This window comes from Selenomonas bovis DSM 23594 (genome assembly GCF_000381005.1).
GTDB lineage: Bacteria > Bacillota > Negativicutes > Selenomonadales > Selenomonadaceae > Selenomonas_C > Selenomonas_C bovis.
The window spans coordinates 1-57,671 of the sequence record NZ_KB908392.1 but is presented as its reverse complement, the minus strand read 5'-3'; the positions used below and the strand labels follow the sequence as shown (position 1 = coordinate 57,671).

Here is a 57,671-nt window from a genome sequence, read left to right as displayed (position 1 = left end):
CCTTTCCCTCGTGCAGGAGGGAAAGACGACGCATATCCCGACGCGCGCGCAGGAGGTCTTCGACGTCTCCGGCGCCGGCGATACGGTCATCGCTGTCTTTGCGGCGGGACTCGCGGGCGGGCTTTCGAGCGGCGCGAGCGCGTTCCTCGCGAACCTCGCCGCGAGCGTCGTCGTCGCGAAGCTCGGCACCTACGCCGTGAGCCGTCCGGAGTTGCTCACAGCGCTGCGCGGCCTGGAGGAAAGCGAGGGCTGAGCCGCAGGCCTGCTGGCCGCGCGCCGCTGCCGTTATTGAAAGCGGTGCGGCAGGCGGAGCCTCATGCGCGGCACACGCGATGAAACGGCGGCCTGCACCGGTAGGACTGCTGCGGGCGCCGCGACATGCGGACATTCTAGTGATACCCTTATCTGACATGGGAGGAACCATCATGATCATTGTCACAGGCGCTGCCGGCTTCATCGGCAGCAACATCGTCAAGGAACTCAACCGCCGCGGGCGCACGGACATCCTCGTCGTCGACGACCTCAAGGACGGCGAGAACTACAAGAATCTGCGCGGCCTGCAGTTCATCGACTACCAGCACAAGGACGACTTCCTGAAATCCATCGAGGACGACGATTTTGACGGCACGGACATCGACGCCGTCTTCCACGAGGGCGCCTGCTCCGACACGATGGAGTACGACGTGAATTTCATGATGCGCGTCAACTACGAGTACTCCAAGGCACTCCTGCATTTCTGCCTGCAGCACCGCATCCCGTTCCTCTACGCATCCTCCGCCTCGACCTACGGCGGCGGCCTGCACGGCTTCCGCGAGGGCGACGCCTCTGAGGATGCGCTGAACCCGTACGCCTTCAGCAAGCTCGCCTTCGACCGCTATGTGCGCCAGGTCATGCCCGAGGCGCGCAGCCAGATCGTCGGCCTGCGCTATTTCAACGTCTACGGCCCGCAGGAGCACCACAAGGGAAAGATGGCGTCCATCTTCTACCAGCTCTACAACCAGATCAACGAGACGGGCAAGGCGCACCTCTTCCGCGGCTACGGCACGATCGCGGGCAAGCCGGTCGCTGACGGCGAGCAGCGCCGCGACTTCGTCTACGTCAAAGACGTCGTGAACGTCAACCTCTGGTTCTGGGAAAACGGCGCGCCGTCCGGCATCTACAACTGCGGCACGGGCGAGAGCCATACCTACAACGAGGTCGCGCGCGCCGTCATCGCCGCGATGGGCAAGGGCGAGATCGCTTACCGCGACTTCCCCGAGGTGCTCAAGGGCAAATACCAGAACTACACGCAGGCCGACCGCACGCACCTCGAGGAAGCCGGCTACGACCAGGGCTTCCACAAGATGGAGGACGCCGTGAAGGAATACGTCGACTTCCTCGACAACGGCGGCTATTTCACCTATGGGGAATGAGCAGCCCGCGCGGGCGGAACCGTCAGCTGTCGCAGCGGATGCGCCGGAAGGCGCAGGTGTAGCGCCGCGGCACATGCAGGCGCAGCCTGGCAGCAGTGCAGCGTCTCCGGCGGGGGCAGGCAGGCGCCGCCGTGCGAAAGCCGTCTTTTTCGACCGTGACGGCACGCTCAACGTCGACATCCACTACTTGCACCGGCCGGAGGACTTCCAGTGGATCCCCGGCGCGCAGGAGGCCATCAAATACGTCAACGACCGCGGCTACCTCGCCATTCTCGTCACGAACCAGAGCGGCGTCGCGCGCGGCTACTATCCGGAGAGCGACGTCGTGCGCGTCTACGACTGGATGAACGCCGAGCTGCAGCGCAGCGGCGCCCATCTCGACGCCCTCTACTACTGCCCGCACCACCCGGACGGCAGCGTGCCGCGCTACACGAAGACCTGCGTTTGCCGCAAGCCGAGCCCCGGTCTCGTCGACCGCGCCTGCGAGGAATTCGCCATCGACAAGGCGAGCTCCTATTTCGTCGGCGACACGGAGAGTGACATGGCCTGCGCGCGCAACGCGGGCATCCGGGGCGTGCGCTATGAGGGCGGCAGCCTGCTGGCGCTCGTCAGGGCGGCAGTAGAATGACGACCGTCGAGGAAACGCTGATTGTGATTGCATCCTTGCTTTCGCAAGTATATCCCGGTATACTTCCCCAAAAACGCAAAAGATGACAAGCGGCAGCCGAGCATTTTGCTTCGCTGCCGCTTCTGTTATTCATCGGAAGTCCCCCGAATGAATCTCCTTGCCAACAGGATTCCTGTCAGCGTATAATTGAGCTAGAAAGGAGTGGCGCTCATGGAGGAAATGACGCGGCGCGAGGCCGATAAGATCTGGGAAAACCTGACCATCGCGGACAACTTCATCTTTCAGAAAGTCATGCGCAAGAAACGCCTTTGCAAGCGTTTCATCGAGAAAGTCCTGCACATCAAAATCCGGAAAATCATGTTCCCGGAGACCGAAAAAGACATCCGCGTTCGTCGCGACAGCAAAAGTGTGCGCCTTGACGTCTACGTCGAAGACGACAAGGGCGTCCTCTACGACATCGAGATGCAGACAACCAACTACGCCGACCCTGCCGAGCTTCCTAAGCGCACGCGTTACTATCAGGCCATGATGGACATGGACGTGCTCAACAGAGGCGAGTTCTATACAAAGCTGCGGAAGACCTATATCATCTTTATTTGCACGTTTGATCCCTTTGACCGGAATCTCAGCCAGTATACCTTCCGCGAGACCTGTACGGAGGACGCGACGCTCGAGATGGGCGACGAGACGACGAAAATCTTCCTGAACAGCAAAGGGCGCCGCGAGGGCATCGACCGCGACCTCGCCGCTCTCCTCGACTACATCGAGGGCAAAGCACCAAAAGGAAAATTCACTGAAACATTTGCTAGTGCCGTAGAAACTGCGAAAGAAAACAAGGAAATGAAGGTGGAGTACATGACCTACTACATGGAACTGCGCAGAAGTGAAGAACGCGGCCGCGAAGAAGGCCGGTTGGAAGCATTGAAGTCACTCGTCGCCGCGAACCTTCTGAGTCTGAAAGACGCCGCGGCTGCGGTCGGCATGTCAGAGGATCATCTGAAGGAGCGTTTTCAGAAGCTCGCGACCAATTAACCTCAGTTCGGACACCTTCCGCGAGACCTGCGCGGAGGACGCGACGCTCGAGATGGGCGACGAGATCAGGAAGATTTTCCTGCACAGCAAACGATATGCACAAACGTCCACTTTGTGGACATTGTGCGCCCGCCCTTAGGGAACCGCTGATTAAATGAGGTGCTCCGGATTTACGTGGATGCGCTGTATCTCTCTAGGAGACAAACCGCAGGCGTAGCCGAAGCTACGCTGAGGATTTGTTGACGACGAGAGGACAGTGCAGACGCGTGAAGACGGAGTGCCGAATTAATCAGCGGTTCCCTAGAGGATTTCCTGCCAATCGCGCTGCGCCTGCGGCTCGCGTTCTTGGAATTTTGCATAAGAAAAGGCATCCCGATGCAGGATGCCTTTTTTTGATGATGCCATGTGGCGCAAGGACTCGTCAGTAGAGCTTTTTCTGGTGTATCCATCCGTGCCTGGAACAGGGAACCTGGACCATGCGAGGGTGCGAACTATTGCACTCCCATCAGCGCTGCTCTAACAGCTCCGGATGCCGCACGTACCAGCCTGTGAGCTCGCAGAGTGCATCGCGCTCCTCCTGGAAGCGGACGAGATGCTCCGTGGGGAGCGGCCCGTCGGTGATTTTCAGCGGCTGTGCCTCGCCGCTGCGGAAATCGCCGATGGTATCCTCCGTCTCCCAGCAGTAGGGCGTCACGACGTGGGAGAGCGGCTGCGTGAGCGGCGTGAACGGCGAGAGATAGGAGAAGCCCTGCGGCGCGATGAGCTCGAGGAGCGTCGGCAGGATATTCATGTGGCCGCCGATCTTCGACGGCAGCATATCAGGCGTGAGCTCGCGGTGATACATGGCAAACGACGTCAGGACAGCCTCCCGGATCGTCGGCTCCCGCCGCTTCGCCACATCGTACTCATAGGGCAGCGCGCCGAAGGAATGATCGCCGGTGATGATGATGAGACTGTCAGGGAAATCCTGTTTCATCCGCTCGGCAAAGCGGATCAGCGCCTGATCGGCATACCAGATACTCGCCATGCGGCGCCGGGTTTTCTTGTCGCCTGCGATGCGCCGCGCGACCTCCGGCGCGTCCTTCATCACGCGCGAGAGATCGAAGCCGTATTTCTCGTATGGCATGTGATAAGGTCCGTGGTTTGAGGTCGTATAGAGGAAATGGAACACAGGCCCGTCCTCTGTGCTCGCCTTGATCCGCGCGGCGGCCTCCTCGAGGAAGATATGGTCATAGACGCCGAGCCAGGTCTGCGGCGCGTCTGCACCGCAGATCTCAGGGCCAGCGTGCCAGGCATCGAAGCCGATCTTTGGCACGAAATGGTCGAGACTGCCCCAGTTCAAGCCGCCTCCATACCAGAACTCCGTGCGATACCCCAGCTTGTTTAATTGAATTGGCAGAGTAGATGGCAGGCATCCTTCCCAGAAGGAAACATTTTCATTTAATTCCATATCGGCATCGTAAATCCCCGATAAGAGACTCACGAGAGACGGCTGGGAAATCATGCCAGCGGATAAAAAATGAGGGAAGGATACGGTGTGCGGATTCGCACGAAAACGGAGACTTGCTTCCATGAGGCCGAGACGCTGATATACGGGGTCTAGCGGTGCCTGTGCGTGGCTTTCCCCAAGAAGAAAGAAGATATGCGAGGGACGCGCGATGCGCGGGCCAGCGGCGAGCTGTTGAAAAAACGGAAGTGGATTGTCCGTATGGGGGGGATAGTTTTCAGGCAGAATTGGTGCGAGATAGCGCCGAGCTTCGTCATCGGAATGACGTGTAGCGTCACTTACGCGCTTTTTCCAGGCGAGCTCGAGAGCGATGAGATCATCAATCGTGGCTTTTGCGAGTACGGCATCTTCCTTTACTAGAGGAGGAACCTCATCCCACTCCGGCTTTTTGCGGTGATTCAGTGTGCCGCCGTAGCGCAGCCAGTAAAACAGCACGATCGCGCTCACGAAGCAGAGAACATTGCAGGCAATCCTCGCCGCGCCGTCAGGCGGCGCGATCATATCATACGGCAAATGCGGCAGCATGAGCAGCGCTCGCGCGGCCAGCACGCAGATAGCGAGATAGACTGGAATGCCGAGCAGGACAAGCCCGCCATGATGCTGGTGGAAGAAAATATCGGCGAAATTCTTCTTATCTGCATGGATGCCGAGGTGGATGGTGACGTTGAACGTGTCATGGAAATGATCGTAGAAAATCATCTTGCCGATGAACGCGAGATAGAGAATGCCGAGATACGCTGTGACAAGCGCGCAGCGAAGTCCGTCCGCGAACGGGCGGACAGACGGGAAAATGGCCGACGGCAGGCTCACGCATAGAAGCAGGATCAGGAACACGTAAGCGTTGAAATCCATGCCCCACCAAAAACCATAGTGGAAGCAAGTCAGGAGTTGTCGTCGCGGAATCGCATGCGTATGGTAGCGCCAGAGGAAAATCGCTCGGAACACCGCGCAGGCAAGCGGTGCGAGCAGCATGAGACAAAAATCCGTCTGGATGCCGGAAAAGAAATAAGAAAAATCCAAGATGATCCCTTCCTTATAAGATAGATTGGGGTTGGTTCTGCCTAGGTTAGAAATTCTGCCTTGCGCCATTCATGACTCTGCACAGCAGCGCGCAATCAGAGTAAACAATGGAAGCAACGCTTCCTTTACGAAGATTGCGGGGTGTGCTAAAATGAAACAGAATCTTACTCGGATGAGTTTTTCTAATATAATATTTATATCGCAGGTTTCATCGTTCCTTGCGGCAGGAAACGCTCCTCAAAAACAAAGTCCGACATTGACTGCCGCTGCGCGGGTATCGTGCGCCTTGGCGGCATGACCAGTAATTTCTGCGATGGAATGGCTGCGGTATACGTCGCGAACGGAGGAGCATCGTTGCGGAACAGAAACATTTTAGCACGGATGAAGCTGTTCGTAAATCCGGAAGATACCTTACGCGCGTTGGACGAAGTGTGATTCTATCAAAGAAACGTACATGAGGAGTGTTCGCATGTCGAGGTTGGCAATTCTGATATTGACGCGGAATGAAGAGGTGCATATCGAGGCGTGTATGGAGAGTGCGTCGTTTGCGGATGAGATTGTTGTCGTCGACTCGGGCAGCACTGACCGGACACAGGCAATCGCGGAGTCTATGGGGGCGCGGTTCGTCACGCATCCGATGGGCGATGATGGCTTTGCAGGGCAGCGGAATTTTGCCCTGACGCAGACGACGGCGGACTGGGTGTTCTATCTCGACGCGGATGAGCGGATCGAGGCGGCGGCTGCGGAGGAAATCCGCAGGATCGTATCAGAGGATCTACCAGCTGCCTATCGGGTGGAGCGGAAGAATATCGTCTTCGGTCAGCTCATGCGTCATGGTGGCCATCGCCCGGACTTCGTCGACCGCCTCTATCCGCGCACGGCCATTCGCTGGCGAGGCAAGGTCCATGAAGGCATCGAGACCGACCTGCCGCGCAAGACCCTGCACGATGTCCTGCGCCACTACACCTATACGACATGGCAGCAGTATTTCGCGAAGTTCAACCAGTATACGAGCCTCGCGGCGCAGTCCATGTACGAGCGGAACAAGCGCGTAGGGGAAGCTGGGGCGCTGGGGCACGCGGTATTCACGTTCCTCCGCGACTATCTGCTCAGGGGCGGTTTCCTCGATGGCTTCCCGGGGTTCACGATGTCGGTGATGGCATCGGTGTATACGTTCGTCAAATATCTGAAGCTCATCAATCTCTATCGATGCCAGGACGGGGGCTGCAAGTGAGCGGAAACATCAACATCGTCTTTGCCTGTGACAGCAACTACGCGCAGCATGCGACTGTGGCCATGATGTCCATCCTGAAGAACACAGTAGATCCGACGCGTATCGTGTTCTACCTGCTGGACGATCAGATAGACCTATCGGTCAAGCGAAAGATGCGGACATCCATCGAGCAGGCGCATGCCGCGATTCACTTCTGCGAGGTGGCGGCGGATCAGTTCGCGTCGTTCTTCGTCAGCGGACAGCTGAGCCGCGCGGCGTATTTTCGCCTCGAGATGGGGCATCTGCTGCCGAGCACAGTTGAGAGGGTCATCTATCTCGACTGCGATCTGCTCGTCCTCGATGATATCGCGGCGCTTTGGGATCATGATATGGGGGGCCATCCGCTAGCGGCGGTGATGGACTTGGGGATCATGGCGTCGAGTAAAGACTGGCGCGGGAAACAGGAACGGCTGGGCTTCTCAAAGAGAGATCGCTATTTCAATTCCGGTGTCCTCATGGTGGATCTAGCGGCCTGGCGTGCACACGATTACGGCAGGCAGGCCGAGCAGCTTGCGGCAAAGAACGCGTATCGCCACCACGATCAGGATGCACTCAACGCGCTCTTCCATCGGAACTGGCAGCCGCTGCCGCTGCGGTGGAATGTCATACCGCCAGTCTGGTATCTGTTTTTCAAGATCCTAAGGCGGCGGGATTTCCGACGCCTGGCAATCGAGGCGCGGCAGCACATCAGCATCCTCCACTATGCGGGAGGGTACAAGCCTTGGGAGTACGATGTATATACAGCCTTCAATGCCAAGTATTATGAGTACCTGCGGCAGACGGCGTTCCGCGATGCAGCGATGCCGCAGCCGGATCCCCGCCGCAGGGGGCGTTCCATCGCGCGCCAGCTGCGCCGGCTGAAGCTGGCTGACTTCTGGCAGCGATTCTTTACGGTATTTTGATAGATTGGGAGTATGGGACACTATGTTTGATGCGATTCGCGTGGGCCGGCAGATTTATAATATGAAGAATCCGAGCGAAGCACGGCGCTGCGTCGTCTTTGTCATCCGCTGCCTCCTGCATCCGCAGAAGATGAAGCGCTTGCAGAGATTCTTTGCCAGCAACGAGAAGCTGGCCCGCATTGCGGAGGCGTACGGCTTCGTATATGAGCAGCCGACACGCGCCTTTTTCTACAACAAGTCGACGTTCGACGAGCGCATTCAGCTCGTCGAGGAACATATGACATATCTGACGGAGCATCTCAAGGGCGACACAGCCGTCAACCTCTATCGCAAGCAGTCGATCGAGCTTTGGCAGTCGCAGGACGAGGGAGATCCTCTGATACTGGAACTTTCCTATCACCCGGGGCAGCGCAAGGAAGGGTTGCTGTCCGTCTGGCTGGATTACGAGGGGCAGGCGCTCTATCAGATGATGTTCTGGATCGCAAAGGACAAGGCGGGCGCTTGGTCGCTTTTCATCGGAGCCATGCAGGGGCCGAACATGGATCATTCGCGCGAGGTCATCAAGAAAATCACGAAGCGCTGCCATGCGTATCGCACGAAGAACCTCATCCTGCATGCCACGCAGGAAGTCGCAAAGGCACTCGGCCTCAAGCGCATCTACGCCGTGACGAACTACGGCTATTACGCCAACAATCACGTGCGGCGCGATCGCAAGCTCAAGACCGACTTTGGAAAATTCTGGGAGGAGTCGGGCGGCAGGCTCTGTGAGGACAAACGCTTCTACGCGCTCCCGCTGACGGAGTACCGCAAGACGATGGAAGAAATCCCCACGAGAAAAAGAGCAAACTACCGTAAGCGGTTTGCTCTCTTGGATGAGATTGATGCCAGCATCGCGGCAAGTATCCAGGCGTTACGCGCGTGAGAAGTGTTTCAGCCAGCCGGTGAGCGTATATTGTTGTACGATTTCAGGTGTGATGAGGTGAAACGGACTGCGCAGAAAGTCAGGCAACTCCGCTAGGGAACGCTCACCGAGGACGAAAATGTTCTGAGGATGATAGAAATCGTAGAATTTGATTTCCGGACTGGTCGTGATGAGTTTTTTGTGCAGGAACAGCGCCTCAAAGGATCGTTGCGTCAGACCTGTTTGACCGTCAGAAATCAACTCGAGGATCGCGCGACTTGTACGCACGCGCTCCTGAACGACCGAATATGGCATGTAACTTTCGTTCGCAGGACTGTGACGATGGAATAGACCATGATGCCGGTTCTGTGGTACGAGCCGCAGTTCATGGGTGAGCCCTGCCTGGTCGAGAATCTCCGTGATGGCATTTATGCGTGAGCGGCGATCACCTTTTTCTTCGCCGATAAAGAATACGTCGCGCTGAATATCTTCCTGCGCGAGTGTATCATATGCATCGAAGTCACAGGGGGAGAAGATGTAGAAGTAAGGTGCGAATGTCGCATGATATCTCTCCGCTATCTGTCGGTCACACGTATAGAAATGTATAGGTAAATCTGTATAGCGCGACGGCTCCTTCGGTGTGCCAAGGCGGACAGGCGAGTCGTAAAAGGCACAGAGATTGCAATCCGGATTACGTGAGAGAATATAGTCGAAAACATCGCGGCCGCGTACCTCGTCGATGAGGATGACCGTATCGTATTCCTCGATGTAATCTTTCCAGCCCCCATACCAATGGCTGGGCGTCACACTGTCCACGAACTGCAACGCGCGCGGCATATGGAAGGAAAGATCCTTTAGGCGCTTCTGTGAGCGAGGCAGATCCTCGCGGTAAATGCGTACAGCAGATACCTCAGGATAATGAGATAGCCAGTCCTGCTGTGGTCGTAGTGGCCAGCCGAGAATGAGAATATGATGATTTTTAATAAATTTCAAAACATACTTCCTTTTTAACAGATAAAATAATATAATGCTTTATGTAAATTATAACAAATATAACATGGGAACGTCAATGAACAGGAAGCGTGTGGCTTGTGAACAAGAAATACTTCTTTGTTTGGGGATATTACATATTGGGACTTATATGAAATAATATGGTGGGGATACGATGAAGAAAGATATTAAGATATTGGTTGCTATGCATAAAAAATATTGGGTAGCAAAAGATCCTGTCTACTTGCCTATTTTTGTTGGAAAATGTGGCAGGCAAAGTGATTGGCAATGTATTGGCGATGATACTGGAGATAATATATCTGCTAAGAATCCAAATTTTTGCGAATTGACAGGTTTGTACTGGGCTTGGAAAAATCTTGATTGCGAATATATTGGACTTGTTCATTACAGAAGATACTTCATAAAACGTTTTTTAGGACTCAAATTGCATATTAATCGGTATCATGATTTTGCAGAAGCAATGGATCGTGCAGATGTCTTGTTGCCAACGCCGTTAACTTTATCTAAAACAGTTTTTGATCAATATGCTGAGAGACACCATGTAAAAGATATCATTGAATGTGGAAAGATTATCAACGAAAAATATCCTGAATATATAAATGATTTTAATGCAATCATGAACGGTTCAAAAGGCTGGTTCTTTAATATGTTCTGCATGAAGAAAACCCTTTGTAATCGCTATTGTTCTTGGTTATTTGATATTTTGTTTGAATTGGAAAAAAGAATTGATATTAGCGATTATGATATGTATCAAAGACGTGTATTTGGTTTCCTGAGTGAGAGATTGTTTACGGTATGGCTGCACCATGAAAATTTGAAAGTTACAAGCCAAGAAGTGTATGGTGTTGAACGAGCATGGTTGAGAAGGAAGCTATTATGGTGAATTGATGGTTATGTGCTGATCCGTTATTTTGCAACATTAACTTTATAGTAAGAGGAAAGAGGGAGTATCATACAAAGAATAAAATGGAATCAACTCTGCCTTGTCGCGCTTACTTTGGCAATGTGCACACAGCGGCTTTCAATTGCCGCCGGAAATGTGTTTTATGCATTTTCTATTGTATTTTTTGTCATCGATACGTATCGGCGGCATCGTTCTGGCGAGAAGTTTTTCTTGTCGGCACAGGTTAAACGATATTTCTTGGTATATTTATTCTTTGCTTTGACCATATTGCCGTCAGCGATCTTCGGTTTGGCACAGGGATATTCTTTCCCGAAGTATGTGGACTATTTTGCAGTGCGCTTCTTCGTGCTGGTCATGCTGCTGTTCCTCAAGATCGATAGGGAGGCGATTGAGAAGGCCCTGCTCTGTTTGATTGTCTTTATGGCCGTGGATGGTTTGGCAACCGTTGCTGAGAAGCTCGTCACACAGACGCCGCGCGCGCATGGAATCGGCGATGGTTTGCTTCGTCATGCGAGTATTGTTGCTACGGTATTTCCTGCCAGCATCGTTTTATGGCTTTCGCGGAAAACGGACATCCCGCATAAGAACGGGTTGCTGCTTTGCGCTGTCTGCATCGTACTAGGGGCTATCGCCAGCGGGACGCGGAGTTCCTGGGTGGGCATTTTTGCTGTCATGCCGTTTGTACTTGCGCAGGGGTTGCGCTGGAGCCCGAAAAAGAGCCTCGTGATTGTCGCCGTGTTTGCCTGTGTGGCAGGGTTGGTGACGGCAAATCCGCAGCTGAGCCAGCGCGCGGAGTCCATCGTGGACATCACGACGGATCGCTCGAACGGTGATCGCGTCGAAGCTTGGAAGGGTGCGGCCATCATGGTGCGGGAGAAACCTGTCATCGGCTATGGCATCCTGCAGGGCGGGAAGGTCTATTTGCAAAAATATCGGACAGCAGCGGATACACAGGGGCTGGGGCATTTCCATAACATCTATGTGCAGACGACAGTGGACAGCGGCCTCCTGGGGCTGGCCGGTCTCTTGGTATGTATCGGTTATTCATTGTGGATGTTCCGGCATTGGCGTCACCCGTATGCTTTAGTCGGCTTCTGTGCGTGGATCGGCTTTGCCGTCGTGGGGATGTTCGACTATACCTGGGGGATGTCGGCCGCGGTGAAGACGCTGTGGTTTGTCACGGGATGCAGTCTGCGCCTGGAACAGGGCTGATTTTCTATATGAGGATAGGATGATGTGCGCTGTCCAGGGCGTGGAGGGCTGTGCATGTAGCTTTGTGTTGAGGATTGTAGGGCGGCGGGAGAACCGTGCGGACGCGTGAGACGGAGTGCCGAATGAATCCGTGATTCCTATATGGCAGGTGAGTAAATGAAGACATTTGATGACGATTTTTTTGCAATAGAGAACTTCGTTGTTTCGCGAAAAGTCTATCGCTATGCGGAGCATGCGGGCGGTTATCATATCTGCTACAATGTGAACGATGCGTTCATTCCCATCATGGGCGCGTCGATGGTTTCGGTGCTGGAGAACAATCAGGGCGTACCCATCACATTCCATCTGTTCACCGACGGGTATCGTGAAGAGAATGCGGAGAAAATCGCTGCCTTGGCCAAGCGGTGGCGTTGTACCTGCATCCTGTATAAACTCGATATGGAGCCTTTCCAGGATTTCCATATCAAGGTGGAGCGATTCTCGCGTATCACGTATGCGCGGCTCTATATGCCGAAGATTGTCAGGGATTACGCTGCGCGTTATATCTATCTTGACGCGGATACGATGTGTGTGGCGCCGCTTGCGCAGCTCTGGCACACGGATCTCGCGGGAGCGGCGATGGGCGCTGTCTCGGAGCGCGCGTCTGCGGTGGATTATCGCGCGGGATTCTTGCATTTGAAGCATGGGAAATACTTCAATGATGGTGTCATGCTGGTGGATATCCTGGTGTGGGAGCAGCAGCATATCACGGAAAAAGCGTTTTCCTATCAGTGCGAGCCGCGCAAGCGCTTCCTCGGGCAGAGTCAGGATGTGCTGAATCTGGTCTTCGATGGGGCGAATGCATTCCTGCCGGCTGGTTACAATGTTTATGATGGCGGCGGTTATGATGATGGCCACAGTATCATCGTCCATTGGACCGGCCGACGGAAGCCGTGGCAGATGGTCATGTCGGCGTTTGATGCGCAGTGGCGCAGGTACAATGCCTTGTCGCCCTGGGAGACGCTGACGAATCTCCTCCCTGTGAAATCACCGGAGAACTATCATGATTTCAAGTACTGGGGATACTATCGCAAGGGAGAGGGGCATTTCTGGGATTTCCTGAAGGGGATGTTCTGGTACAGTGTCCTGCGGATTCGCTATAAAATCAGTAGATGACGAGGAAGAAGTGCGTACGTTATGAAGATTGCAGTTGCTGGCACAGGATATGTCGGCCTGTCGAATGGCATGCTTTTGGCGCAGCATCATGATGTTGTGGCCTTGGACATCGATGAGGAGAAAGTCCGTAAGCTGAATCAGAGGATATCGCCGATCATCGATGAAGATATCGCCTCGTTCCTGCGGCGCAAGGAGATCCATTTCCAGGCGACGCTCGATGCTGAAATGGCGTTTAGAGGGGCGGAGTTCGTCATCATCTCGACGCCGACGAACTATGACCCGGAGAAGAATTTCTTCGATACGTCGTCGGTGGAGCAAGTGATCGAGGAGGTCCAGGAGGTCAATCCTCAGGCGGTAATGGTCATCAAGTCGACGGTGCCGGTGGGGTATACGGAGCAGGTAAAGCAGCGTTATCATACGGGTCGCATCATCTTTTCGCCGGAGTTCCTGCGCGAGGGCAAGGCACTCCATGACAATCTTTATCCGTCGCGCATCGTGGTCGGCGAGCGGTCGGAGCGCGCACGTGTTTTTGCGGGCTTGCTCGCGGAGGGGGCGGTGAAGAAGGACATTCCGATGCTCTTCACGGGTTCGACAGAGGCGGAAGCCATCAAGCTTTTCGCGAATACGTATCTCGCGCTGCGCGTTTCGTATTTCAATGAGCTGGATTCCTACGCGGAGGCACGGGGGCTCAGTACGGCGGAGATCATCCGCGGGGTCTGTCTCGATCCGCGCATCGGCGATTTTTATAATAATCCATCTTTTGGGTACGGCGGCTACTGTTTGCCGAAGGATACGAAGCAGCTGCTCGCGAATTATCGCGATGTACCGCAGAATCTCATCTCGGCGGTCGTAGCGGCGAATCGCACGAGGAAGGACCACATCGCTGACGAGATCATCCGGCGGAATCCTGGGGTGGTCGGCGTGTATCGGCTGACGATGAAGAGCCAATCGGATAATTTCCGCGCGTCGGCCATCCAGGGAGTAATGAAGCGCATCAAGGCGAAGGGCATCGAGGTCGTGGTCTATGAGCCGACACTGGAGGAGGCGTCGTTTTTCCGCTCGCGTGTGGTCCGTGATCTCGCAGCGTTCAAGCAGCTGAGTGATGTGATCCTAGCGAATCGCTGGTCGGATGAGCTGGCGGATGTGCGGGATAAGGTCTATACGCGGGATATTTTCTCGCGCGACTGAGAGGAGAGGGTGTCATGTCTTATCGTCCGTTCGATGCGTCAAGGAAAGTTCTCATCACTGGCGCGGCCGGTTTCATCGGTTTCCATCTCGCGAAGCACCTGCTGGAGATGGGGGCGGCGGTCTGCGGGTTTGACAATCTCAATGATTATTATGACGTGCGTCTGAAAGAGTGCCGGCTGGAGATCCTGCGCGGGTTTCCAAAATTTTCGTTTGTGAAGGGAGACTTGGCGGATGCAGCGGCGGCAGAGGCGGCGTTCGCTTCCTTCGCGCCGGATATCGTGGTGAATCTCGCGGCGCAGGCAGGGGTGCGTTACAGCATCGATCACCCGCGTTCGTATATCGACTCGAATATCATCGGGTTTTTCAATGTTCTAGAGGCTTGCCGCCATCATGAGGTGTTGCATTTGCTCTTTGCTTCGAGCTCGTCTGTCTACGGCAATCAGCAGAAGACGCCGTTTTCGACGGCGGATCCGGTGGACCGCCCCATCAGCCTTTACGCGGCGACGAAGAAATCAGACGAGCTCATGGCCTATACGTACAGTCATCTCTATGGGATTCCTGCGACGGGGCTGCGCTTCTTTACGGTGTATGGGCCGTATGGTCGTCCGGATATGGCCTATTTCAAGTTCGCGGATAAGATCCGCCGGGGGGAAGCCATCCAGATTTATAACCACGGGGACATGTACCGGGACTTCACCTATGTGGATGATATCGTGACGGGTATCGAGCACATGCTGATGAATCCGCCGGTGCCGGATGCGGCGGGAGACCGGTACAAGATCTATAATATCGGTAATCATAAACCGGAGCAGCTCATGCATTTCATCGAGGTGCTCGAAGCCGCGCTCGGGAAGCGGGCGGAGAAGGAATTCCTGCCCATGCAGCCCGGAGATGTGTACCAGACGTACGCCGATGTGAGCGATCTCGCGCGAGATTTCGCGTTCCAGCCGAAGACGCGCATCGAGGAGGGATTGGCGCGCTTCGCGGATTGGCATCATGCCTACTATAGGTGGTGAACGGCGCGTGGTGTGCCGTGCGATTGCCTGTGCTGCGGCTTCCTGTAAAGGCAGGGGGCCGCTTCCTGGTCTTCGGGCGGAGATGGGGCGCGTGGTGTCGTTTCTCGAGCGAGCGCGGCTATGGTTTCCACGTCATCGGCTTGCAGTCTTGGGCAAACTACGCTAGAATGAGAAGATGAATTTTACGAAAAGGAGAAGGTGCGCATGGTCGATCGTATCTCTTGGATGCGGCGGTATCAAAGGTATTTCCTGGTCATGACGTTCCTACTGCTCGATTATCTTGCCGTCATCGTGGCGGAGCATTCCGCGCTGGCGGCCCGCAATGCGCTGGCGGTGTATTGGCAGGGCGGCCACTATGTCTTGCGCGCGGCGTATCTTTATTTCTGGGTGCCGCTCTTGTTTCTGCTGTTCCTTAGCCGCTCGCAGGTCTATCAGCAGATGCGGCCGATCCTCGATACGATTCGCGATATTTTCTATTCCGTCGTCTACGGCGTGGCGGCGACGATCATCATGCTGTATGTATTCCGCGGCGACCTGCAGGTGAGCCGCCTGTATCTCGCATTGTTCTCGGTGTTTGTCTTGCTGTCAATCTATATGTTCCGCTATATTACGCTCAAGGCGCTCAAGCTCGGACGGTTCTTCGAGGAGCCGGTTGTCCTCATCGGCGCGGGCAAGACGGCGGAGTGCTTGCTGCGGTTTTTCGCTGGAGATCTCGGTTATCGGTATGACATCATCGGCTTGATTGATGACGCGCCCATTTCGGCGAAGGTGGCGGGGCGGTTCCTGCTGCTCGGACGCGTGGCGGATGCCGAGCAGATCGTGCGTGACGCGGGCGTGCAGACGGTGCTCATCGCTGCGCCCGGCATGGAGAGGGACAGGATGCAGGAGCTCATCGTGCGCATCCAGCCGTATGTGAAGGATATCTCGTTCATTCCCGATCTCATCGGCACGCCGATGGCGGGCGCGCAGGTAGATATCCTCTTCAGTGAGAAGATCCTCATGCTGAAGCTGCAGAACAATCTCGCGCGGAAGCGGAACCGTGTATTCAAGCGCGTTTTCGACATCGTCTGCACGCTGTTCGGGAGCGTGGTGCTCTCGCCGTTCTTGCTGCTGCTCGTGATCATCGTCGCTGTCGAGAATCATGGCCATGTGATTTTCGTGCATCCGCGCGTAGGGCAGGACGGGCGGATGTTCCCCTGTTATAAGTTCCAGACGATGGTACCAGACGCGGAAGAGAAGCTCGCGGCGTATCTCGCGGCGCATCCGGCGGCGCGGGAGGAATGGCAGGAGAATTTCAAGCTCGCCCACGATCCGCGCGTGACGAAGTTCGGTGCGTTCCTGCGCCGCACGAGCCTTGATGAACTGCCGCAGATCGTCAATGTGCTCAAGGGCGAGATGAGTCTCGTCGGGCCGCGTCCTATTGTCAAGGAGGAGGTGCCGCGCTACGGGGAGAATATCCGCGAGTATTACATGGTGCCGCCGGGCATCACGGGGATGTGGCAGGCGAGCGGGCGCAGCGATACGACGTATGAGGAGCGTGTGGCGATGGATACCTGGTACGTGCGGAACTGGTCCGTCTGGGTGGATCTCATGTATCTTTTCAAGACGTTCAAGGCGGTGCTGACCTCGAAGGGCGCGTACTGAGCGCTGGATTGAGGCCGGCAGCAGATATTGTGGATGAGGAAAGGAAGGCCGTTTCATGCTGATTTACGCGACGCATGCGGGAGGGCGCTATCTCCCGCTCGAGGAAAGCCTTGCGGTGATGCCGGAGGGGAAGCGCGGTTTCTATGTGAATATCACGAACAAATGCAACTGCGCCTGCACGTTCTGCCTGCGGCAGAAGAAGCAGATGGCGGAGAGCTCGACGCTCTGGTTCCACGGTCAGGAGCCGACGGTGGAGGAGCTCAAGGCGGCGCTCGATGGCGCGCCTTGGGCGTACGCGAAGGAACTTGTGTTCTGCGGCTTCGGCGAGCCGACGATGCGGCTCGAGGTGCTGCTCGAGCTGCTTGCCTACGCGAAGAAGCTGCAGCCGGAGCTGCCGACGCGGCTCAATACGAACGGGCTCGCGAATCTCGAGTACGGGCAGGATATCACGCCGCGCTTCGCGGGGATCCTCGATACGATCTCCATCAGCCTCAACGCGAGCAACGCGCAGCGTTACTATGAGCTCACGCGCGCGAAGTACGGCCTCGCGTCCTATGACGGCATGCTCGATTTCGCAGTGCGCGCGAAGGCGCATGTGCCGCACGTCGTCCTCACGATCGTCGACCATGTCGAGGGGCCGGAGGAGATCGAGCGCTGCCGGGAGCTCTGCGAGGAGAAGGGCCTGACGCTCCGCGTCCGTCCGTATGAGGCGAACTGAGCGCGCGTGGCCGCCTCGCTGATTTGACAACAGCGCAGCTGCCTTGCTATAATAAACAAGTCGCGGAGAGGTGTCCGAGTGGTTTAAGGAGCCGGTCTTGAAAACCGGTGATGCGGCAACGCACCGTGGGTTCGAATCCCACCCTCTCCGCCAGATTGCGAATTCGGGAGCCGCCTGCGGGCGGCTTCCTTTATTGTTAGAATGGAATGATTTCTTGAAGGGAGTTTTCCGCTTGAAGATTGCGTTTTTTGACTCGGGCATGGGCGGGCTCTCCGTGCTGCATCATGCGCGCCGTGTGCTGCCGCATGAGGAGTTCCTCTTTTATGCGGATGAGGCGCATGTGCCCTACGGGACAAAGACGCGCGCGGAGGTCGAGGCGTTCGTGGCGGAGGCGTTCGCGTTCCTCGTGCGGCAGGGCGTCGATGCCATCGTCGTCGCCTGCAATACAGCGACGTCGGTCGCGGTGCCCGCGATGCGCGCGCGCTACGATCTGCCCATCATCGGCATGGAGCCCGCGGCGAAGAAGGCGCTCGCGCTCGACGGCAACCGCCGCGTGCTCGTCGTGGCGACGCCAATCACGATCGCGGGCGCGAAACTCGAGACGCTCATCGAGCGCGTGGACAAGGAGCATCTCGTCGACCGCCTCGCGCTGCCGGAGCTCGTGACGTTCGCCGAGCGGCAGGAGTTCGACTCGCCCGCCGTGCGCGCGTACCTGCAGCGGGAGCTCGCGCCGTATCCGCTCGAGGCGTATTCGGCGCTCGTGCTCGGCTGCACGCATTTCAATTATTTCAAGGCGGCGCTGCGCGAGGTCGTGCCGCCCTCGGTGCGCTTCGTCGACGGCAACGAGGGGACGGTGAACGAGCTCGTGCGCCGTCTGCGAGCGCGCGGCGAGCTCGCGCAGGCGGGGATGAGCGCGACGACGTATTACTACTCGGGGCGCCGCGTGACGGCGCCGCAGGAGCTCGCGCGCATCGAGCGCTATCTGCGCCAGCTCGACCGCGTGTACGCGCTCTGAGGACGGGCGGGGAGCTGCGCGCGTTTGGGACGTGCGGTTTCTTGACTTTCTGCGGCGTTTGCTTTAGTCTTATTAAGGAATCTAAGGAATCACTGATTCTTTGGGGCGCACGCTTTGCGGCATATTGCGGGGCGTCGGAAAGGGGAGTTTTTCATGCCTGTGACGGTGAAACACCGCGTGAATTTCTACGATACAGATGCGATGGCGGTCGTCCATCACGCGAACTATATCCGCTGGTTCGAAATCGGCCGCGTGGAGTATCTGCGCTCCATCGGCATCACGCTCGATATGCTCATGGACGACGGCTACGTCTTCCCCATCACAGAGGTGCGGGCGAAGTATCTCTCGCCGGGACATTTCGACGAAGAGCTGCTCATCGAGACGACGCCGACGGCGCTCACGAAGGCGAAGATGGCGTTCGACTACCGCATCCTCGACGCACAGACGGGCACCGTCCTCGTGACAGGTCACACGCAGAATGTCTATACGAGCCGCGAGACAGGCCATATCGAGCGGCTGACTGATAAATACTGGTCCATCCTCAAGCGGGCGATGGAGCAGGAGAAGAAACAGGGAGCGCTGAGCACATCAGCCGCTCCGCAGGGAAAAGGGGAAGCGTAATGGAAATCATTTTTTGGATTCTCGTCGTCTGCCTGGCGGTCTATGTGCTGGGCAGGCTCGTGCTCGCGAGCCTCGGCAAGGAGAACGTCGTCGTGAAGACGGACGCGCCGTTCGTGAAGGAGCAGATGGATGAGCAGAGCATCGTGCTGAGCAAGGAGCTCACGTTCCTCAACGAGGGCGGCTCGTGCGCGACCATCATGGACGCGATCGCCCGTCCGCAGCTGCCGTATGAGCAGTATGACGCCGTCGAGGCGCGCGGCAAGGCGGAGCGCGAGGGCGCGCCGCGTGAGGACGACTATTTCGAGGCCGTGCTCATCCAGAAAAAGGGCGACAAGAACGGCGAGGACAAGCTGCACATCTTCGCGAAGATCAGGCTCACCGCGCGCAAGGGGCTGAGCCTCGCCGAGGCGCTCTCCCACATGGTCGATGTGCCGATCGATTTCATCTGGATGGAGACGGGCCGCACGCCGTGGCACTACACGAAGGTGCGGTTCACGCTCACGGCAGAGGAGATCGCGCAGCTCGCGGGCGTTACGCTCGCCAAGGACTAAGGGGGAGAGAGCATGGCAGAAGCAAAGGTAGAACGCATCCCGGTCCCGACGCGCATCCTGACCGAGAAAGATGATATTGTCGACTGCATCGAGCAGTACACGAAGGGGAAGATCGGCCCAGACGACCTGCTCTGCACGGCGGAGAGCGTCGTCGCCATCACGCAGGGGCGTTTCGTGCGCCCGGAGGATCTCAAGATCTCCCGCGTCGCGCAGTTCTGCTGCCGGTTCATCCCGGACTACGGCAGCCTCGCGTCGCCGCACGGCATGCAGTCGCTCATGGACGTCGAGGGGAAATGGCGCGTGGCGTTCGCGCTCTTCGCCGGCTTCCTCGGCAAGCTCGTGGGACAGGGCGGCCTCTTTTATAAATGGGGCGGCGAGCAGACGGCGCTCATCGACGATGTGACGGGCACGATGCCGCCGTTCGACAAATGCATCGTCTATGGGCCGAAGGATCCGAACGAGGTCGTCAAGAAGCTCCAGCAGCGTCTCGGCTGCTTCGGCGCGATGATCGCCGATGTCAACGACCTCAAGCGCAGCCGCGTCGTCGGCGTGACGGACAAGGTGGACGGCCCGCTCGCGGCGAAGCTCCTGCTCGACAATCCGTTCGGCAACGCGAGCCAGAAGACGCCGATCTGCATCATCAAGAACTATCGGCAGTACCAGGAAAGTAAACACGGGAACCGCTGAGCACGGCAGATGCCGGGCGAGGTTCCATCATCAGCGCAGGCAACTAGCGAAAAGGCGCCTGCGCTGATGCTGAAAAACCTTCCCATGCGGGGAGGTTTTTTCAGGAAGCGCTGATTAATGCAAGATTTTTCCACTTACTTGAAGTGGATAAAGTGGATGCGCGGTTCAACTATTAATCAGCGTTTCCTTAAGGAAGCACTGATTAATTCAGCACTCCGTCTTCACGCGTCTGCGCTGTCCTCTCGTCGTCGACAAACCTCAGCGTAGCTTCGGCTACGCCTGCGGTTTGTCTCCTAGAGAGATACAGCGCATCCACGTAAATCCGGAGCACTTCATTTAATCAGTGCTTCCTTAAGCGGGAATATAGCTCGTGGTGCTATCATCAATGTATATCAGAGAGGAAGTCAGATAGATGCCAAGACCAGACAGGCGAGCGCCGGACGCGCTCCGGCCGTATGCGATGCAGCGACATTTCCAGCGCTATCCCGCGGGCTCGGTGCTCATCGAGATGGGCGCGACACGGGTGATCTGCGCGGCGAGCGTCGAGGACCGCGTGCCCTTTTTCCAGCGCGGCACGGGAGAGGGGTGGATCGCGGCGGAGTACTCGCTACTGCCGAGCGCGACGAGCACGCGCACGCAGCGTGAGGCAGTGCGCGGCAGGCAGAACGGCCGCACGCAGGAGATCCAGCGGCTCATCGGGCGCGCGCTGCGCTCCGTCGTCGACATGAAGGCGCTCGGGGAGCGCACGATCCAGATCGACTGCGACGTCATCCAGGCGGACGGCGGCACGCGCACGGCGTCGATCACGGGCGCGTTCGTCGCGCTCGTCGAGGCGTGCGCCTCGTTCTACGAGAAGGGCGGCACGTTCCCCGTGCGCGACTTCGTCTCGGCGGTCAGCGTCGGCGTGAGCCATGAGGGCGCGCCCATCCTCGACCTCTGTTACGAGGAGGACTCGCAGGCCATCGTCGATATGAACGTCGTCATGACGGGCGACGGCCGCTTCGTCGAGGTGCAGGGCACGGGCGAGGGGCGGCCGTTCAGCCGCGCGGAGCTCACGACGCTCCTCGACTACGGGGAGAAAGGCTGCCGAGAGCTCATCTCCTATCAGAAGGATGTACTCGGCGGTGAGCTCGTCTGGCTCGTCGGCCGTGTCGGCTAGGCGCGCAGGGAAAGCAGGGAAAAGGAGGCCGGAGTCATGAAAAAGATTGTGATTGCCACGAAGAACCAGGGAAAACTGCGGGAGATGCGCCAGGCGTTCGCGCATCTCCCCGTCGAGGTGGTGGCGCTCGACGCGTTCGCGGAGGTCCCAGAGCCTGTCGAGGACGGCGCGACGTTCGAGGAGAACGCGCGTATCAAGGCGCATGCCTACGCGCTGGCGACGCACTGCGCCTGCGTCGCGGACGACTCGGGCCTCGAGGTCGCGGCGCTCGGCGGCGCGCCGGGGGTGCACTCCGCGCGCTTCTCTGGGACGCACGGCGACGACGCGGCGAACAACGAAAAGCTCGTGGCGGAGCTTGCAGCGCGCGGCCTCACGCAGTCCGCGGCCGACTACCGCTGCGCGCTCGTCTTCGAGGATACGGACGGCACGGTGTATACGGCGGACGGGCGCTGCGACGGCACAGTCCGCACGCAGCCGCGCGGCGAGGGCGGCTTTGGCTATGATCCGTATTTCTACGTCGGGGAGAAGAGCATGGCGGAGCTCACCTTTGCGGAAAAGGACGCCATCAGCCACCGGGGCAGGGCGCTGCGCGCGCTCGTCCGGCAGCTGGAGGAGGTGCTCGCATGAAGATCGGCATCCTCAGCGACACCCACGGCGCGATCGATGTCGTCGATACGGTGTTCGCCATGGCGCCTGACGCGGAGCTCTGGCTCTACGCGGGCGACGTCGTGGGCGACGCGCAGTACCTCGCGACCATCGCGCAGACAGATGTCCGCTTCGTGCCCGGCAACTGCGACTGGCCGAACCCGAACACGCCCGAGACGATCGTTGTCGAGGCGGCGGGGCACCGCATCCTCCTCACGCACGGTCATGTCTACGGCGTCCAGTACGGCACGCGCTTCCTCGTCGAGGCGGCGGCGGAAGCGAACTGCGACATCGCCGTCTACGGCCACACGCACGTCGCGGAGTACACTCCCGGCACGCCGATCACCGTGCTCAATCCCGGCTCGGCTGCGCGCCCGCGCGACGCTGCGCGCGGTTCGTTCATGACGGTGGATCTCGCGCCGGGAAAAGCGCCCGAGGTGCGCCTGCACAGGCTCGGTCAAAAATGAATAAAGTTCACTATTTTAGCGGCCTCGCGCCGCTTTTCTCTTGCTTGAACCAAGGGAACAAATGTGATAGAATTACCTTACGAGCGTATGATTTTTTATCGGAGTGCGGTCTCTGACAGACGCTTTCCCTGCGGTTTTCTATTGATTGCTGTGGGGAGGCGCGGGACGGCGCTCCTTCTAAGTGGGAGGGATTACTTTGCGAGAACTCGACGCAAAAACAATCACTGAAAACGTAGCCCAGATGTGTAAGGAAGCAGCCTACTATCTTCCTGACGATGTCTACGCGGCACTCAAGCGCGGCCGCGAGACGGAGAAGTCCCCGGTCGGCCAGAACGTACTCGATCAGATCATCAAGAACGCGGAGATTGCGAAAAACGAGGATCGCCCCTATTGCCAGGATACGGGCTTCACGATCGTCTTCCTCGAGGTCGGTCAGGATCTCCACATCGTGGGCGGCGACCTCGAGCAGGCCGTCAACGACGGCATCGCCAAGGGCTACACGGACGGCTATCTCAGGAAATCCGTCGTGAGCGAGCCGCTCTTCAACCGCGTGAACACGGGCAACAACACGCCGGGCGCCATCTACACGAAGATCGTGCCGGGCGACAAGCTCAAGATCACGGTCGAGCCCAAGGGCTTCGGCTCGGAGAACAAGGGCGGCATCAAGATGCTCGTGCCGGCGGACGGCGTCGAGGGCGTGAAGAAGGCTGTCATGGACATCATCCTCCACGCGAGCATGAACCCCTGCCCGCCGACGGTCATCGGCATAGGCATCGGCGGCACGATGGACAAGGCGGCCGTCATGAGCAAGATCGCGCTCACGCGTCCCGTGGACTCGCACAATCCCATGCCGGAATACGCAAAGCTCGAAGACGAGCTCCTCGAACTCATCAACCAGACGGGCATCGGCCCGCAGCTCGGCGGCACGACGACCTGCCTCGGCGTCAACATCGAGTGGGGCCCGACGCACATCGCCGGCCTGCCGGTCGCTGTGACGATCTGCTGCCACGCCTGCCGTCACAAGACGCGCACGCTTTGATTTGAGGAAGAGGAGGAAGCATCATGGCAGAACCTATCAAGATCCATACTCCTTTCACGGAGGAGATGTCGAAGAAATTCCATATCGGCGACGCGGTGCTCATCACCGGCGAGATTTACGCGGCGCGTGACGCGGCGCACAAGAAGATGTGCGAGGCGCTCGCCAAAGGCGAGAAGCTCCCCATCGACTGGCATGACAAGATGGTCTACTACCTCGGCCCGACGCCGGCGAAACCGGGCGACCCCATCGGCTCCTGCGGTCCGACGACCTCCGGCCGCATGGACGCCTACACGCCGACGATGCTCGACCAGGGCATCAAGGGCATGATCGGCAAAGGCTCCCGCTCGAAGGAAGTCATCGAGTCCATGAAGAAGAACCACGTCACGTATTTCGCGGCTGTCGGCGGCGCTGCGGCGCTCATCGCGAAGTCCGTGAAGAAATACGAAGTCCTCGCGTATCCGGAGCTCGGCCCGGAGGCGCTCGCGAAGCTGACGGTCGAGGATTTCCCCGCCATCTGCGTCATCGACTGCGAGGGCAATAGCCTCTACGAGGTCAACCAGGAGAAATATCGCACCCTCAAGGGGTACTGATATAAGGAGGAAGGGGAATCCGCGGCGCCGCTCCCCTGCGGGGCGGCCACGCGGCGCTTCCTCATGCCTCGGGGTATTATTTTAGGAGGTTTAGAATGTATAACGTATCTTTTTACCTGCGCCGCCTGCATTCGCTCGTTGGCCTGTTCGTGCTCGGCATCGTCATCCTTGAGCACGTCTTCACGAATGCGACGTCGCTCGGCGGCCCGGAGGCCCTGAACGGCGGCCTCGCGATGATGGAGCTCATCCCGCGCCCCATCTTCTACGGACTCGAGATCTTCGGCATCGCGATTCCGCTGATCTTCCATGCGGTCTACGGCGTCTACATCGCGCTGCAGGCGAACTGCAACCCCGGCCGCTTCGGCTACATCCGCAACTGGATGTTCACGCTGCAGCGCTGGACTGCCTGGTACCTCGTACCGTTCCTTCTCTGGCACGTCTTCTATCTCCGCATTTATCTGAAAGGCATCTGCGGCGTGCCCATTTCCTATGAGCTCCTCGACAGCTACTTCCAGAACCCTGTGGTCGTCGTGCTCTACGTCATCGGTATGCTCGCGGCGATCTTCCATTTCTGCAACGGCATCACGACGTTCTGCATGACCTGGGGCATCGCGAAGGGCCCGCGCGTCCAGAATGTCGTGAGCGTGCTGTCCATGCTCCTGTGCGCGGCACTCAGCCTCGTGACGATTGCGTTCATGGCGCACTACGTCCTGTTCTGAGTCGCGCATACCTGAAGTCAACCGGATGCGGGGCGGTTTTCCGCTGCCTCGCGTGTTCCGAGCAAAGGAGATAAAGAATGGCTAACAAACCAGAAAATAAGATCATCGTCGTCGGCGGCGGCCTCTCCGGCCTCATGGCGACGCTCAAGATTTGCGAGGGCGGCGGCAAGGTAGACCTCTTCTCCTACTGCCCCGTCAAGCGCTCCCACTCCCTCTGCGCCCAGGGCGGCATCAACGCCTGCATGGACACGAAGGGCGAGCATGATTCCATCTACGAGCATTTCGATGACACGGTCTACGGCGGCGACTTCCTCGCCGACCAGCTCGCTGTCAAGGGCATGGTCGAGGCCGCGCCGAAGCTCATCAAGATGTTCGACCGCATGGGCGTGCCGTTCACGCGCACGCCGGAGGGCGTTCTCGACCTCCGCAACTTCGGCGGCCAGAAGAACAAGCGCACCTGCTTCGCCGGCTCCACGACGGGCCAGCAGCTCCTCTACGCGCTCGACGAGCAGGTCCGCCGCTGGGAAGTCAAGGGCGGCGTGAAAAAGTACGAGTTCTGGGAGTTCATCCGCATCATCAAGAACAAGGACGGCATCTGCCGCGGCATCGTTGCGCAGAACATGAACTCGATGGAGATCGTCTCGTTCCCCGCTGACGTCGTCATCCTCGCGACGGGCGGCCCGGGCCAGGTCTACGGCCGCTGCACGGCGTCGACGATCTGCAACGGCTCCGCCGTCTCCTCCGTCTATCAGCAGGGTGCGGAGCTCGGCAACCCCGAGTTCCTGCAGATCCATCCGACGGCCATCCCGGGCTCCGACAAGAACCGCCTGATGAGCGAGGCTTGCCGCGGCGAGGGCGGACGCGTCTGGGTCTACCGCAAGAACCCGCAGACGGGCGAGAAAGAGCGCTGGTACTTCCTCGAGGATATGTACCCGGCCTACGGCAACCTCGTGCCGCGTGACGTCGCGTCCCGCGCCATCTACAAGGTCGTCGTGCACATGGGTCTCGGCATGCACAACCCGAACCGCGTCTACCTCGACCTCTCGCACATTCCGGCTGACTACCTCGAGCGCAAGCTCGGCGGCATCCTCGAGATGTACGATGATTTCGTAGGCAAGGATCCGCGCAAGGTGCCGATGGAGATCTTCCCGTCCATCCATTACTCCATGGGCGGCATCTGGGTCGACCGCGAGCATCATACGAACATCCCGGGCCTCATGGCATCCGGCGAGTGCGACTACCAGTACCACGGCGCGAACCGCCTCGGTGCGAACTCCCTGCTCTCGGCTGCGTACTCCGGCACGATCTCCGGCCCGGAGAGCCTGCGCTACGCACGCTCCGGCAAGAACGGCGAGCCGCTGACGGACGCTGAGATGGAGGCTGCGCGCCAGTCCGCCGTCGACGAGTTCGAGAAGATCCTCCAGATGAACGGCCCGGAGAACGCGCATCAGCTCCATCACGAGCTCGGCGACATCATGTACAAGTACGTCTCCGTCGAGCGCGACAACAACGGCCTCCGCGAGTGCGTCGAGGAGCTCAAGAAGATCCTCAAGCGCTGGGAGAACATCGGCATCACGGACCGCGGCCACTGGGCGAACCAGGAGGCGATGTTCGTGCGCCAGCTCCGCAACATGATCATCTACGCGATGGCGATCACGCAGTCCGCACTGCAGCGCGATGAGAGCCGCGGCGCCCACGCGAAGATCATCCTCGAGAAGGACTGGAACGAGATGGCGCCCGACCTCAAGGAGCGCGTCACGAAGAAGCACGGCGAGTTCCACTTCGACAAGGAGACGGGCCGCGCGACGGACGACAAGGGCGACCTCGTCTTCATGGAGCGTGACGACACGAAGTTCATGCGGACGACAATCGTCAATTTCGACAAGGAAAATGAGATGCCGGTCGTTTCTTACCGCGATTTCGAGCACTCTCTCATCAAACCGCGTCTCCGTAACTACGCTGTCGCGAAGAAAGAGTAAGAGGGAGGACATAGAAAATGGCAGAAGAACAGAAAAAAGTCAGATTCGTCATCGAGCGCCAGGACGGCCCGAATGAGAAGCCGTACACGCAGGAGTTCGATGTGGACTATCGCCCCGGCCTCAACGTCGTTGCAGCGCTCATGGAGATCCAGAAGCACCCCGTCACGGTTGACGGCAAGCGCGTCGCGCCCGTCACCTGGGAGTGCAACTGCCTCGAGAAGGTCTGCGGTGCCTGCATGATGGTCATCAACGGCAAGGCGCGCCAGGCGTGCTGCTCGCTCGTCGACAAGCTCGACCAGCCGATCCACCTCGCGCCGGCCCGCACGTTCCCGGTCATCCGCGATCTCCTCATCGACCGCTCCGTCATGTTCGAGAGCCTCAAGCGCATCCAGGGCTGGGTCGAGATCGACGGCACATGGGAGGTCAAGGACGCGCCAATCCAGAACCCGTACACGGCACAGACGGCCTACGAGATCTCGCACTGCATGACCTGCGGCTGCTGCCTCGAGGCATGCCCGAACGTCGGTCCGCAGTCCGACTTCATCGGCCCGGCGCCGACGGTGCAGGCGTATCTCTTCAACCTGCATCCGCTCGGAAAGTTCGATGCGCCGAAGCGCCTCAACGCGCTCATGGCGAAAGGCGGTATCACGAGCTGCGGCAACAGCCAGAACTGCGTCGAGGTCTGCCCGAAGAACATCAAGCTTACGACGTACCTCGCACAGCTCAACCGCGACGTCAACAAGCAGGCGCTCAAGAATATCTTCAACCACTAAGACGCGGACGGCTTGCGCAAAGTCATTCCTCCGTCACAGCGGAAGCCCCGCAGGGATCGAAAAGTTCCCTGCGGGGCTTTTTTGCGCACAAGGAGCCTGAAGGAAGTGTGTGCTCATCCACTCAAGGTGAGTGGTAAAATGCTTGCGTTCATCAGTGTTCTCGAAGGAGGTGCTTTCGTCGGGAATCGAACGATTTGTCTCGCCACACACTCTTGACAGAAAATGGCGCAGATTCTTGTTTTATGCGCGTATTGTCGTTTGTTCCCAATATCTTCTTCCCGTTTCCGTTAGAATTTCTTTACTTCCCTTGAACCCGTGGGGTTCCTGTGCTAACATAAACGTGTTCCAGGCGAGGGCAGTGCGATCGAGGAAACATGGACACTCGTATCAGGGCCTGCTTCTCCGCCGGAACTCCGGTTTTTTTGTTGAGGGAGCCTGCGTGCTGCAGAGCTTCCTGAGGAGGAGTTACTTATGAAAAAGACTCTCGTATCCGCACTGACGACGGCTCTCGTTGTCGGCGCTGCATCCACGACGTTCGCTGCTGCGAACCCGTTCTCCGATGTCCCGGCTGACCATTGGGCGTATGACGCTGTTTCCCAGCTCGCTGCTGACGGCGTCATCGAGGGCTATGGCGACGCTACGTTCCAGGGCGACAAGAACATCACGCGCTATGAGATGGCACAGATGGTCGCAAAGGCTATGGCAAAGAAGGACGTCTCCGCTGCTGACAAGGCCATGATCGACAAGCTTGCCGCTGAGTTCTCCGATGAGCTCAACAACCTCGGCGTCCGCGTCGCGAACCTCGAGAAGAATGCTGACATGGTGAAGTGGAACGGCGAGATGCGTTATCGCTATTACAGCGACCGCAAGGACGGCCAGCCGAAAGAAAACAAGGACCTGCTCCGCTTCCGCCTGAATCCGACCGCTGAGGTGAACAGCAACTGGGCTGTTCACGCACGTCTGGATGCTGATATGAACATGAAAAATGACGATACCAGCACGAGCACGGCAAAGCTGAAGCGCGTCTATGCGGAAGGCAAGTACGACAACTTTGACATCCGCCTCGGCAAGATGGGGCTCTTCTCTGATGAGTCCGAGGGCATGACCCTCGATGATGAGTTCTCCGGCGCGCGCGTGCAGTTCGGCAACGTCCTGAAGACGACGCTCGAGGCTGGTCGTTGGTCCGGCATCAATAGCATCAAGGATCAGGCTGCGAACTATCAGGGTATCGCATTCACGGGCGATGAGGGCAAGCTCTCCGCTGGTGCTGCATATCGTCACTTCACTTCCGATGCGCTCAAGGGCTTCACGAAATACAGCAAGGATAACAACGAAGATACGGCGAACGTCTGGAGCGTCGGTCTCGGCTATCGCTTCGACAGCAACTGGAAGCTCGGCGGCGCTTACGCGCAGAACACGGAAGCCGATGATTTCGATAAGGCATACAATGTCGAGCTCGCTTACAAGGGCGCGCAGAACGAGAACGCCGGCACTTGGGGCGCTTATGCCGCTTATCGTTACCTCGGTGAGAACACGGCGTTCGCTCCGACGTATGATACGTATAGCAACATCAAGAACAAGAAGGGCTGGGAAGTCGGCGCTGAGTATGTTCCGTTCAAGAACATCCACACGTATGCTTCCTACTTCGACGGCAAGGATCTCGCCAACTCCGATATCAAGACGAAGACCCTCTTCGGCCGCGTGAGCTTCTTCTTCTGATTGAACTCCGCAAGGAATCCACAGGCTCCCCGTTTGGGGAGCCTTTTTGCATGTGCGGGAGAATCGGAGGAGAATCTCAGGCAGGAAAGAGGAAATCCCGCGGAGAATCGCGAATAAGAATAAAAAAGCAAGCAGCCCAAGCGGCCCCTGCCGACTCTCTGGCAGACAAAGGGACTGTACGGGAAAACGAGAAAGGAGCGCAGAATCTATGAAGCAACCATTCATCAGGAAACAGGCCTACTACCGGATCAACCGCCTGGCAAAGCTTGCCTACCATGCCCGCATCCGCGCGGGCGAGCCGGCTGGTATCTATGAGATCTACAAGGAAATGAACGACCGCCTCGTCACGGTCTTCGCCCACGGCGGGCTCATCGACGCGGCGACGGCGGCGGCGCTCGGCCATCAGCATGGCACAGAGACACCGGACGAACATTGAAAGAGTGAATGTTATGGGCAAACAGGGAAGGGCGCCGCTGAGTCCGCTGCTCCGGCGCTGCAAGGCGCTGTTCGATCTCATCAAGCGCACGACGGACGAATATCTCGTATTCGTCGACATCGAGACGCGCACGGCGCTGCTCTCGCCGAATCTCGTGCGGGATTTCGGCCTGCCGGCGGAGGTCGTTGCTGATTTCGGCGCGGCATGGACGCCGCTGGTGCACCCGGAGGAACGGGACCAGCTCGCGGCCTCGCTCAGCGCGATCATGGACCGGCTCAACGTCTTCGAGCACGCGATGGAATACCGCGTGCGGGATCGCAGCGGCGTCTATGTCTGGCTGCGCTCGCGCGGCCGCGTCGGCGCGCTCGGCAAGGACGGCGCGCAGCCAATCTTCGTGAGCGAGATCCGCCGCATGGCGAACCGCAACCAGGCGGACGACATCACGGGCCTCCTCAATAAATACCAGTTCGAGCACAGCCTGCGCGTCGCGCTCTCGGCGTATCGCATCACGGGGCAGGGCGGGGCCGTGCTCGTGCTCGGCATCGATAATTTCAAGATCGTCAATGAGACGTTCAACCGCATGTTCGGCGACCGCGTACTGAAGCTCGTCGCCGACGTCATCCTCGCGCTCTTGCCGGAGGAGCTCACGCTCTACAAGCTCGACGGCGACGAGTACGGCATCATTTATCCGATGGCAGATGCAGAGACAGCGCAGCGGCTCTACGAAAACGTGCAGAAAGCGCTCACGCAGCCGTTCGACCTCGACGGGCACCGCATCTTCCTCACGGTCTCGGCGGGCACGGTGCTCTACCCGCAGGCGGGCAAGGACTACCTCGTGCTGCAGAAACACGCGGAGGCGGCCATGGATCTCGCGAAGCGCGCGGGCAAGAACCGCAACTGCCTGTTCAGCAAGGAGCAGTACAACCGCTGGGTGCGTTCCATCTCGATGCGCGACGACCTGCGCGCGAGCGTGGAGGAGGGCTGCAGCGCGTTCCGCCTCATGTACCAGCCGCAGGTCGACGCGCGGACGCGCCGCCTCATCGGCGCGGAGGCGCTGCTGCGCTGGCGCAGCCCGCGCGGGCGCATGGTCGCGCCGATGGAGTTCATCCCGCTGCTCGAGGAGACGAAGCTCATCCTGCCCGTCGGCAAATGGCTCCTCGAGCAGGCCGTGCAGCAGGTGAAAGCCTGGCGCGCGCTGCTGCCGGACTTCCGCATGAGCGTCAACATGAGCTACGAGCAGGTGCGCGACCTCTCGTTCCGCGAGTTCGTGCCCGCCTGCCTCGCGCGCCATAGCGTGCCGCCGGAGGCCGTGACGCTAGAGCTCACGGAGAGCCGCATCGTCGCGGACTGGCATTTCGTCAACGAGCAGTTCGACGAGTACCGCAGGCAGGGCATCCGCATCGCGATGGATGATTTCGGCACGGGGTATTCCTCGCTCGCCTCGCTCAAGAACCTCTCCTGCGATATCGTGAAGCTCGACCGCGCGTTCGTCCAGGGCATCACGGACGGCGGCTTTGACCAGGAGCTCGTCTGCGCCGTGACATCACTCTGCCACAGCATCGGCATGCGGGTCTGCGTCGAGGGCGTCGAGGAGGAGAGCGCTTACGAGTGCCTGCGCGACACCTGCCAGGCAGACGTCATCCAGGGCTATCTATTCGGCCATCCCGAGGCGCCGGAGAACTTCACGGCGAAGTTCATCGCGCCCTATCCTGACCACATCCTGCCAACAGACAAAGGGGAACCAAGCTATGCCACGAGATAAAGCAGCCGAGGACATCACGCTCCTCGGCAAGAAAAACGTCAACTACCACTACGACTACTGCCCGGAGATCCTCGAGACGTTCGAGAACCGTCACCCGGATAACGATTACTGGGTGAAATTCAACTGTCCGGAGTTCACGGCGCTCTGCCCGATCACGGGCCAGCCGGACTACGCGACCATCTACATCTCCTATGTGCCGGGCAGGCGCATGGTCGAGAGCAAGTCGCTGAAGCTCTATCTCGTGAGCTTCCGCAACCACGGCGACTTCCACGAGGATGTCGTCAACGTCATCATGAAGGACCTCATCCGCCTCATGGAGCCGAAATACATCGAGGTCTGGGGGAAATTCCTGCCGCGCGGCGGCATCTCCATCGATCCCTTTGCCAACTATGGCCGTCCGGGGACGAAGTATGAAAAGCTCGCCGAGCACCGCTTCATGGAGCACGACCTCTACGCCCTCGACAAGGTGGATAACCGATGAAGCGGCAGAAGCGCATCGCGCTCGTCAACGATGTGACGGGGTTCGGCCGCTGCTCTGTCGCCGTCGAGCTGCCGCTCATCTCCGCGCTCAAGGTGCAGGCCTGCCCGCTGCCGACGGCCATCCTCTCGTGCCATACGGGCTTTCCGACGCACTTCATCGACGACTATACGAGCCGCATGCGTCCCTACATGGAGGACTGGCAGCAGAACGGCGTCCAGTTCGACGGCATCTGCACGGGCTTCCTCGGCTCGGCGGAGCAGATCGCCATCGTCGCGGACTTCATCCGCATGTTCAAGCAGCCGGGCACGCGCGTCATGGTCGATCCCGTCATGGGCGACTACGGCAAGCTCTACTCCTCCTATACGCAGGAGATGTGCGACGGGATGAAACGCCTGCTCGCGCTCGCGGACATCGTGACGCCGAACCTCACAGAGGCCTGCCGCCTGCTCGACCGCCCGTACCCTGAGGGCGGCCGCGTCGAGGCGGCGGAGCTCGAGTACATGGCAGCGGAGCTCGCGGCGCAAGGGCCATCGCAGGTCGTCATCACGGGCCTCAGCGAGGGCGAGATGATTGAGAACTTCGTCTATGAGGCGGGGCGCGGCACGCTGCTCAAGGAGAAAAAGGTCGGCGGCGACCGCAGCGGCAGCGGCGACGCCTTCGCCGCCATCGTCGCCGCGAGCCTCGTGCGGGGCGCATCGCTCACCGACGCCGTAAAGAAGGCCGCCGACTTCATCAGCAAATGCCTCACCTACGCCGTCGCGCTCGACCTCCCCTGGAACTACGGCCTGCCGTTCGAGGAGTACCTGACGGAACTGCGGTAGGACAGAGGATGGAAAACTACATGCACAAACGTCCACTTCGTGGACATTGTGCATTGCCCTTACAGTAAATCCAACCAATCACGCTGCGCCTGCGGCTTGCGTTCTTGGGGATTTACATAGCACAAGGGCGGCGCACGCGATCGTTTGCGGATCGCGTGCGCCGCCCTTGCGGTATATGGACTTGCTGCGCCTCACGCCTCCTGCAGATAGATGGAGGGATCGACGCTGAGAGAGTGGATGAAATGACGGAGCTCGTTGTCGGCGATGACCATCTGGATGGCCTTCGTGCCGCGCGGGTCGTCCGCGAGGTGGATGGTGATGGGCTCCTTGAGCACCTTGCCATCGAGATCGGCGAAGAGGATGATGGTCGGTGACTCCGTCTTGCCGAACTCGCATTGCTTGACGATGGCATAGCCCCAGGTGGTCTTGAGGATGGTGCCGACAGGGTAGATGGCGACGTTGTTGAAGAAGATATCGAGCAGCGTCTCGTCGAACTGGCCGATGTTGACGTTCTTCATGATGTTGTAGGCGACGTTCGGCGTGTAGGCGCGCTTGTAGGGGCGCTCGCTCGTGAGTGCGTCGTAGACGTCGGCGATGGCGACGATCTTCGCGAAGCGGTGGATTTTCTCTCCATCGAGGCCGCGCGGGTAGCCGCGCCCGTCGATGTGCTCGTGGTGCTCGCGCGCGATGGCGGCGAGCAGGCTCGTCGAGGGGAGGATATGGTCCATCTCGTGAATGCGCTTTGCGCCGAGCTCTGGATGCTGTTTGATGGTAGCGAACTCCTCGTCGGTGAGGCGCGTGTTCTTCGTGAGGATCTCTGCGGGGATGCCGATCTTCCCGAGGTCGTGGAGCAGCGCGCCGAGCGTGAGGAGGGTGAGATCCTTTTTCGTATAGTGGCAGTGCAGGCCGAGCATGGCGGAGAGGATGGCGACGTTGACGCTGTGCGCGAACGTGTAGGTGTCGTGCAGGCGGATGTCCGTGAGCTGGATGAGGTTCTCCTTGCGCTGGATGAGGTCGATGAGGATGTTGTCGGAGACGCGCTCCATCGCCTCGGCGTCGAGACGCCCCTCCTGCTCGATGCTTTGGAACGCCTCGAACACATGCTGGATGGCATCGATGCGCGTCGTCTCCTGCACGACGTCCTCCGGCGGCAGGAGCTGGAAATTCGGATCCGCGGAGGTCACGTTGACGGTCGGGATGCCGATCTTCTGCAGCTGGCGGATATATTCCGGCGTGATGGCGCTGCCCCGGACGAGGTAGCTGCCTCCGTGGTTGTTGTAGATGCTTTGGGCGACGATCATGCCCTTTTTGAGGTCTTTGACAGAGAGGCGCAGCATGGTTTCCGATCTCCTTTACTCATTTTCCCGTATCAGAAGCAGGTGGGGGAAGCGCTAGCTATGAGGCGCGCTTTTAGGCCGCAGCTTATGATATATCCCATAGGAAATATCATATCATAAAGCAGGCGGCTTTTCTATCATTTCTTTTGGGATGCGCCGAGCGTGAACGGGAGGGAGAGGACGGCGGCGGCGCGCTCGCGCATGGCGGCGCTCGTGCGCGCGGCCCAGACGGACTGGAGCCGCCGCGAGAAGTCGGCGGCATCGACTGTCTCGCCCGCGTGCGCCGTCACATAGTCCGTGAGGACGCGCTGGAACGCCGGCGTCATGGCAGCGTCGCGCAGCGCGAGCAGGAGCTGCAGCCGCGTGTCGACGAGATAGAGGTGGAGCGTATGGTCGCGCAGGCTCGCCGCGGTCGGCTGGTGCTCGCGCTTCACGAGATGGAGCGCGAGCGGGCAGTCGCCCCAGCCCTCCTTGAAGATGCCGTCGATGCGGTAGAGGAGGAAGAGGATGCCCGCCTCCTCGTAGAGCGCGAGCTCCATCGCGCCCGTGCGGAACGCCTCGGCCGCGATGACGTCGGCGCGGCTGAGCTGGAGGATGAACATGGCGCCGCTGCCGTCGACCTGGAACATGCCGCCGTCCGCCTGGTGGACGATGGGCAGGGGGAACGGCTCGCCGACGGTGAAGGATTGATAGTTGGACATGGTGAGGACTCCTTTGCGCGATGCCTGCGCACTGCGCCTTGCGGCGCGCGGGCATCCGTTGTTTCTCTTCCTGCATGACGCAGGATTTTTATTTACATTTTACCACAGGACGGCGGGCGCGTGATATACTGGAGAGGAAAGGGTGTGAATGGTATGACAACGCTTCAGGATACGCCGCGGGCGAGCCGGCTGCACATCGGGCTCTTCGGGCGGCGCAACAGCGGGAAATCGTCGCTCCTAAACGCGCTGACGGGACAGCAGCTCGCCATCGTCTCCGCGAAGCCCGGCACGACGACGGATCCCGTCTACAAGTCGATGGAGGTCGCGGGGATGGGCCCCGTGGTATTCATCGATACGGCGGGCTTCGACGACGACGAGGCGGAGCTCGGCGCGGCGCGCGTGCGGCAGACGGAGCGCGCGGCGCAGGAGACGGACATCGCGCTCGTGCTCTTCCCGCCTGAGGCGGCGGGCGACGCGGAGGCGCTGCGCTTCGCCGCGCACCTGCGGGAGATGGGGCGTCCCGTGCTCGCCGTCGTGAGCCAGGCGGACCGGCTCGCGGACGGCGGCGCGGCGCGCGTGGCGGCCCTGCGCGCGTCGGCGCGCGTGCCCGTGCTCGCCGTGAGCGCGCGGGAGCGCCGCGGGATGGAGGCGCTTCGCCGCGAGATCGCGCGCCTGCTGCCTGAGGACTACGCGCTGCGCTCCATCACGGGAAGCCTCTGCCGCGAGGGCGATACCGTGCTGCTCGTGATGCCGCAGGACATCCAGGCGCCGAAGGGGCGCCTCATCCTGCCGCAGGTGCAGACGCTGCGCGAGCTCTTCGACAAGCACGCGCTCGTCCTCTCCTGCACGACGGACAAGCTCGACGAGGCGCTCGCGTTGCTCCGGCGGCCGCCGCACCTCATCATCACGGACTCGCAGGCGTTCCGCATCGTGCACGCGAAAAAGCCGGCGGCGAGCCTGCTCACATCGTTCTCCGTGCTCTTCGCGGCGCTCAAGGGGGATCTTGCCTACTTCCTCGCGGGCGCGCGGCAGCTCATGGCGCTCCGCGCGGCGGGCGGCACGCACCGCATCCTCATCGCGGAGGCCTGCACGCACAAGCCGCTCGCGGAGGACATCGGCCGCGTGAAGCTGCCGCGCCTGTTGCGCCGGGAGCTCGGCGGCGAGATCGCCCTCGATATCGTCTCGGGCAAGGACTTCCCCGAGGATCTCACGGGCTACGATATCGTCATCCACTGCGGCAGCTGCATGTTCAACCGCAGCTACGTGCTCTGCCGCGTCGCGGAGGCGCGCGCGGCGGGCGTGCCGATGACGAACTACGGGCTCGCGATCGCCGCGCTCCTCGGCATCCTCCCAGACGTCGCTCTGCCGGAGACGGCGGAGGCCTGAGATGGACTTCCCATGATTTCGTTATGAGGTGATGAGAATGAAAAAACTTCGTTTGACAGCTGCGCTCCTGATGTTCGTCCTCTGTCTCTGCGCAACGTCGTTCGCGTTTGCTGACGATGCCGGCGGGATGGACTGGTACTGGCTGTCGTCGGATGAGAAATACAGCAACTTCTTCGATCCCGCATCGGTCGTCGCGACCGCGAGCGTCGAGACAGCGCGCGGCAGGGTGCCGACCGAGATCGAGGCCTACATCAAGACCGGTTACAGCTACGGCGGCGCGCAGGAGACCATCGCGGCCTACGGCATCGGCGAGGTCATCCCTGACCCTGCGCAGCTCGCGTTCAGCGTGGCGCTCCTCAAGGTGAACCCGCAGAACCGCATGGTGCAGTATATGAAGGAGGACCTCTACGACGCGAGCGGCCGCGTGCTCTGGTCGCATACGGACGGCCGGGAGAAGGAGATCAACTCCCAGTCGTTCGACGAACAGTACTATGACGCCATCGTCGACCACGTGTTCCACCAGCACGAGCTCGAGCGCCGCGTGGCGCAGGACCGCTGGCAGGATCTCTGGACGAGCGAGGTGGACGGCCTCACGACGACCGCCATCGCCGACACGACGACCATGCGCCGCAAGGGTGACAACCTCATCTACTGGGAGTGGGACACGGTCAAGAATGTCGCGGGCGACACGCTCGAGATCAAGTTCCTCAAGAAGGCCGTGAACCTCCCGCAGGGCACGGAGCGCATCGTGGCGGCGCACTACTGGAGCGGACAGACGGGCTGGAAGGACATGGAGGACGACATGGGCGGCGCCTACCGCCTCATCAAATCCGGCATGCCACAGGCCGACGGTCTCACCGTCCTGCGCCTCTACGCGAAGGATCACGCCGCCTGGGTCGATCGGTATCGTATCGATGCGTGAAGGGGCTGACAGCGTTCCCCGTTGAGACACGAGGAGCGCGTCAGAAAATCGAACAAAACGATGCTGCACAAACGTGAAATCTCACGCCTGTGCAGCATCGTTTTTTCATATAGAACTGTCCGCATGACTGCCCGGGGACAGGCAGGTCATGCGGACAGTTCGCGTCTTCGGGCGTTCCGGGCTCACAGCCCGGTTTCTCGCCGGAACGCTTTTTTTCAGAATGCGTGCTGTGCTTGATATCAATGAACCGAAGACATGCGGAATTTCTTCATCAAAGCGTTTTGGACGAAATTCGAGAGATTCAGATGATGCTCCTTGATGAGAGTGTCAAGATAGGCAGGGATCGTGATGTTCTTGCGGACAGATCTTTTCTCGTTCAGCTTGCGAACCGGTGTGGTATCTGCCTGGATGATGGCGATGAAAGAGCCTTGCGGGATGGGGAGGTTGTCCGCAGATGTTGCCTTGGGAATCTCCTCCTTGTGCTCCTCACGCTCGTAGAGACAAAGCGAGAGAGCATCATTGGCCATGCGGATGGCATCATCCATATTGTCGCCATCTGTAAAGCATTCGGGAAGATCTGGGAATCCCACATAGACGCCGCCATCTCCAGGGGTCAGGATAGCAGGATAATTGTATTTCATGGGAACACCTTCTTATTTCTTGTTTTTTAGTCCGGCTTGTAGAAGGATACAGTTCAGCGTCCCCGGACGCACTTCTTGTTTGACGTGACGCCCGACGGGGAATCGTTTTCCGGTGATCGGACTGTAATACATGTCATGGTTGCTGTTATGAGAAGAAAGGATGCAACCATTCTTTTTCAAGAACCGTATGAGCTCTGCATATGTCATTCCGTTCACCTCATCTATATTATACATACGAATACACACTTCGACAAGAGCGAATTCCTTCTGTACTTGCTTAGTTGCCCCTAGAGCTCTCCGCGGAAGGCGCGGGCGAGGATGGATTGTTTCATGCGGTCGATGGCGGTCAGCGTTTCCTCCGCCGCCTGCCGGGCGCGCTGCTCACGCGCGAGCAGGCGGTCTAGGATGCGGACGATTTCTTGCTGCTCGGGGAGAGAGGGGAGAGGTATTGTCAGTTGACGTAATCCTTTTATCGGCACAGTTAGTTGCGCCGTTCCTTTTGCGATTTTTGTTGCTTGCTGATAAAAATCTTTTTCTTGAAGTGTATACCATAAGTATTTTTGCAGGATAGATGATTTGTTAGGTTTCAGCAGAGCCATATGACGCTGGAAGCAGAACTTTTCGTCTGTGTCTACTAAAACGGGGATACCATACGTTCCTACTAGCGTATATAGTACATCGCCGTTTTGTGGCTTTCGTGTATCGGTCAATGATTCGTAATAGTCTTGTGGAACAAATCGCGTGCCGGTAAAGTTTAGTTTTCCTTTATTCACGTTCGCAATCACCAAAAAAGGAATACCGCTATTTGATTTTGGTGGCGGCATATGGTCGCCATCAAATATGCTATCGCATACTTGATTTAGTGGCACGGTCTTATATATTTTTTCCGGTAGGCCCTGTTCCTCCCGCCACTTCGCCGTCAGTTTCCCCGTGAAAGCGTCGTGCAGCAGGGCGGCTTTGCGGGTTTCGTGGGAGTCGAGGACGGACTGGACTTTTTCCCTGGCGGCATCGAGCTTGACAAACAATGACTCAATGCGCGCAACAAGGCGCTGCTGTTCATAGAGCGGCGGCAAAGGAACGAGAGATGCCTTTACCTTATCTTTATTGAGATTTTGTACCACTGCTCCTGCCGCCTTAGATGCAAATTGATTATATAGCAAAGGTGAGCATAGTAAATAGTACAAATAGTTTTGATTGAATAGTTTTTCATAGTCAAATATGGCTAACCACCCATCATGGATACAACCATCTATTTTTAGAATATACGGACGGCCAAAGCTCATGGAATTACTCAGCAATAACGTTCCACTATGTACGAATCGACTTTTGGACATACCAGTAGTTATGATTTTTTGTGCCGTACTAGTAATGTATTTTCCGTATCGCTCACCATCACCAATTTTTATCCAGTTTACGCCAGTATCTTCTGTTGTCAGAAATGATTTTATGGGGCGTGGTGATCCACCACGAACGATTTCAGCGATACCACTGAGTCGCACCCACTCCCAGCCCTCTGGCAACTCATATGGCTGCTCTTCCTCTGGCACAAGGGCGGCGGCAAGGCGTTCTTCTGGTGTCATTTCTTTCTTGTTCTTTGCCATGTCACTTCTCCTTTGCTGCGCGCAGTTCGTCGGCGACTTCCTGCAGGAGCTTGGCGGCTTCTTGGAGGCTGGCGATGGCGCTCTCGGCGCTCTCGACGGGGTCGGGCAGGTCTTCGTAGTCGATGATGGAATCGTCCTTGATGAGGCCGAGGTCGAGGCTGTCGCCTTTCGCGGCGATCTCCTCGCGCGTGTAGATGTGCCAGCGCTCGTCGCGGACGGCGTGACGGTCGGCGGCCTCGTAGGCGGCGATGAAGCCCGCGAAGTATTCCTTTTTCAGCGGGTGGGTCTTGCCGAAGGAGGGCATGTTCGTGCGCAGGTCGTAGAAGGCGACTTCGCGCGTGTTGCCCTGGTCGCCCGCGCCGCGTGTGAAGAAGAGGACGTTCGTCTTGACGCCCTGCGCGTAGAAGATGCCGGTGGGCAGGCGCAGGATGGTGTGGAGGTCGCATTTCTCCATGAGGTCGCGGCGGATGGCCTGGCCGTCGCCGTCGGCGAAGAGGACGTTGTCCGGCAGGACGACGGCGGCGCGCGCCTTGCCGTCCGCCTTGAGGCTGCGGTAGATGTGCTGGAGGAAGTTGAGCTGCTTGTTGCTCGTCGCGTAGGTGAAGTCGTCGCGCGTGGCGCGCTCGCCGCCCTTTTTCGTGCCGAAGGGGGGATTCGTGAGGACGACGTCGTAGTCCTTCAGCCGCTTGCCGAAGTTCGAGAGGGTGTCGCCGAGGTAGATCTCGCCCTCGATGCCGTGGAGCATGGCGTTCATGAGCGCGAGGCGGTGGGTGTCGTGGACGAGTTCGCAGCCGGTGAAGGCCTCCTTGATCTCGAAGTTCGCTTCGTCGACGGTGAGGTCGTCGTAGTCGTCGGTGGCGTCGCGCACGGCCTGCGCGGCGGCGATCATGAAGCCGAACGTGCCGCAGGCGGGGTCGTTGCAGCGCTCGCCGGGCTGGGGCTTTATGAGGCGCGTCATGACGTCGATGAGGACGCGCGGGGTGAAGTATTGGCCCGCGCCGGATTTCTTTTCGCCGGCGTTTTTCTCGAGGAGTCCTTCGTAGAGGCCGCCGAGACCTTCTTCCTTGGCGGAGAACCAGTCGAGTTCGTCGATGCTCGTGATGATTTTCTCGAGGTTCTTCGGCTCGGTGATGTTGGTCGCGGCGCCGGCGTAGATTTCGCGCACGCGGCCGGTGGTCTCGGTGCCGAGGCGGTCGAGGAGTTCTTTGTAGTAGTTCTTGAGGTCGAGGCCTTTGCGGTCTTTGAGGGCGTCCCAGCGGTAGGCGGCGGGGATGGCGTCCTCGGTGTCGGTTTCCTTCGCCATCTTGAGGAAGAGGATGTAGGTGAGCTCGGTGACGTATTGGTGGTAGGTGATGCCGTCGTCCCTGAGGACGTTGCAGAGGTTCCAGAGCTTGGCTACGATTTCTTGGTTGGTCATGCGAGTTTTCCTCCATCGGTGTCGTCATAGAGATAGGTGCTGAGCTTGTCGATGGTCGCAGCGAGGCGGCCGCCGAAGAGTTTGTCGAAGTGGGCGATGTTGCCCTGGCGGGTGAAGCGCGGGTCGTCGTGGAACATCTGCATGCTCACGACGTAGTTTTCATCAGCGAGGAAGTATTTCTCGATTTTGCGCAGGAAGTTTTCCTGCATCTTCGTGAAGCCGGGCTCCGCGCGCAGCTCGGTGATGAGGCGGTCGATGGCGCGGTGGATGCGTTCCTCGTGGCTCGTGAGGGGGGCGCCGATGGTCGCGCGGCGGATGAGGCTGATGATGTCGGCGGTGAGGTCGCCTTTCGTGCCGCCGGTGTAGGCTTCGGTGAGCTGGCGCTCGCTGAAGTGGGCGAGGCTGAGCTGCTTGCGCAGGGCTTTGAGCTCGCTCCGCGTGAGGTCGCGCGGGCTCGTGCAGGCGAGGCGCAGGGCCTCGACCTGGTCGCGGTTCTCGCGGATCCAGCGGGTGAAGGCCTCGAGGTAGTCCTCGGGGCGCGTCTCGCCCTCGCCGTAGCCGCGCGTGACGGCGGTGACGCGGTCGGCGCGCGGGTCGATGACGATGGCGCCTTTGCGCGTGCGGTGGATGCGGTCGAGGTCCTCGATGGCGGCGCGGTTCGCGAGCAGGACGGCGCGGGCGCGCTCCGGCGGGAGGGCCTGTACGGCGGCGATGAAGTCCGCGAGGGTGGCGGGGGTGACGGGGAGGCGCGGCGCGCCGTCCGGGGCTGATGTATCGCCCGGGGGCGGTGCGGCCGTGGCGCGCGCGTTCGCCGCTGGCGTGGGTGTCTCGCCGTCGGGATTTGGCAGGCGCAGGGCGGCCGCGGCGTCCTGCGATTGCGCGGGGGTGAGGAGTTTCGCCTTGCGGCGCAGGCGGCCTGTGAGGATGCCGAGGCGGGCGGTGAGGCGTTTCTGCCGCGCGTCGGTCTCGTCTGCGCGGCCTGCGGCGCTCTGCGTGTCGCCGTGCTCGTCCGTGCCGCCAGGCGTGCCGGCGGGCGCGTCTGCGCCGCCGCGGCTGCCGGGGACGCCGCTCGTGGCCGTGCTGCCGGCTGTGTCTGCGGCGTTTTCGCCGCCTTGTGCGCCGTCGCTTTCGCCCGCGTCATGTTCCATGCCGCGGAGGGATTCGTCTGCGAGGCCGTCGAGGAGACTTCTAAAGGTCTCTTTGGGGCTCGCGGCGACGGGCTTCATGTTGCTGACTTTCTCGAGGGCGGCGTAGGTGCCGATGGGGTCGTAGATGTCGAAGGCTTCCTTTTTGATGGCGGGGCAGAGGCGCGTGGCGCGGCCGAGCATCTGCTCAAAGAGGATGCGGGATTTCACGCGGCGCAGGAAGACGAGCGTCGTGATCTCGGGGACGTCGACGCCGGTCGTGAGGAGGTCGACGGTGACGACGATGCTCGGGTATTGCTCGTTCTTGAAGTGCTGCACGGCTTCGCGGATTTTCTTCTGGCTGCCGTTCTCGATGGTGCCGGTGATTTTCCGGATGGCGGCGGCGGGGGCCTGTCCCTCGTAGGTCTCGCGCAGCAGGCGGACGATGAGGTCGGCGTGCTGGTCGTTTTCGGCGAAGATGAGCATTTTCCCCTGCTGGCGCTCGGTCGGGTCGAAGTTTTTCGCGATTTCCCCGAGGACGGCGCGGTTGAAGCCCTCGGTGATGATGGTGCGGTTGAAGTCGCCGAGGTCGAAGTCCAGCTCGTCGGCGAGGGTGGCGCTGTTCTCGATCTCGCCGGTCTCGGGGTCGAGCAGGATGGCGGTGTCGCCCTTTTCGTAGTGGATGCCGTTTTCGCTGAGCTCGGTCGCGATGTGGATGGGGGCGTTGTGGTCGACGAGGTAGCCGTCGACGACGGCCTCGCGGTAGGAGTAGGTGAAGACGGGCGCGCCGAAGATCTGCGTCGTGTGGAGCGCGGGGGTGGCGGTGAGGGCGATCTTCACGGCGTCGAAGTAGTCGACGACGCTCCTGTATTTGCTGAGGTAGTCGCGCTGGTCGCGGTAGAGGAGCTCGTCGTCGGTCATGTCTTTGTCGAGGATGTAGCCGCGGTGGGCTTCGTCGATGATGACGAGGTCGAAGTCGCTGACGGCGGGGGCGGGGCCTTCCTCGCGGTAGAGGATGCGGCGCACGAGGCTCTGCACGGTCGCGATCTGGAGGCTCGTCTCACGCGCGAGCGGCGCGTCGTCGCCGATGCCCTGGATGTTGTAGATCTGCGTGAGGGTCTGGAGTTCGGCGAGCTTGACCTCGCGGAAGGTGTCCTCCGCCTGGCTGCCGAGGACGTTGCGGTCGACGAGGAAGAGGATGCGGCGGAAGCGGCCGGTCTTGAGGAAGCGGTAGATCATCGCGAGGGTGAGGCGTGTCTTGCCTGTGCCCGTGGCGAGGGCGAGGAGGACGGAGCGCGCGCCGCCCGCGATGGCGCGCTCCGCCGCTTCGATGGCGCGGATCTGGTAGTCTCTGAGGGCGAGGCCCGCGCTGTCGCGCAGCTCGTCGTAGGGCTCGGCGGCGAGGGCTTTGGCGGCGGCTTTCTTGTCCTCGCGCAGGAGGTCTTTGAGGCCGTCCGGGGACATCCAGCCGCGCAGGGCGTGCGGGATGTTCATGGGGTCGCGCAGGTCCTGGAACCAGATGCCGGATTTCTCCTTGTACTGCTCGAGGTAGGGGCGGCCGTTCGTCGCGAAGATGAAAGGGACGCGGTAGGCGGCGGGCTCCTCGCCGCCGTAGGGCGTCTGCGCGTCGGCGGCGAGGTCCGCTGGAAGGGGCGCGGCGGCGTAGCGTTTCGCCTGGCCGTCGAGGACGCTCGCGACGTCGCGGTGGCGCGCCTTGGCCTCGATGATGGCGACGAGCCGCAGGCCGCAGAAGAGGGCGTAGTCCGCCGGGCCGGTGGCGGTCGGCCATTCGGCGATGGCGAGGTTCCTCCCCTTGGCGGGGCGCGTGCCGCAGCTGTAGCGGAGCGTCCGGGTGTCGGCCTCCCAGCCGACGCTTCTGAGCTGCTCGTCGATGAGCAGGCGCGTCTCGGCCTCGCTCTTGTGGCGGTGCTGGGCGGCGAGGCTCGCGCGCTGCTGGCGCTCGGTGCGCGAGAGGATCTCGGCGCGGGCGGAGGCGCTCGCGCGGGCGGCGATCTCCTCGTCGTGCTTCGCCTCGGCGGCGCGCTCGGCCTCGGTCTGGCGCGCCTCGATGGTTTCAGGCGGAACGAAGTCGCGGTGCTCGTAGCGGTAGTCGCCGTACGTCTCGTAGAACCACTCGGTCAGCGTGTAGGCGAGCGGCAGCAGGACGCGGGCATCCTCGACGGAGTCGTAGCTCTCGTGGACGGCGAGGTTGCGTTTCTTGCGCAGGGTGTGGAGGATGCTTTCGATGTCGCGCGGAATGTAGTCCTCGCGCGCGAGCCGGCGGATGCGGTGCACGGCGTCGTCCGGCACGGGCAGCTCGATGCCGTCGGTGTCGTAGATGAGGTGGACGATGGTCTCGCCGATCATGCCGAGCTTCATGAGGCAAGAGTTGGCGTCGGATCGAAAATAGCGCTCCGCCTGCTCGCCAAAGCGGGCGAGCACCGGGAAGCGCTCGCGCAGGAATGTAAAATTGGACTCCATGATACGTTCTCCCCCGCAGTCGTGAATGGTGGCATTGTTTTGGAAAATCTCAGGTATATTTCAGTCATATTATAGCATTTTTTCACGTCCCTGGAAACGAGGCGTCCTGCGCTGCGCGCCTTCCGGCGGGGGGACAGCGGGAGATCTTGCGGCGCTGTGCCGGGGCCGCGTGCCGTTTCCTTTGACACGCTCCAATCCTTATACTATAATGAGTCTATTGGTATACGCGCGCGGCCGCGGCTGCCGTGCGCCCGGAAATCAGCGCCCCTCGCGGCGCTTTTATGGAGAGTGAAGGTCATGTTAGATATCAAGTTCGTCCGCGAGCATCTCGACGAGGTCCGCCAGATGCTGAAGAATCGCTGCAATCCGCTGAATCTCGATGATTTCGAGACGCTCGACAAGAAGCGCCGGGAGCTGCTGAACCAGACGGAGACGCTCAAGAGCGAGCGCAACGCTGTCTCGAAGGAGATCAGCGTGATGAAGAAGAACAAGGAGGACGCGACGGCGCGCATCGCGGAGATGCGCGAGGTCGGGCAGAAGATCTCGGCGCTCGACGCCGAGCTCAAGGACGTCGAGGCGCGCCTGCGCGACATCATGCTGCACATCCCGAACATGCCGAAGGCGGATGTGCCCATCGGCAAGGACGATACGGAGAATCCCGAGGTGCGCAAGTGGGGCGAGCCGACGAAGTTCTCGTTTGCGCCGAAGGCGCATTGGGATATCGGCAGCGATCTCGATATCCTCGACGCGGATCGCGCGGCGAAGGTCACGGGCGCGCGCTTCACGTTCTACAAGGGGCTCGGCGCGCGGCTCGAGCGCGCGTGCATCAATTTCATGATGGATCTCCACGCGAACAAGCACGGCTATACGGAGATGCTCGCGCCCTATATCGCGAACAAGGACAGCATGATCGGCACGGGCCAGCTGCCGAAGTTCGCCGAGGATATGTTCAAGCTCGAGGGGCTCGACTACTATCTCGTGCCGACGGCGGAGGTGCCGACGACGAACTATCACCGCGACGAGATCCTCGACGGCAGCAAGCTGCCGGAGTATTACAGCTGTTATACGGCGTGCTTCCGCGCCGAGGCGGGCAGCGCAGGCCGCGATACGCGCGGGCTCATCCGCCAGCATCAGTTCAACAAGGTCGAGCTCATCAAATTCGTCAAGCCGGAGACGAGCTGGGACGAGCTCGAGAGCATGGTCGACGCGGCGGAGGATGTGCTGCGCATCCTCGAGTTGCCGTATCATGTCGTGCAGCTCTGCACGGGCGATATGAGCTTTACCTCGGCGAAGACGTACGACATCGAGGTATGGTTCCCGGCGCAGAACAAGTACCGCGAGATCTCCTCGTGCTCGAACTGCCTCGACTATCAGGCGCGCCGCGCGAATATCAAGTTCCGCCGCGATACGAAGAGCAAGCCGGAGTTCGTGCATACGCTCAACGGCTCCGGCCTCGCGGTCGGCCGCACGGTGGCCGCCATCCTCGAGAACTATCAGCAGGAGGACGGCTCCGTCCGCATCCCGAAGGCGCTCGTTCCGTACATGGGCGGCGTCGAGGTCATCGAGAAAAAGTAAGATTGCCGCGTTCCTGGCGCCCACGAAAGCCGCCGACCGCCTGAGATGTTGTCTCAGGCGGTCGGCGGCTTTTTGCTATGTAAATCCCCAAGAGCGCAAGCCGCAGGCGCAGCGCGATTGGCTGGATTTACTGCAAGGGCGGGCGCACAATGTCCACGAAGTGGACGTTTGTGCGTTGAGTTTGCTATGTAAATCCCCAAGAGCGCAAGCCGCAGGCGCAGCGCGATTAGCGTGTTTTCTCGTATTGTGTTCCGTTATCTGTACTTTGCGCCATGGGTATTTCGCGCTATAATGATGGCGAATAGGACGAAAAACTGATAAATTAGGAAAGGAGGGCGCGAGGATGGAGAAGGATATCAAGCTGAAATTAAGGCTGAGCCGCATGGACCGCAGCCTGCTCGTCGCAGTTCCCGTCACGATGATCCTCGTGTTCTTCGCATTGCTCGCGATGCTTTCTGCCTACCAGAGGGAGGCGGTCGTCTCGACGGTGCGTGTCTCTCATACGCTCGCTGCGAACCAGCGCAACCAGCTCGATGTCTATCTCGTCGGGCGCATCGAGATGCTCAAGCTGCTCGCGCAGCAGCCGGATGTCTACAGCATGAACCTCGAGCGGCAGCGCGCCTTTGCCGCGCGCTGGACGGCATCCTCCGGGTTTTCGCATCTTTTCTTTGTCGATAACAACGGGCAGGGCTGGTATCCGCTCGAGAACGGCGGCACGTACAGGAACCAGGCAGGGGAGCAGTTCTTCCAAGATATCTCGACGCACGATGACTTCGTGACGGATCCTTTCCTCAAGGATGACGGACCGATCACGACGGTATGCGTCGCCATCCGCAGGCCGGACGGCACGCGCGTCGGCACGCTCTGCGGCGCGTTCTACCTGAGCAATGTGCAGAACGCCATCGATGACAACCAGGTCATCTACGGCGGCAAGTGCTATGTCCTCGACAAGGAGGGGCGCCATATCTCTCTCGATGGGGACAACAGCTGGAGTTACGACTCGCTGACGGGCAGCTCGGATGCGGAGGTGGCGCTCCTCGAGCAGGTCTACGAGTCAGGCGACGATCTCGACGGCGAGGTGAAAATCGATGGCGCAGACCAATACGCGAGCATCGCGGTGCTCAGCAAGGCGCCCTGGGTCGTCATGGTCTGCGTGCCGGCAGCGGAGGTGACGCGCAGTACGGTCTGGATGGAGCGGGCGCTCTTCGTCATTGCCGTGCTCGCGCTGCTCATGCTGTTCGCGCTCGCGCATATCCTCAGGAGCTGGCAGCACAGCGATGAGATCCTCTACACGGACCCGCTCTGCCCCTGCGGCAGCCGCACGGCGATGCAGCAGCTGCTGGAGAGGCTCGAGCCGCGGCGCGATATCTCCGTCACGGTGCTCTACGCCGATCTCAACCGCTTCAAGTATGTCAATGATACGTTCGGACATGAGCAGGGCGATCTTTTGCTCATCACGTTCGCGCGCGTGCTGAGCCGCGTGTTCGACGGCACGCTTGGTTTCACGGCGCGCGCGGGCGGCGATGAGTTCGTCGTCATCATGACGGAGGTGTCGGAGGCGGTCGTGCTCGAGGCGTGGCAGCAGGTCGAGCTCGAGCTCATCGAGGAGAGCCGGCGGCTCCCGTACTGCTACTGGATCACGTCCTCCCACGGCGTGGCGACGCGCGCGGCAGGGGAGGAGAAAAGCCTCGAGGCCCTCGTGCGCGAGGCGGATCAGGCGATGTATCTCTGCAAGCAGAAGTTCAAGAAGGAGATGCACGATATGCGCTGAGGGTGGCAGCTCTGGTTGATTCTTATGTTTTTTGCCTTTTTACGCCTGAGTTCCTTGTAGGACTTTTCCGAAAATGATATAATGGGGACAGTTCGATAGGTTATTGTGTTGCTATGTAAATCCCCAAGAACGCAAGCCGCAGGCACAACGCGATTGGCTGGATTTGCTGCAAGGATGGGCGCACAATGTCCACGAAGTGGACGTTTGTGCGTTGAGTTTGTTATGTAGAAGGAGAGATTTTCATGGAACTCAAGGGATCTCAGACGGAGAAAAATCTGTGGGCGGCTTTCGCTGGCGAGTCTCAGGCACGGAACAAGTATACCTATTACGCGTCGAAGGCGAAGAAGGACGGCTTCGAGCAGATTTCCCGCATCTTCACGGAGACGGCGGACAATGAGAAGGAGCATGCGAAGATCTGGTTCAAGCTCGTCGCGGGTATCGGCGACACGAAGGACAATCTGAAGGACGCGGCAGCCGGCGAGCATGACGAGTGGACGAGCATGTATCCTGGCTTCGCGAAGACGGCGCACGAGGAAGGCTTCGAGAAGATCGCGAAGCTCTTCGAGGGCGTCGCGAAGATCGAGAAGGAGCATGAGGAGCGCTATCAGCTCCTGCTCAAGAACATCGAGGAAGACAAAGTGTTCAAGAAGAGCGAGAAGATCATCTGGCAGTGCCTCAACTGCGGCTATGTCTGCGAGGCGGACAAGGCCCCGGAGGTCTGCCCGGTCTGCGCGCATCCGCAGAGCTATTTCCAGCAGGTAGCGAAGAACTACTGAGTCGGATGTGTTCCGATGATCGGATGATATGACAGAATGCGCTGCATTTGCGTTGCAGCGCATTTTTTTTGTTATAATAGAGAAGAAAAATACGGAATCATCGACATCGGGAGGAAAATCTCTATGGAAGCATGGAAAGAGAAATTTGTGTCTTGGTTTGCTACCTCAGGTCGCATGAACCGCGCGGCGTTTGTCAAGCGGTTTTTCGGTGTGAATCTCGTCTGCATGGCGGCGGTGCTCGTGATCGGCTCGCGCGTCATCGAGGAGACGGGCAGCGTGTTCGCGTCGAATCTCGTGAGCGGCGTGCTCGCGGCGCTTGCGGCGGTGTTCCTCTACTCACCGATGGTGCGGCGCCTGCATGATATCGGTCGGGACGCGCGTCTGGCGCAGGCGTATCTCTGCTTCGGCATCCCGCAGGGATTCCTGCTCGGCAAGGTCGCGGCGCTGCCGCCGGGGAGCCTCGGCCTCTACGCGTTCGAGGCGGCGCTCGCGGCTGTCACGCTGCTCTTCATCGTGCTGATCTTCCATGCGGGAGAGCCGCGGCGGAACGTCTACGGCGCAGTGCCGGGACGGGCGGCGGCAGCGCAGCAGACGGGACGGAAAAAGGGACGCCGCCTGAAAAAGGCGGGAACGGTGTGAGGAGATAGTTTCTTTTTTTCATGTCCGAAAGAAGCTGGCTGTTCCTTGGGGAATAGCCGGCTTCTTTCTGTGTGGAGGTGTTCTTTCTCCGGTAAATTCTCCCTTGCATTCTTTCCAGGATATGAGACAATAGGGGCAGACACTTGCAGAAGGAGTGAGGGGAATGAACATCAAGATGTTGGTGACTGACATCGATGGCACATTGCTGCCCGCCGGTATGGAGGTCCCGCGGCGCAACGTCGAGGCGGTGCAGCGCGCCGCGCGCGCGGGCGTGACGGTGACGGTCGCGACGGGGCGCATGTACCGCGCGGCACTGCCTGTGGCGCGTGCGCTCGGCGTCGATGTGCCCATCATCACATATAACGGCGCTGTCATCAAGTCGGTGTCGGGGAAGGTCTATGATGAGAATTTCCTGTCGCCGGCGGTCGTGCGTGAGGCGCTCGCGTTCTGCCGCGCACGCGGCTGGCATGTGCAGCTCTATGCGGACGATGTGCTCTATTTCGCGGAGCGCAACGCGTATGCCGCGGCGTATGAGGCGGATCAGGCGCTGCGCGGAGAGGCGGTCGGCTGGGACGGGCTCGCCGCGCGTGCGGAGCATGTGGCGAAGCTCCTCGTGATCTCTGATGATGCGGCGCAGACAGCGGAGCGCGTCGCGGCGCTTCGCGCAGCACTCGGCGAGCGAGCTCAGGTGATGCGCTCCAATCCGGAGTATACGGAGATCGCCGTGCCGGGCGTGACGAAGGCGTCGGCACTCAGGAAACTCGCGGCAATGCTCGCCGTGCCGCTCGACGCGGTTATGGCCATCGGTGATTCCGACAATGATCTGCCGATGCTCCAGGCGGCGGGACACAGCGTCGCGATGGGCAACGCGCAGCCCGCGGTCAAGGCGGTCTGCGAGCTTTTGGTCGGCGACTGTGAGGCGGGCGGCTTTGCTGAGGCCGTTGAGAGGTATGTATTATGATCAAACTCATTGCGCTCGATCTCGATGGGACGTTGCTGAACTCGGAGAAGCGCGTTACGCCGTACACGCGCGATGTGCTCCGGCGCGCGATGGCGCGCGGCGTGCATGTGACGCTCGCGACGGGGCGCATGATCGGCGGCGCGGCCTATTTCGGCCGGCAGGTCGGCGTGAACGCGCCGCTCATCTGCTGCAACGGCGGCGTCGTGCAGGGGATGGACGCGCCGGAGCCGCTTTTCATGCGCTGTCTGCCGCAGGAGACGGTGCGCCGTCTGCTCACGCTCTGCCACGCGCGCGGCTGGTACGCGAACTGGTACATCGGACGCGAGATCTTCGTCGAGCATTTCGATGCGGCGTATTTCCATGCGTACCGCACGGTCGAGGATTTCAAGGTGCGGGAGGTCGGCGACGATTTCCTCTCCTATACGGAGAACGTCATCCAGTGCGTGATCCGCGATCTCACAGGCGCGGTCGAGCCAAAGGTGGCCGTCGTCGAGCGGGAACTGCCGGGCGAGATCGCCGCGCAGCAGAATACGGGGACGAGTGCCGACCTCACGCCGCCGGGCGTGACGAAGGCGCTCGGGCTCTCGTTCCTCATGGAGCAGTACGGGCTCACGCCCGCGGAGGTCATGGCATGCGGCGACGCGGACAACGACCTGCCGATGCTGCGTTTCGCGGGCACGGCCGTCGTGCCGGAAAACGGCCTGCCCGAGGCGAAGGCGCTCGCGACGTATCACGCGGCGTCGAACGATGAGGACGGCATCGCGAAGGCCATCGAGCAGCTCGTGCTCGCCTGAATGCACAGCAGCCGGCGAGGCACGCGTGCTTTGCCGGGACGCCGGGCTCGTCAGGGATTTTCCCGATGTGGTATAATGAAAAATGAAAAGGAAGTTGTTGGAATCGAGCAAGGAGGTGCCGACTATGGACGAGAAGGAGAAACTGCCGCAGGCGGTGGCGGGAAGCAGCCCGCAGGAAACGGGAGAGCGCCAGGCGAAAGAGGAGAAGGCCGCACCTCGGCTCGTCATCGTCACGGGGATGTCGGGCGGCGGCAAGACGCAGGCGAGCCGCTATCTCGAGGATCTCGGGTATTTCTGCGTGGACAATCTGCCGCCGGTCTTCATTCCGAAGTTCGTGGAGCTCTGCGCCCATGCGGGCGGACATGTGAGCAAGGTCGTGCTCGGTGTCGATACGCGGAGCCGTGAGTTCTTCGATACGTTCGTGCAGGTGCTCGAGGATATGGATCGGAGCAACACGAACTACGAGATGCTCTTCATGGACGCGTCCGACGCGGCCATCATCCGCCGCTACAAGGAGACGCGCCGCCGCCATCCGATGGCGCCGGCCTCGCGCATCACGGAGGGCATCGCGAAGGAACGCGAGCGCCTCGCGCCCGTGCGTGCGAAAGCGACGTATATCATCGATACTTCCGAGCTCAAGAAGGTGCAGCTGCGCGACAAGATCCACCGGCTGTTCGGCACGAGCGAGGGCGAGCAGATGAACATCAACATCCTCTCGTTCGGCTTCAAGTTCGGCATGCCGCTCGACGCGGATATGGTGCTCGATGTGCGGTTCCTGCCGAACCCGTTCTACATCGAGTCGATGCGCCACAAGAGCGGCGCTGTGCCGGAGGTCGCGGACTATATCGCGAAGTTCTCCGTCACGCAGGAGTTCCTGAAAAAGCTCGACGATCTGCTCGATTTCCTCGTGCCGCAGTATGTCAAGGAGGGCAAGAGCCAGTTCGTGATTGCCGTGGGCTGCACGGGCGGCATGCACCGCAGCGTCTTCGTCGCGAAGCATATTTTTGACCGCCTCGGGAGCCGCGGCTATCCGGTGAAGCTCGAGCACAGGGATCTCATGAAGAACGATGTCTGGGAACATGTACGGGAGGAATGCTGAGTCATGCACCTTTTGAAATGGCTCTATCCGGGCATGCGCTTCAAGCGGTGGCTGTTTCTTTTCGCCGTCGGCGTCATGCTCGTGAGCCTGGGACTTGCGCTTGTTTTCAACTACAAATATCTCGACGCGGTCGAGGAGGCAATCTTCCGGGCGGTCTATCTCTGGCGGGGCAGTTACGACTACACGGCGACGACGCTCGCGGGCATCGTCGTCGTGGCGCTGGGCATCGCGATGATGCTTCTCGCGACGCGCTATGTCATTCGCTCGGTCATCACGGTGCTCCTGCCGGACAACTCTGAGCGGCTCGTCGATATCATCTATGAGAAAAGGAAACTCGGCAAGGGGCCGAGCGTCGCCGTCATCGGCGGCGGGCACGGGCTCTCTGTGCTGTTGCGGGGCATCAAGGCGGCGACCTCGAATGTTACGGCTGTCGTGACGGTCGCGGATGACGGCGGCAGTTCGGGACGCCTGCGCGAGGAGCTCGGCATCATTCCGCCGGGGGATCTCAGGAACTGCCTCGTCGCGCTGGCCGACACGGAGCCGCTGATGGAGAAGCTCTTCCAGTATCGTTTCCGCGGTGAGAGCGAGCTTGCGGGGCACAGCTTCGGCAATCTCTTCATCGCGGCGATGACGGAGGTGACGGGCGATGTGGAGACGGCACTCAAGGAGTCCTCGAAGGTCCTCGCCGTCAAGGGACGCGTGCTGCCGGCATCGACGGAACATGTGCGTCTCGACGCCATCATGGAGGATGGCACCGTCGTCGAGGGCGAGTCGCAGATTCCGGAGGCGCACAAGCATATCCGCCGCGTGCGCCTGTTCCCTGAGCATGCGCAGCCTGTGGGCGCGGCGCTCGAGGCGCTTTCCTCCGCCGATGCCATCATCCTCGGGCCGGGCTCTCTCTACACGAGCATCATGCCGAACCTGCTCGTCGACGGCGTCGCGGAGACGGTGCGGAAGAGCCACGCGCTCAAGATCTATATCTGCAACGTCATGACGCAGCCCGGTGAGACGGACGGCTATACGGCGTCTATGCACGCGAAGGCCATCATCGACCACGCGGGCAAGGGCGCGATCGACTTCATGCTCGTGAACGCGCGCCCCATCTCCGATGAGATGAAGGAATACTACGCGGCGCGCGGCGCTTATCCGGTCAAGATCGACGAGGAGGCCGTCAACGCGCTCGGCATCGGGCTCGTCAAGGCGGACATCATCAACGAGACGGATGTCATCCGTCACGATCCGGACAAGCTCTGCCGCGCGGTCATGCAGATGGTTTATCGTCTGCGGCCGGGCAGCGAGGGCATGGGAGAAATCTAGGAGAATACTAGGAGAGATACATGGCATCCTTTGCAGCGGAGGTAAAGAACGAGATCGCGCGCCTCATGTATGACAGCGGCTGCGACCGCACGGCGGAGATGGCGGCGCTCCTGCGCATGGGCGGCACGATCACTTTCGGCCCCTCACACATGCTTGGCGTTAATTTCACGACGGAGAACGCGGCCGTCGCCCGCAAGATGATCGGCCTCCTGCGGCAGGAGGGCGCGGGTGTCCATACGGAGATCGCGGCGCGGCGCGCGCGCCGCCTCAAGAAGAACAACAACTACCTCGTGCGCATCGCGCCGCAGCCGGGCGTCGCGGAGCTCCTCGAGCATCTCGGCCTCATGCAAGAGGGCAGTCTGAACCTCGGGCAGGAGCGCAAGGGGCTCGCGATCCTTAGGAAGTCTTGCTGCCGCGCGGCCTATCTGCGCGGCGCGTTCCTCGGCGGCGGCAGTGTGAACCGTCCCGAGGCGAGCTACCATCTCGAGCTCGTCACGCCGAGCTACGCCTTTGCCGATCTCCTGCACGCACTCATGGTGCGGCTCGATTTCCCCGCGGGCATCACGGACCGCCGGGATGTTTATGTCGTCTACCTCAAGGAGGGCGATGCCGTTGCTGATTTCCTCGGCATGATGCAGGCGGAGAAATCCGTCGAGAGATTCGAGGTCGCGCGCAACCTCAAGGAGGTGCGCGGCCAGGTCAACCGCCTCGTCAACTGCGAGACGGCGAACCTGCAGAAGGCTGTCGATGCCGCCGGACGGCAGCTCGCGGACATCCGGCGCATCGAGCGGGCGGCGGGGCTTGAGGGGCTGCCGGACATCCTGCGCGAGACGGCAGAGGCGCGCCTCGCGCACCCCGATGCCTCGCTGGCGGAGCTCGCTGCGCTGCTTTGCGTGAGCAAGCCTGGGGTCAACCACCGCCTGCGCAAGCTCCATGCCATGGCAGAGGAACTGGTGACAGACTGAAGAGGCGGCATGCCCGCGGGGGGAGCTTCTCAGCGCCCGTATCAGGACCCACAGCATGGGGCAAAGGCAAAGCAGCGACAGGACGGCGTACGCCCTGCCGCATGCGCGAATGAAATCACAGGTGGTGTATCCTTGCAGATGTATTTTGAAAAAAGAAATCATAGGCGCGGTCGGCGAATTCTCTTCGCGGCAGCTGTCTTGCTCGCGGTTGCGGCGGTTTTTTGCGCCTTCGTCGCGCTGCGCCCGCCCGCTGGCGTGCCGATCCTTGAATATCACATGGTCGATACGCAGGAGGATGAGGACAGTCATCCCTACAATGTGCCGCCGGAGGCGTTCGCCGCGCAGCTCGACTATCTGCAGCGCGAGGGATATACGACCATCACGCTGCTCGACTACCTGCGCGCGAAAAAAGGCAAGCAGCAGCTTCCGGCAAAGCCCATCATCCTCACGTTTGACGACGGCTATGAGGACAACTACACGCAGATGCTGCCGCTCCTCGAGGCGCGCGGCATGCGCGCCGTCGTGTTCGTTGTGACGAACGACATCGGTCAGCCGGACTACCTCACTTGGGACGAGCTGCGCGATATGAGCCGCCGCGGCATCGAGATCGGCAGCCATACGGCGAACCATCAGCCGCTCACGAGCATGACGGCGCAGGAGCGCGCGGACGAGATACACCTCTCAAAGCTCCTGCTCGAGTGGAACGGCCTGCCGACCGTATTCAGCTTCTCCTATCCCAATGGCGCCTACGACGCAGCGCTGCCGGCGCTCCTGCAGGAGAATGAATACCTCGCGGCGGTGACAGGCGACGCGGGGCTCAATACCTTTGCGACCAATCCCTATCTGCTGCAGCGCGTCAATATCCCGCACCCGCGGCTCGGACTGCTCGAGTTCCGGCTGCGCCTCTTCAAGGCGAAGCTCTTCGCGCGGCTCGGCTGGCGGCAGCATATTGAGGGCGCGGGAGAATAGGCGCGGCCGCCTTCTCCCTCATACGCAGGCCGTAGTTCCTTTACGTTCGTATCGCCATTTGTCGCACCAATTTTTCAGATAAAAGGAAGATCGTAAGACATGAAGTTTGCTAATAAAAACCATCCTCGCATTCTCTGCCGAACGGCATTGCTCTCCGCGACAGCGGCCTTTGCCCTGCTCTTTGCGCCGACGTCCGGGGCGGCAGCGGGGGCAAATCTGCCGCAGGATGACGTGCGAGCAAATCTTGCGCCGGAAACGGGCGCGGAGCGCACAGATCTGCGCGCGCACCAGGACAACACGCGCTGTGTGACGCAGGCGGAGACGACGACAGGCTACTCGCGCCTCGTCACACGCGGCGAAAGCAGCGCGGCGCAAGGAAAAGCCGTGCCTGCCGGGCATAGCCTCTCCCGTGTCATGCATGCCTGGCCCGTCGCGCAGGAGGACGGCGGTGCGACGCTGCTCTTCTCCGACAGCCCGGAATACGCGACGCAGGACGGCGTTCTCTACCGCGATGTCGTGCAGGGAGCGGCGCGTGTGCTCTACTACCATGTAAACCAGATGGACGCGCCGAAAAAGGTGGCCGTCGTGCTCGAGAACGTCGGCGCAGGCACTTCGATGGTCACGATCTCGCGCAGCGGTGCTGGTCGTCCGAGTCCGCACTATCTCGATGTTGGCAAGGAAACGCAAGCGCTTTATTTCGATACGCAGAAAAGCCGCCGCTTTTACATGGATAAAGGCGAGGTGCGAGTGCTTGACGATGCTATGGAGCAGACGGTACTCGCTCCCGGAGATCTCGTCTACGGCACCTATGATTTCACTACCACACAGAAGATGCGTGTCTCGGTCGTCATCTACCCGGCGACCATGACGGCACCGGTTTTTCTCAAGCACGCGTCCGTCCTGCCTGCAGATGAGCTGCATCTGCGCGGGACCTTCGCCAAGGCAGACCGCACGCTGCGCGCGCAGCGCGCCTATGATCCGGCTGCCGACGGCATCGTCTATGTCTTGCTCGCGGACAACGAGAGCGACCGCTATCGCACGGGCATCGATGCGACGGACGGCAGCCGGGTCCTCAATTACGGCAATTATGGCATCCTCTACCATCTGGAGCTCCCTGTCCAGGGGCGCAGCCGCACGCAGTTCTATCTGAGCCCCTTCGGCGGCACGTACGCGGGTGCCATGCGCGTGCAGGTGCGCAGCGGTCAGCAGCAGCTCCTGCTCACGCCGCCGGACCGGACATATTTCGGGGAAGGCTCGGACGAAATGACGGAGGCATCCGGCATCGAGCGAGCACGTTCCTCAGGCCTCGGCATCCTCATGGATTGCATGGAGCTTGCGGATATCGGCAGCTACAACGCGAACAGTACGCCATCGTTCCTCTTTTCTCCGCCGGGGGCCTCCAATCTGCCCGCGGCGCTGATCATGATGCCGGTGGACAAAAATAATTCGGATTTTTGAACTGTTTTTGAAAAAACTCCTTGACAGAGAGCATCGAACCGTGTAATATATTACAAGTCGGCGGCAGACAGCCACGAGCGTAAAAGCCGCCGGCAGCCGAATCCCAGACGGCCTTGAGAGCCTTGCGAAAATAAATTCAAAAAGTTCTTGACAAGCCGAAACGGATGAGGTAATATATAGAAGCTGATTCACGAAAGGCGCATCGCGCCGGAGGGAATCGCGGGTGTTCTTTGAAAACTAAACAATGCAGAACATCATGCAACCATGATGTAAAGCCAGATGTCTGGATGCGAAAGCATCTAACATCGATTACTATGAACATATAGCAATCGGCAATTTCTTTACTTGATTTGTGCTTCGCACAAATCAAGATCCAAAAAGATAAGAGAGCCAATCAACTCAAAAAGGAAGCTGGTTTTCTAACGAAAACCGGCAAAGATATCTCTAAGCGCTGAAGCGCTAAGAGCTAATCTTTCATGGAGAGTTTGATCCTGGCTCAGGACGAACGCTGGCGGCGTGCTTAACACATGCAAGTCGAACGAGACGATTTAGAAGCTTGCTTTTATTGAGTCGAGTGGCAAACGGGTGAGTAACGCGTAGACAACCTGCCGCAAAGATGGGGACAACAGTCCGAAAGGACTGCTAATACCGAATGTTGTATCTCCTCCGCATGGAAGAGATATTAAAGATGGCCTCTACTTGTAAGCTATCGCTTTGCGATGGGTCTGCGTCTGATTAGCTAGTTGGTGG

53 protein-coding genes, 1 tRNA gene and 1 rRNA gene (1 of these 55 running past the window's edge) are annotated in these 57,671 nt (G+C 59.9%); 46 read left to right on the top strand and 9 right to left on the bottom strand.

From position 1 onward, the window contains the following. The 4 genes from rfaE1 to F599_RS0107870 form a co-directional block, all read left to right on the top strand. On the top strand, positions 1-253 hold the 3' end of the coding sequence (gene rfaE1, locus F599_RS0107885; protein ID WP_019542987.1) for a D-glycero-beta-D-manno-heptose-7-phosphate kinase. The gene continues 746 nt to the left of window position 1, outside the view; the window shows 253 of its 999 coding nt (coding positions 747-999); its start codon lies off the left edge, out of view; it ends in the stop codon at positions 251-253. A gap of 172 nt (positions 254-425) precedes the next feature. After that, the gene (rfaD, locus tag F599_RS0107880) at positions 426-1,412 is read left to right on the top strand and encodes an ADP-glyceromanno-heptose 6-epimerase (protein WP_019542986.1); all 987 of its coding nucleotides are present in this window, start codon (positions 426-428) and stop codon (positions 1,410-1,412) included. Between the two features lie 73 nt (positions 1,413-1,485). After that, complete coding sequence (locus tag F599_RS13950) at positions 1,486-2,040, top strand: D-glycero-alpha-D-manno-heptose-1,7-bisphosphate 7-phosphatase (RefSeq protein WP_156021975.1); 555 nt, start codon at positions 1,486-1,488, stop codon at positions 2,038-2,040. 210 nt (positions 2,041-2,250) lie between these two features. Then, positions 2,251-3,072, top strand: coding sequence for an Rpn family recombination-promoting nuclease/putative transposase (locus F599_RS0107870; protein ID WP_019542984.1), 822 nt, complete (start codon positions 2,251-2,253; stop codon positions 3,070-3,072). A 505-nt stretch (positions 3,073-3,577) separates the two neighbouring features. Here F599_RS0107870 and F599_RS0107865 read toward each other — a convergent pair. Continuing rightward, the gene (locus F599_RS0107865; protein WP_051081679.1) at positions 3,578-5,551 is read right to left on the bottom strand and encodes an LTA synthase family protein; all 1,974 of its coding nucleotides are present in this window, start codon (positions 5,549-5,551) and stop codon (positions 3,578-3,580) included. A 517-nt stretch (positions 5,552-6,068) separates the two neighbouring features. Between F599_RS0107865 and F599_RS0107860 the strand changes: the two genes are divergently transcribed. From F599_RS0107860 to F599_RS0107850, 3 genes are read left to right on the top strand one after another with little or no spacing between them, the layout of a single operon-like run. After that, a complete protein-coding gene (locus F599_RS0107860; RefSeq protein WP_026327895.1) occupies positions 6,069-6,833 on the top strand; it encodes a glycosyltransferase family 2 protein in 765 nt (254 codons plus the stop codon). Next, on the top strand, positions 6,830-7,774 hold the full coding sequence (locus tag F599_RS0107855) for a glycosyltransferase family 8 protein (protein ID WP_019542980.1): 945 nt from the start codon (positions 6,830-6,832) through the stop codon (positions 7,772-7,774). The genes F599_RS0107860 and F599_RS0107855 overlap by 4 nt, the downstream gene beginning before the upstream one ends. A 22-nt stretch (positions 7,775-7,796) precedes the next feature. Further along, positions 7,797-8,696 (top strand): VirK/YbjX family protein, encoded by a 900-nt coding sequence (locus tag F599_RS0107850; RefSeq protein WP_019542979.1) that lies wholly within the window; start codon positions 7,797-7,799, stop codon positions 8,694-8,696. Here the strand turns inward: F599_RS0107850 and F599_RS14870 are convergent. Continuing rightward, positions 8,685-9,668, bottom strand: a complete 984-nt coding sequence (locus tag F599_RS14870) for a WaaS/CpsH family glycosyltransferase (protein WP_019542978.1) — start codon at positions 9,666-9,668, stop codon at positions 8,685-8,687. The genes F599_RS0107850 and F599_RS14870 overlap by 12 nt on opposite strands. Before the next feature lie 172 nt (positions 9,669-9,840). Here F599_RS14870 and F599_RS15160 point away from each other — a divergent pair, with 172 nt between their 5' ends. From F599_RS15160 to F599_RS0107720, 25 genes are all read left to right on the top strand, one after another. Next, a complete protein-coding gene (locus tag F599_RS15160; RefSeq protein ID WP_071592857.1) occupies positions 9,841-10,569 on the top strand; it encodes a DUF4422 domain-containing protein in 729 nt (242 codons plus the stop codon). 120 nt (positions 10,570-10,689) lie between these two features. Further along, positions 10,690-11,802 carry an O-antigen ligase family protein gene (locus F599_RS0107840; RefSeq protein ID WP_019542977.1) on the top strand — a complete coding sequence of 371 codons (1,113 nt, stop codon included), beginning with the start codon at positions 10,690-10,692 and terminating at the stop codon, positions 11,800-11,802. Positions 11,803-11,958: 156 nt separating this feature from the next. Further along, complete coding sequence (locus tag F599_RS0107835) at positions 11,959-12,957, top strand: glycosyltransferase family 8 protein (RefSeq protein WP_019542976.1); 999 nt, start codon at positions 11,959-11,961, stop codon at positions 12,955-12,957. A gap of 21 nt (positions 12,958-12,978) precedes the next feature. Next, positions 12,979-14,145 (top strand): nucleotide sugar dehydrogenase, encoded by a 1,167-nt coding sequence (locus tag F599_RS0107830; RefSeq protein ID WP_019542975.1) that lies wholly within the window; start codon positions 12,979-12,981, stop codon positions 14,143-14,145. A gap of 14 nt (positions 14,146-14,159) precedes the next feature. Then, entirely contained in the window at positions 14,160-15,161 is a 1,002-nt protein-coding gene (locus F599_RS0107825; RefSeq protein WP_019542974.1) for an SDR family NAD(P)-dependent oxidoreductase, read from the top strand. Positions 15,162-15,365: 204 nt separating this feature from the next. Further along, complete coding sequence (wbaP, locus tag F599_RS0107820; RefSeq protein WP_019542973.1) at positions 15,366-16,805, top strand: undecaprenyl-phosphate galactose phosphotransferase WbaP; 1,440 nt, start codon at positions 15,366-15,368, stop codon at positions 16,803-16,805. A 55-nt stretch (positions 16,806-16,860) separates the two neighbouring features. Beyond that, positions 16,861-17,523 (top strand): TatD family nuclease-associated radical SAM protein, encoded by a 663-nt coding sequence (locus F599_RS0107815; protein ID WP_019542972.1) that lies wholly within the window; start codon positions 16,861-16,863, stop codon positions 17,521-17,523. 64 nt (positions 17,524-17,587) lie between these two features. After that, positions 17,588-17,676, top strand: a tRNA-Ser gene (locus tag F599_RS0107810). A 79-nt stretch (positions 17,677-17,755) separates the two neighbouring features. Further along, positions 17,756-18,538, top strand: coding sequence for a glutamate racemase (gene murI, locus F599_RS0107805; RefSeq protein WP_019542971.1), 783 nt, complete (start codon positions 17,756-17,758; stop codon positions 18,536-18,538). 153 nt (positions 18,539-18,691) lie between these two features. Continuing rightward, on the top strand, positions 18,692-19,159 hold the full coding sequence (locus tag F599_RS0107800) for an acyl-CoA thioesterase (RefSeq protein ID WP_019542970.1): 468 nt from the start codon (positions 18,692-18,694) through the stop codon (positions 19,157-19,159). Next, complete coding sequence (locus F599_RS0107795; protein ID WP_019542969.1) at positions 19,159-19,710, top strand: hypothetical protein; 552 nt, start codon at positions 19,159-19,161, stop codon at positions 19,708-19,710. Before F599_RS0107800 ends, F599_RS0107795 begins: the two co-directional genes overlap by 1 nt. 12 nt (positions 19,711-19,722) lie before the next feature. Beyond that, a complete protein-coding gene (locus F599_RS0107790; RefSeq protein WP_019542968.1) occupies positions 19,723-20,397 on the top strand; it encodes a coenzyme F420-0:L-glutamate ligase in 675 nt (224 codons plus the stop codon). A gap of 412 nt (positions 20,398-20,809) precedes the next feature. Then, positions 20,810-21,556, top strand: a complete 747-nt coding sequence (gene rph, locus F599_RS0107780; protein WP_019542966.1) for a ribonuclease PH — start codon at positions 20,810-20,812, stop codon at positions 21,554-21,556. Positions 21,557-21,592: 36 nt separating this feature from the next. Then, entirely contained in the window at positions 21,593-22,183 is a 591-nt protein-coding gene (rdgB, locus tag F599_RS0107775; protein WP_019542965.1) for an RdgB/HAM1 family non-canonical purine NTP pyrophosphatase, read from the top strand. Further along, positions 22,180-22,668 carry a metallophosphoesterase family protein gene (locus F599_RS0107770; RefSeq protein ID WP_019542964.1) on the top strand — a complete coding sequence of 163 codons (489 nt, stop codon included), beginning with the start codon at positions 22,180-22,182 and terminating at the stop codon, positions 22,666-22,668. The genes rdgB and F599_RS0107770 overlap by 4 nt, the downstream gene beginning before the upstream one ends. Before the next feature lie 196 nt (positions 22,669-22,864). Then, positions 22,865-23,707, top strand: coding sequence for a fumarate hydratase (locus F599_RS0107765; RefSeq protein ID WP_026327891.1), 843 nt, complete (start codon positions 22,865-22,867; stop codon positions 23,705-23,707). A 23-nt stretch (positions 23,708-23,730) separates the two neighbouring features. Continuing rightward, positions 23,731-24,297, top strand: a complete 567-nt coding sequence (locus F599_RS0107760) for a Fe-S-containing hydro-lyase (RefSeq protein WP_019542962.1) — start codon at positions 23,731-23,733, stop codon at positions 24,295-24,297. 95 nt (positions 24,298-24,392) lie between these two features. Next, positions 24,393-25,016 (top strand): succinate dehydrogenase/fumarate reductase transmembrane subunit, encoded by a 624-nt coding sequence (locus tag F599_RS0107755; RefSeq protein WP_019542961.1) that lies wholly within the window; start codon positions 24,393-24,395, stop codon positions 25,014-25,016. Between the two features lie 77 nt (positions 25,017-25,093). Continuing rightward, a complete protein-coding gene (gene sdhA / locus F599_RS0107750) occupies positions 25,094-26,995 on the top strand; it encodes a succinate dehydrogenase flavoprotein subunit (RefSeq protein ID WP_019542960.1) in 1,902 nt (633 codons plus the stop codon). Between the two features lie 17 nt (positions 26,996-27,012). Next, positions 27,013-27,768, top strand: coding sequence for a succinate dehydrogenase iron-sulfur subunit (gene sdhB, locus F599_RS0107745; RefSeq protein ID WP_019542959.1), 756 nt, complete (start codon positions 27,013-27,015; stop codon positions 27,766-27,768). A gap of 471 nt (positions 27,769-28,239) precedes the next feature. After that, a complete protein-coding gene (locus F599_RS0107740) occupies positions 28,240-29,487 on the top strand; it encodes an S-layer homology domain-containing protein (protein ID WP_019542958.1) in 1,248 nt (415 codons plus the stop codon). Positions 29,488-29,695: 208 nt separating this feature from the next. Beyond that, positions 29,696-29,923: a hypothetical protein gene (locus F599_RS0107735; RefSeq protein ID WP_019542957.1), complete on the top strand. Its 228-nt coding sequence runs from the start codon at positions 29,696-29,698 to the stop codon at positions 29,921-29,923. Positions 29,924-29,936: 13 nt separating this feature from the next. Beyond that, the gene (locus tag F599_RS0107730) at positions 29,937-31,685 is read left to right on the top strand and encodes a putative bifunctional diguanylate cyclase/phosphodiesterase (RefSeq protein WP_019542956.1); all 1,749 of its coding nucleotides are present in this window, start codon (positions 29,937-29,939) and stop codon (positions 31,683-31,685) included. Further along, positions 31,672-32,166 (top strand): preQ(1) synthase, encoded by a 495-nt coding sequence (queF, locus tag F599_RS0107725; protein ID WP_019542955.1) that lies wholly within the window; start codon positions 31,672-31,674, stop codon positions 32,164-32,166. Before F599_RS0107730 ends, queF begins: the two co-directional genes overlap by 14 nt. Continuing rightward, positions 32,163-32,987 (top strand): pyridoxamine kinase, encoded by an 825-nt coding sequence (locus F599_RS0107720; protein ID WP_019542954.1) that lies wholly within the window; start codon positions 32,163-32,165, stop codon positions 32,985-32,987. Before queF ends, F599_RS0107720 begins: the two co-directional genes overlap by 4 nt. Before the next feature lie 191 nt (positions 32,988-33,178). Here F599_RS0107720 and F599_RS0107715 read toward each other — a convergent pair whose 3' ends face one another. Next, on the bottom strand, positions 33,179-34,324 hold the full coding sequence (locus tag F599_RS0107715) for an HD-GYP domain-containing protein (RefSeq protein ID WP_019542953.1): 1,146 nt from the start codon (positions 34,322-34,324) through the stop codon (positions 33,179-33,181). 137 nt (positions 34,325-34,461) lie between these two features. Beyond that, the gene (locus F599_RS0107710) at positions 34,462-35,025 is read right to left on the bottom strand and encodes a hypothetical protein (protein ID WP_019542952.1); all 564 of its coding nucleotides are present in this window, start codon (positions 35,023-35,025) and stop codon (positions 34,462-34,464) included. Between the two features lie 153 nt (positions 35,026-35,178). Between F599_RS0107710 and hydF the strand changes: the two genes are divergently transcribed. Further along, positions 35,179-36,411 carry a [FeFe] hydrogenase H-cluster maturation GTPase HydF gene (gene hydF, locus F599_RS0107705; RefSeq protein WP_019542951.1) on the top strand — a complete coding sequence of 411 codons (1,233 nt, stop codon included), beginning with the start codon at positions 35,179-35,181 and terminating at the stop codon, positions 36,409-36,411. A gap of 37 nt (positions 36,412-36,448) precedes the next feature. After that, positions 36,449-37,333 (top strand): hypothetical protein, encoded by an 885-nt coding sequence (locus tag F599_RS0107700; RefSeq protein WP_019542950.1) that lies wholly within the window; start codon positions 36,449-36,451, stop codon positions 37,331-37,333. A gap of 239 nt (positions 37,334-37,572) precedes the next feature. On the opposite strand, the gene F599_RS0107695 is transcribed toward F599_RS0107700, so the two are convergent. The 5 genes from F599_RS0107695 to hsdR form a co-directional block, all read right to left on the bottom strand. After that, on the bottom strand, positions 37,573-37,974 hold the full coding sequence (locus F599_RS0107695) for a type II toxin-antitoxin system HicB family antitoxin (RefSeq protein WP_019542949.1): 402 nt from the start codon (positions 37,972-37,974) through the stop codon (positions 37,573-37,575). A gap of 12 nt (positions 37,975-37,986) precedes the next feature. After that, positions 37,987-38,181 (bottom strand): type II toxin-antitoxin system HicA family toxin, encoded by a 195-nt coding sequence (locus F599_RS0107690; RefSeq protein WP_026327890.1) that lies wholly within the window; start codon positions 38,179-38,181, stop codon positions 37,987-37,989. A gap of 80 nt (positions 38,182-38,261) precedes the next feature. Further along, complete coding sequence (locus tag F599_RS14865) at positions 38,262-39,575, bottom strand: restriction endonuclease subunit S (RefSeq protein WP_019542947.1); 1,314 nt, start codon at positions 39,573-39,575, stop codon at positions 38,262-38,264. A 1-nt stretch (position 39,576) separates the two neighbouring features. Then, complete coding sequence (locus F599_RS0107680; protein WP_019542946.1) at positions 39,577-40,992, bottom strand: class I SAM-dependent DNA methyltransferase; 1,416 nt, start codon at positions 40,990-40,992, stop codon at positions 39,577-39,579. After that, a complete protein-coding gene (hsdR, locus tag F599_RS13935; protein ID WP_019542945.1) occupies positions 40,989-44,597 on the bottom strand; it encodes a type I restriction-modification system endonuclease in 3,609 nt (1,202 codons plus the stop codon). The genes F599_RS0107680 and hsdR overlap by 4 nt, the downstream gene beginning before the upstream one ends. A gap of 297 nt (positions 44,598-44,894) precedes the next feature. Here hsdR and serS point away from each other — a divergent pair, with 297 nt between their 5' ends. The 12 genes from serS to F599_RS0107615 form a co-directional block, all read left to right on the top strand. Further along, positions 44,895-46,172 carry a serine--tRNA ligase gene (serS, locus tag F599_RS0107670; RefSeq protein ID WP_019542944.1) on the top strand — a complete coding sequence of 426 codons (1,278 nt, stop codon included), beginning with the start codon at positions 44,895-44,897 and terminating at the stop codon, positions 46,170-46,172. Positions 46,173-46,515: 343 nt separating this feature from the next. Next, positions 46,516-47,943, top strand: coding sequence for a sensor domain-containing diguanylate cyclase (locus tag F599_RS0107665; RefSeq protein WP_019542943.1), 1,428 nt, complete (start codon positions 46,516-46,518; stop codon positions 47,941-47,943). A 242-nt stretch (positions 47,944-48,185) separates the two neighbouring features. After that, positions 48,186-48,719, top strand: a complete 534-nt coding sequence (gene rbr / locus F599_RS0107660) for a rubrerythrin (protein ID WP_019542942.1) — start codon at positions 48,186-48,188, stop codon at positions 48,717-48,719. Positions 48,720-48,842: 123 nt separating this feature from the next. Further along, positions 48,843-49,358, top strand: coding sequence for a DUF805 domain-containing protein (locus F599_RS0107655; protein WP_169337819.1), 516 nt, complete (start codon positions 48,843-48,845; stop codon positions 49,356-49,358). 163 nt (positions 49,359-49,521) lie between these two features. Then, a complete protein-coding gene (locus F599_RS13930) occupies positions 49,522-50,319 on the top strand; it encodes a Cof-type HAD-IIB family hydrolase (RefSeq protein WP_019542940.1) in 798 nt (265 codons plus the stop codon). After that, the gene (locus F599_RS0107645; RefSeq protein WP_019542939.1) at positions 50,316-51,113 is read left to right on the top strand and encodes a Cof-type HAD-IIB family hydrolase; all 798 of its coding nucleotides are present in this window, start codon (positions 50,316-50,318) and stop codon (positions 51,111-51,113) included. The genes F599_RS13930 and F599_RS0107645 overlap by 4 nt, the downstream gene beginning before the upstream one ends. Before the next feature lie 124 nt (positions 51,114-51,237). After that, a complete protein-coding gene (gene rapZ, locus F599_RS0107640; RefSeq protein WP_019542938.1) occupies positions 51,238-52,212 on the top strand; it encodes an RNase adapter RapZ in 975 nt (324 codons plus the stop codon). A gap of 3 nt (positions 52,213-52,215) precedes the next feature. Further along, a complete protein-coding gene (locus tag F599_RS0107635) occupies positions 52,216-53,529 on the top strand; it encodes a gluconeogenesis factor YvcK family protein (protein ID WP_019542937.1) in 1,314 nt (437 codons plus the stop codon). 20 nt (positions 53,530-53,549) lie between these two features. Further along, entirely contained in the window at positions 53,550-54,494 is a 945-nt protein-coding gene (gene whiA / locus F599_RS0107630; RefSeq protein ID WP_019542936.1) for a DNA-binding protein WhiA, read from the top strand. A gap of 138 nt (positions 54,495-54,632) precedes the next feature. Beyond that, positions 54,633-55,463 carry a polysaccharide deacetylase family protein gene (locus F599_RS0107625; protein ID WP_019542935.1) on the top strand — a complete coding sequence of 277 codons (831 nt, stop codon included), beginning with the start codon at positions 54,633-54,635 and terminating at the stop codon, positions 55,461-55,463. A gap of 99 nt (positions 55,464-55,562) precedes the next feature. Further along, entirely contained in the window at positions 55,563-56,921 is a 1,359-nt protein-coding gene (locus F599_RS13925) for a hypothetical protein (protein ID WP_019542934.1), read from the top strand. A 473-nt stretch (positions 56,922-57,394) separates the two neighbouring features. Beyond that, positions 57,395-57,671, top strand: a 16S ribosomal RNA gene (locus F599_RS0107615); the annotation flags it as partial.

Excerpts from the sequence above, each read along its gene's own strand:
- F599_RS0107860 (WP_026327895.1), top strand. The coding sequence starts at position 6,069 with ATGTCGAGGTTGGCAATTCTGATATTGACGCGGAATGAAGAGGTGCAT.
- queF (WP_019542955.1), top strand. The coding sequence starts at position 31,672 with ATGCCACGAGATAAAGCAGCCGAGGACATCACGCTCCTCGGCAAGAAA.
- F599_RS13950 (WP_156021975.1), top strand. The coding sequence starts at position 1,486 with ATGCAGGCGCAGCCTGGCAGCAGTGCAGCGTCTCCGGCGGGGGCAGGC.
- F599_RS0107665 (WP_019542943.1), top strand. The coding sequence starts at position 46,516 with ATGGAGAAGGATATCAAGCTGAAATTAAGGCTGAGCCGCATGGACCGC.
- F599_RS0107655 (WP_169337819.1), top strand. The coding sequence starts at position 48,843 with ATGGAAGCATGGAAAGAGAAATTTGTGTCTTGGTTTGCTACCTCAGGT.
- rbr (WP_019542942.1), top strand. The coding sequence starts at position 48,186 with ATGGAACTCAAGGGATCTCAGACGGAGAAAAATCTGTGGGCGGCTTTC.
- F599_RS0107710 (WP_019542952.1), bottom strand. The coding sequence starts at position 35,025 with ATGTCCAACTATCAATCCTTCACCGTCGGCGAGCCGTTCCCCCTGCCC.
- F599_RS0107635 (WP_019542937.1), top strand. The coding sequence starts at position 52,216 with ATGCACCTTTTGAAATGGCTCTATCCGGGCATGCGCTTCAAGCGGTGG.
- F599_RS0107755 (WP_019542961.1), top strand. The coding sequence starts at position 24,393 with ATGTATAACGTATCTTTTTACCTGCGCCGCCTGCATTCGCTCGTTGGC.
- F599_RS0107825 (WP_019542974.1), top strand. The coding sequence starts at position 14,160 with ATGTCTTATCGTCCGTTCGATGCGTCAAGGAAAGTTCTCATCACTGGC.
- F599_RS15160 (WP_071592857.1), top strand. The coding sequence starts at position 9,841 with ATGAAGAAAGATATTAAGATATTGGTTGCTATGCATAAAAAATATTGG.
- F599_RS0107835 (WP_019542976.1), top strand. The coding sequence starts at position 11,959 with ATGAAGACATTTGATGACGATTTTTTTGCAATAGAGAACTTCGTTGTT.
- F599_RS0107850 (WP_019542979.1), top strand. The coding sequence starts at position 7,797 with ATGTTTGATGCGATTCGCGTGGGCCGGCAGATTTATAATATGAAGAAT.
- F599_RS0107625 (WP_019542935.1), top strand. The coding sequence starts at position 54,633 with ATGTATTTTGAAAAAAGAAATCATAGGCGCGGTCGGCGAATTCTCTTC.
- wbaP (WP_019542973.1), top strand. The coding sequence starts at position 15,366 with ATGGTCGATCGTATCTCTTGGATGCGGCGGTATCAAAGGTATTTCCTG.
- F599_RS0107815 (WP_019542972.1), top strand. The coding sequence starts at position 16,861 with ATGCTGATTTACGCGACGCATGCGGGAGGGCGCTATCTCCCGCTCGAG.
- rph (WP_019542966.1), top strand. The coding sequence starts at position 20,810 with ATGCCAAGACCAGACAGGCGAGCGCCGGACGCGCTCCGGCCGTATGCG.
- F599_RS0107700 (WP_019542950.1), top strand. The coding sequence starts at position 36,449 with ATGAAAAAACTTCGTTTGACAGCTGCGCTCCTGATGTTCGTCCTCTGT.
- sdhA (WP_019542960.1), top strand. The coding sequence starts at position 25,094 with ATGGCTAACAAACCAGAAAATAAGATCATCGTCGTCGGCGGCGGCCTC.
- F599_RS0107840 (WP_019542977.1), top strand. The coding sequence starts at position 10,690 with ATGTGCACACAGCGGCTTTCAATTGCCGCCGGAAATGTGTTTTATGCA.
- rdgB (WP_019542965.1), top strand. The coding sequence starts at position 21,593 with ATGAAAAAGATTGTGATTGCCACGAAGAACCAGGGAAAACTGCGGGAG.
- F599_RS0107790 (WP_019542968.1), top strand. The coding sequence starts at position 19,723 with ATGGCAGAAGCAAAGGTAGAACGCATCCCGGTCCCGACGCGCATCCTG.
- serS (WP_019542944.1), top strand. The coding sequence starts at position 44,895 with ATGTTAGATATCAAGTTCGTCCGCGAGCATCTCGACGAGGTCCGCCAG.
- F599_RS0107760 (WP_019542962.1), top strand. The coding sequence starts at position 23,731 with ATGGCAGAACCTATCAAGATCCATACTCCTTTCACGGAGGAGATGTCG.
- rapZ (WP_019542938.1), top strand. The coding sequence starts at position 51,238 with ATGGACGAGAAGGAGAAACTGCCGCAGGCGGTGGCGGGAAGCAGCCCG.
- F599_RS0107680 (WP_019542946.1), bottom strand. The coding sequence starts at position 40,992 with ATGACCAACCAAGAAATCGTAGCCAAGCTCTGGAACCTCTGCAACGTC.
- F599_RS0107795 (WP_019542969.1), top strand. The coding sequence starts at position 19,159 with ATGGAAATCATTTTTTGGATTCTCGTCGTCTGCCTGGCGGTCTATGTG.
- F599_RS0107865 (WP_051081679.1), bottom strand. The coding sequence starts at position 5,551 with ATGCTGCTCGCACCGCTTGCCTGCGCGGTGTTCCGAGCGATTTTCCTC.
- whiA (WP_019542936.1), top strand. The coding sequence starts at position 53,550 with ATGGCATCCTTTGCAGCGGAGGTAAAGAACGAGATCGCGCGCCTCATG.
- F599_RS0107720 (WP_019542954.1), top strand. The coding sequence starts at position 32,163 with ATGAAGCGGCAGAAGCGCATCGCGCTCGTCAACGATGTGACGGGGTTC.
- sdhB (WP_019542959.1), top strand. The coding sequence starts at position 27,013 with ATGGCAGAAGAACAGAAAAAAGTCAGATTCGTCATCGAGCGCCAGGAC.
- F599_RS0107730 (WP_019542956.1), top strand. The coding sequence starts at position 29,937 with ATGGGCAAACAGGGAAGGGCGCCGCTGAGTCCGCTGCTCCGGCGCTGC.
- F599_RS0107645 (WP_019542939.1), top strand. The coding sequence starts at position 50,316 with ATGATCAAACTCATTGCGCTCGATCTCGATGGGACGTTGCTGAACTCG.
- F599_RS0107830 (WP_019542975.1), top strand. The coding sequence starts at position 12,979 with ATGAAGATTGCAGTTGCTGGCACAGGATATGTCGGCCTGTCGAATGGC.
- hydF (WP_019542951.1), top strand. The coding sequence starts at position 35,179 with ATGACAACGCTTCAGGATACGCCGCGGGCGAGCCGGCTGCACATCGGG.
- F599_RS13925 (WP_019542934.1), top strand. The coding sequence starts at position 55,563 with ATGAAGTTTGCTAATAAAAACCATCCTCGCATTCTCTGCCGAACGGCA.
- F599_RS14865 (WP_019542947.1), bottom strand. The coding sequence starts at position 39,575 with ATGGCAAAGAACAAGAAAGAAATGACACCAGAAGAACGCCTTGCCGCC.
- F599_RS0107870 (WP_019542984.1), top strand. The coding sequence starts at position 2,251 with ATGGAGGAAATGACGCGGCGCGAGGCCGATAAGATCTGGGAAAACCTG.
- F599_RS0107770 (WP_019542964.1), top strand. The coding sequence starts at position 22,180 with ATGAAGATCGGCATCCTCAGCGACACCCACGGCGCGATCGATGTCGTC.
- hsdR (WP_019542945.1), bottom strand. The coding sequence starts at position 44,597 with ATGGAGTCCAATTTTACATTCCTGCGCGAGCGCTTCCCGGTGCTCGCC.
- F599_RS0107715 (WP_019542953.1), bottom strand. The coding sequence starts at position 34,324 with ATGCTGCGCCTCTCTGTCAAAGACCTCAAAAAGGGCATGATCGTCGCC.
- F599_RS0107800 (WP_019542970.1), top strand. The coding sequence starts at position 18,692 with ATGCCTGTGACGGTGAAACACCGCGTGAATTTCTACGATACAGATGCG.
- F599_RS13930 (WP_019542940.1), top strand. The coding sequence starts at position 49,522 with ATGAACATCAAGATGTTGGTGACTGACATCGATGGCACATTGCTGCCC.
- F599_RS0107735 (WP_019542957.1), top strand. The coding sequence starts at position 29,696 with ATGAAGCAACCATTCATCAGGAAACAGGCCTACTACCGGATCAACCGC.
- F599_RS0107740 (WP_019542958.1), top strand. The coding sequence starts at position 28,240 with ATGAAAAAGACTCTCGTATCCGCACTGACGACGGCTCTCGTTGTCGGC.
- F599_RS0107695 (WP_019542949.1), bottom strand. The coding sequence starts at position 37,974 with ATGAAATACAATTATCCTGCTATCCTGACCCCTGGAGATGGCGGCGTC.
- F599_RS0107690 (WP_026327890.1), bottom strand. The coding sequence starts at position 38,181 with ATGACATATGCAGAGCTCATACGGTTCTTGAAAAAGAATGGTTGCATC.
- rfaD (WP_019542986.1), top strand. The coding sequence starts at position 426 with ATGATCATTGTCACAGGCGCTGCCGGCTTCATCGGCAGCAACATCGTC.